At 61.6% G+C, this 54,101-nt stretch carries 64 protein-coding genes (1 of these 64 running past the window's edge); 41 read left to right on the top strand and 23 right to left on the bottom strand.

Annotated features, from left to right (window positions below; genetic code table 11):
* The 3 genes from Abin_RS14920 to Abin_RS14930 all read left to right on the top strand — a co-directional run.
* Positions 1-371: cation:proton antiporter domain-containing protein (locus Abin_RS14920; RefSeq protein WP_048848389.1), on the top strand; the 371-nt coding region annotated here is incomplete at its 5' end.
* Positions 371-1,054 carry a YoaK family protein gene (locus tag Abin_RS14925; RefSeq protein ID WP_003618716.1) on the top strand — a complete coding sequence of 228 codons (684 nt, stop codon included), beginning with the start codon at positions 371-373 and terminating at the stop codon, positions 1,052-1,054. The genes Abin_RS14920 and Abin_RS14925, both read left to right, overlap by 1 nt.
* A gap of 254 nt (positions 1,055-1,308) precedes the next feature.
* A complete protein-coding gene (locus Abin_RS14930; protein ID WP_003618718.1) occupies positions 1,309-2,382 on the top strand; it encodes an alkene reductase in 1,074 nt (357 codons plus the stop codon).
* A gap of 200 nt (positions 2,383-2,582) precedes the next feature.
* Here the strand turns inward: Abin_RS14930 and mazF are convergent, their stop codons facing one another.
* The 8 genes from mazF to Abin_RS14970 form a co-directional block, all read right to left on the bottom strand.
* Complete coding sequence (gene mazF, locus Abin_RS14935; protein WP_003618720.1) at positions 2,583-2,912, bottom strand: endoribonuclease MazF; 330 nt, start codon at positions 2,910-2,912, stop codon at positions 2,583-2,585.
* Entirely contained in the window at positions 2,913-3,155 is a 243-nt protein-coding gene (locus tag Abin_RS14940) for an AbrB/MazE/SpoVT family DNA-binding domain-containing protein (protein WP_003618721.1), read from the bottom strand.
* Positions 3,156-3,356: 201 nt separating this feature from the next.
* Entirely contained in the window at positions 3,357-4,436 is a 1,080-nt protein-coding gene (locus Abin_RS14945; protein ID WP_048848392.1) for an ArsO family NAD(P)H-dependent flavin-containing monooxygenase, read from the bottom strand.
* A gap of 8 nt (positions 4,437-4,444) precedes the next feature.
* Entirely contained in the window at positions 4,445-5,143 is a 699-nt protein-coding gene (gene arsH / locus Abin_RS14950) for an arsenical resistance protein ArsH (RefSeq protein ID WP_048848494.1), read from the bottom strand.
* Positions 5,144-5,166: 23 nt separating this feature from the next.
* Positions 5,167-6,462: an arsenic transporter gene (locus tag Abin_RS14955; RefSeq protein WP_048848394.1), complete on the bottom strand. Its 1,296-nt coding sequence runs from the start codon at positions 6,460-6,462 to the stop codon at positions 5,167-5,169.
* Positions 6,462-6,884 (bottom strand): arsenate reductase (glutaredoxin), encoded by a 423-nt coding sequence (gene arsC, locus Abin_RS14960; RefSeq protein WP_048848495.1) that lies wholly within the window; start codon positions 6,882-6,884, stop codon positions 6,462-6,464. Before arsC ends, Abin_RS14955 begins: the two co-directional genes overlap by 1 nt.
* Complete coding sequence (locus tag Abin_RS14965; RefSeq protein WP_035379755.1) at positions 6,881-7,234, bottom strand: ArsR/SmtB family transcription factor; 354 nt, start codon at positions 7,232-7,234, stop codon at positions 6,881-6,883. Before Abin_RS14965 ends, arsC begins: the two co-directional genes overlap by 4 nt.
* A gap of 77 nt (positions 7,235-7,311) precedes the next feature.
* A complete protein-coding gene (locus tag Abin_RS14970) occupies positions 7,312-8,007 on the bottom strand; it encodes a VIT1/CCC1 transporter family protein (RefSeq protein ID WP_035379753.1) in 696 nt (231 codons plus the stop codon).
* Positions 8,008-8,170: 163 nt separating this feature from the next.
* Here Abin_RS14970 and Abin_RS14975 point away from each other — a divergent pair, with 163 nt between their 5' ends.
* From Abin_RS14975 to Abin_RS14985, 3 genes are all read left to right on the top strand, one after another.
* Positions 8,171-8,773 (top strand): cytochrome b, encoded by a 603-nt coding sequence (locus tag Abin_RS14975; protein ID WP_003618731.1) that lies wholly within the window; start codon positions 8,171-8,173, stop codon positions 8,771-8,773.
* Positions 8,774-8,937: 164 nt separating this feature from the next.
* Entirely contained in the window at positions 8,938-10,158 is a 1,221-nt protein-coding gene (gene chrA / locus Abin_RS14980) for a chromate efflux transporter (RefSeq protein ID WP_003618732.1), read from the top strand.
* Positions 10,159-10,470: 312 nt separating this feature from the next.
* Positions 10,471-11,673, top strand: coding sequence for a hypothetical protein (locus Abin_RS14985; RefSeq protein WP_048848396.1), 1,203 nt, complete (start codon positions 10,471-10,473; stop codon positions 11,671-11,673).
* A gap of 77 nt (positions 11,674-11,750) precedes the next feature.
* On the opposite strand, the gene Abin_RS14990 is transcribed toward Abin_RS14985, so the two are convergent.
* Positions 11,751-12,026: an HU family DNA-binding protein gene (locus Abin_RS14990; RefSeq protein ID WP_048848398.1), complete on the bottom strand. Its 276-nt coding sequence runs from the start codon at positions 12,024-12,026 to the stop codon at positions 11,751-11,753.
* A gap of 89 nt (positions 12,027-12,115) precedes the next feature.
* On the opposite strand from Abin_RS14990, the gene Abin_RS14995 reads away from it, so the two are divergent.
* From Abin_RS14995 to Abin_RS15025, 7 genes are all read left to right on the top strand, one after another.
* Positions 12,116-13,195, top strand: coding sequence for a DUF7146 domain-containing protein (locus tag Abin_RS14995; protein ID WP_048848400.1), 1,080 nt, complete (start codon positions 12,116-12,118; stop codon positions 13,193-13,195).
* A gap of 316 nt (positions 13,196-13,511) precedes the next feature.
* Positions 13,512-14,447, top strand: coding sequence for a DUF2493 domain-containing protein (locus Abin_RS15000; protein WP_048848402.1), 936 nt, complete (start codon positions 13,512-13,514; stop codon positions 14,445-14,447).
* A 60-nt stretch (positions 14,448-14,507) separates the two neighbouring features.
* Positions 14,508-14,696, top strand: coding sequence for a hypothetical protein (locus Abin_RS15005; RefSeq protein ID WP_146867704.1), 189 nt, complete (start codon positions 14,508-14,510; stop codon positions 14,694-14,696).
* A gap of 114 nt (positions 14,697-14,810) precedes the next feature.
* The gene (locus Abin_RS15010; RefSeq protein WP_146867703.1) at positions 14,811-14,996 is read left to right on the top strand and encodes a hypothetical protein; all 186 of its coding nucleotides are present in this window, start codon (positions 14,811-14,813) and stop codon (positions 14,994-14,996) included.
* Positions 14,984-15,199 (top strand): hypothetical protein, encoded by a 216-nt coding sequence (locus tag Abin_RS15015; protein ID WP_048848404.1) that lies wholly within the window; start codon positions 14,984-14,986, stop codon positions 15,197-15,199. Before Abin_RS15010 ends, Abin_RS15015 begins: the two co-directional genes overlap by 13 nt.
* A gap of 18 nt (positions 15,200-15,217) precedes the next feature.
* Positions 15,218-15,541: a DUF736 domain-containing protein gene (locus Abin_RS15020; RefSeq protein ID WP_035378674.1), complete on the top strand. Its 324-nt coding sequence runs from the start codon at positions 15,218-15,220 to the stop codon at positions 15,539-15,541.
* A gap of 344 nt (positions 15,542-15,885) precedes the next feature.
* Positions 15,886-16,041, top strand: coding sequence for a hypothetical protein (locus Abin_RS15025; protein WP_170237869.1), 156 nt, complete (start codon positions 15,886-15,888; stop codon positions 16,039-16,041).
* Positions 16,042-16,067: 26 nt separating this feature from the next.
* Here the strand turns inward: Abin_RS15025 and Abin_RS15030 are convergent, their stop codons facing one another.
* Positions 16,068-16,301 (bottom strand): helix-turn-helix domain-containing protein, encoded by a 234-nt coding sequence (locus Abin_RS15030; RefSeq protein ID WP_048848409.1) that lies wholly within the window; start codon positions 16,299-16,301, stop codon positions 16,068-16,070.
* Positions 16,302-16,572: 271 nt separating this feature from the next.
* Here Abin_RS15030 and Abin_RS15665 point away from each other — a divergent pair, with 271 nt between their 5' ends.
* The 9 genes from Abin_RS15665 (at position 16,573) to Abin_RS15070 (ending at position 22,924) form a co-directional block, all read left to right on the top strand.
* Positions 16,573-16,779 carry a transcriptional regulator domain-containing protein gene (locus tag Abin_RS15665; protein ID WP_084593697.1) on the top strand — a complete coding sequence of 69 codons (207 nt, stop codon included), beginning with the start codon at positions 16,573-16,575 and terminating at the stop codon, positions 16,777-16,779.
* A gap of 58 nt (positions 16,780-16,837) precedes the next feature.
* A complete protein-coding gene (locus Abin_RS15035) occupies positions 16,838-17,344 on the top strand; it encodes a DUF2285 domain-containing protein (protein ID WP_255319377.1) in 507 nt (168 codons plus the stop codon).
* A 112-nt stretch (positions 17,345-17,456) separates the two neighbouring features.
* Positions 17,457-17,753 (top strand): helix-turn-helix transcriptional regulator, encoded by a 297-nt coding sequence (locus Abin_RS15040; protein WP_012553482.1) that lies wholly within the window; start codon positions 17,457-17,459, stop codon positions 17,751-17,753.
* Positions 17,750-18,823, top strand: a complete 1,074-nt coding sequence (locus tag Abin_RS15045; RefSeq protein ID WP_048848416.1) for a replication initiator protein A — start codon at positions 17,750-17,752, stop codon at positions 18,821-18,823. Before Abin_RS15040 ends, Abin_RS15045 begins: the two co-directional genes overlap by 4 nt.
* Entirely contained in the window at positions 18,820-19,308 is a 489-nt protein-coding gene (locus tag Abin_RS15050) for a DUF2840 domain-containing protein (RefSeq protein ID WP_048848418.1), read from the top strand. Before Abin_RS15045 ends, Abin_RS15050 begins: the two co-directional genes overlap by 4 nt.
* Positions 19,305-19,934: a S26 family signal peptidase gene (locus Abin_RS15055; RefSeq protein WP_048848421.1), complete on the top strand. Its 630-nt coding sequence runs from the start codon at positions 19,305-19,307 to the stop codon at positions 19,932-19,934. The genes Abin_RS15050 and Abin_RS15055 overlap by 4 nt, the downstream gene beginning before the upstream one ends.
* 46 nt (positions 19,935-19,980) lie before the next feature.
* Complete coding sequence (locus Abin_RS15060) at positions 19,981-20,322, top strand: DUF736 domain-containing protein (protein WP_048848423.1); 342 nt, start codon at positions 19,981-19,983, stop codon at positions 20,320-20,322.
* Positions 20,319-20,990, top strand: coding sequence for a lytic transglycosylase domain-containing protein (locus tag Abin_RS15065; RefSeq protein WP_048848425.1), 672 nt, complete (start codon positions 20,319-20,321; stop codon positions 20,988-20,990). Before Abin_RS15060 ends, Abin_RS15065 begins: the two co-directional genes overlap by 4 nt.
* Positions 20,991-21,184: 194 nt before the next feature.
* On the top strand, positions 21,185-22,924 hold the full coding sequence (locus Abin_RS15070) for a relaxase/mobilization nuclease domain-containing protein (protein WP_048848427.1): 1,740 nt from the start codon (positions 21,185-21,187) through the stop codon (positions 22,922-22,924).
* Between the two features lie 32 nt (positions 22,925-22,956).
* Here Abin_RS15070 and Abin_RS15075 read toward each other — a convergent pair whose 3' ends face one another.
* Together Abin_RS15075 and Abin_RS15080 are read right to left on the bottom strand one after the other, a co-directional pair.
* Positions 22,957-23,712 carry an anti-sigma factor family protein gene (locus tag Abin_RS15075; RefSeq protein WP_048848429.1) on the bottom strand — a complete coding sequence of 252 codons (756 nt, stop codon included), beginning with the start codon at positions 23,710-23,712 and terminating at the stop codon, positions 22,957-22,959.
* Positions 23,709-24,215, bottom strand: a complete 507-nt coding sequence (locus Abin_RS15080; protein WP_048848432.1) for an RNA polymerase sigma factor — start codon at positions 24,213-24,215, stop codon at positions 23,709-23,711. Before Abin_RS15080 ends, Abin_RS15075 begins: the two co-directional genes overlap by 4 nt.
* A gap of 177 nt (positions 24,216-24,392) precedes the next feature.
* Between Abin_RS15080 and Abin_RS15085 the strand changes: the two genes are divergently transcribed.
* Together Abin_RS15085 and Abin_RS15090 are read left to right on the top strand one after the other, a co-directional pair.
* Positions 24,393-25,487 (top strand): catalase family peroxidase, encoded by a 1,095-nt coding sequence (locus tag Abin_RS15085; RefSeq protein ID WP_048848434.1) that lies wholly within the window; start codon positions 24,393-24,395, stop codon positions 25,485-25,487.
* The gene (locus tag Abin_RS15090) at positions 25,484-26,035 is read left to right on the top strand and encodes a cytochrome b (RefSeq protein ID WP_048848436.1); all 552 of its coding nucleotides are present in this window, start codon (positions 25,484-25,486) and stop codon (positions 26,033-26,035) included. The genes Abin_RS15085 and Abin_RS15090 overlap by 4 nt, the downstream gene beginning before the upstream one ends.
* A 143-nt stretch (positions 26,036-26,178) precedes the next feature.
* Here the strand turns inward: Abin_RS15090 and Abin_RS15095 are convergent, their stop codons facing one another.
* The 4 genes from Abin_RS15095 to Abin_RS15110 form a co-directional block, all read right to left on the bottom strand.
* Positions 26,179-27,441 carry a cation:proton antiporter gene (locus Abin_RS15095; RefSeq protein WP_048848437.1) on the bottom strand — a complete coding sequence of 421 codons (1,263 nt, stop codon included), beginning with the start codon at positions 27,439-27,441 and terminating at the stop codon, positions 26,179-26,181.
* 148 nt (positions 27,442-27,589) lie between these two features.
* Complete coding sequence (locus Abin_RS15100) at positions 27,590-28,048, bottom strand: Mov34/MPN/PAD-1 family protein (RefSeq protein WP_012222366.1); 459 nt, start codon at positions 28,046-28,048, stop codon at positions 27,590-27,592.
* The gene (locus tag Abin_RS15105; RefSeq protein WP_048848440.1) at positions 28,023-29,747 is read right to left on the bottom strand and encodes a ThiF family adenylyltransferase; all 1,725 of its coding nucleotides are present in this window, start codon (positions 29,745-29,747) and stop codon (positions 28,023-28,025) included. Before Abin_RS15105 ends, Abin_RS15100 begins: the two co-directional genes overlap by 26 nt.
* Complete coding sequence (locus Abin_RS15110; RefSeq protein ID WP_048848442.1) at positions 29,744-30,967, bottom strand: nucleotidyltransferase domain-containing protein; 1,224 nt, start codon at positions 30,965-30,967, stop codon at positions 29,744-29,746. The genes Abin_RS15105 and Abin_RS15110 overlap by 4 nt, the downstream gene beginning before the upstream one ends.
* 107 nt (positions 30,968-31,074) lie before the next feature.
* On the opposite strand from Abin_RS15110, the gene Abin_RS15115 reads away from it, so the two are divergent.
* Positions 31,075-32,208, top strand: coding sequence for an SAVED domain-containing protein (locus Abin_RS15115; RefSeq protein ID WP_048848444.1), 1,134 nt, complete (start codon positions 31,075-31,077; stop codon positions 32,206-32,208).
* A 246-nt stretch (positions 32,209-32,454) separates the two neighbouring features.
* Here Abin_RS15115 and Abin_RS15120 read toward each other — a convergent pair whose 3' ends face one another.
* Positions 32,455-33,084: a TetR/AcrR family transcriptional regulator gene (locus Abin_RS15120; protein WP_048848446.1), complete on the bottom strand. Its 630-nt coding sequence runs from the start codon at positions 33,082-33,084 to the stop codon at positions 32,455-32,457.
* Positions 33,085-33,193: 109 nt separating this feature from the next.
* Here Abin_RS15120 and Abin_RS15125 point away from each other — a divergent pair, with 109 nt between their 5' ends.
* Both Abin_RS15125 and Abin_RS15130 read left to right on the top strand, forming a co-directional pair.
* Positions 33,194-33,760 carry a hydrolase gene (locus Abin_RS15125; RefSeq protein WP_048848448.1) on the top strand — a complete coding sequence of 189 codons (567 nt, stop codon included), beginning with the start codon at positions 33,194-33,196 and terminating at the stop codon, positions 33,758-33,760.
* A 48-nt stretch (positions 33,761-33,808) separates the two neighbouring features.
* Positions 33,809-35,227: a DHA2 family efflux MFS transporter permease subunit gene (locus Abin_RS15130; RefSeq protein ID WP_048848450.1), complete on the top strand. Its 1,419-nt coding sequence runs from the start codon at positions 33,809-33,811 to the stop codon at positions 35,225-35,227.
* Between the two features lie 135 nt (positions 35,228-35,362).
* Here Abin_RS15130 and Abin_RS15135 read toward each other — a convergent pair whose 3' ends face one another.
* Together Abin_RS15135 and Abin_RS15140 are read right to left on the bottom strand one after the other, a co-directional pair.
* The gene (locus tag Abin_RS15135; protein WP_048848452.1) at positions 35,363-35,674 is read right to left on the bottom strand and encodes a CcdB family protein; all 312 of its coding nucleotides are present in this window, start codon (positions 35,672-35,674) and stop codon (positions 35,363-35,365) included.
* A gap of 4 nt (positions 35,675-35,678) precedes the next feature.
* Positions 35,679-35,948 carry a type II toxin-antitoxin system CcdA family antitoxin gene (locus Abin_RS15140; protein WP_048848454.1) on the bottom strand — a complete coding sequence of 90 codons (270 nt, stop codon included), beginning with the start codon at positions 35,946-35,948 and terminating at the stop codon, positions 35,679-35,681.
* Positions 35,949-36,121: 173 nt separating this feature from the next.
* Here Abin_RS15140 and Abin_RS15145 point away from each other — a divergent pair, with 173 nt between their 5' ends.
* From Abin_RS15145 to Abin_RS15200, 12 genes are all read left to right on the top strand, one after another.
* Positions 36,122-38,122 (top strand): conjugal transfer protein TraG, encoded by a 2,001-nt coding sequence (locus Abin_RS15145; protein WP_048848455.1) that lies wholly within the window; start codon positions 36,122-36,124, stop codon positions 38,120-38,122.
* 7 nt (positions 38,123-38,129) lie between these two features.
* Entirely contained in the window at positions 38,130-38,561 is a 432-nt protein-coding gene (locus Abin_RS15150) for a ribbon-helix-helix protein, CopG family (RefSeq protein ID WP_048848458.1), read from the top strand.
* 147 nt (positions 38,562-38,708) lie between these two features.
* Complete coding sequence (gene trbB / locus Abin_RS15155; RefSeq protein ID WP_255319375.1) at positions 38,709-39,809, top strand: P-type conjugative transfer ATPase TrbB; 1,101 nt, start codon at positions 38,709-38,711, stop codon at positions 39,807-39,809.
* The gene (locus tag Abin_RS15160) at positions 39,694-40,014 is read left to right on the top strand and encodes a TrbC/VirB2 family protein (RefSeq protein ID WP_255319374.1); all 321 of its coding nucleotides are present in this window, start codon (positions 39,694-39,696) and stop codon (positions 40,012-40,014) included. The genes trbB and Abin_RS15160 overlap by 116 nt, the downstream gene beginning before the upstream one ends.
* Positions 40,014-40,289, top strand: a complete 276-nt coding sequence (locus Abin_RS15165; protein WP_048848462.1) for a VirB3 family type IV secretion system protein — start codon at positions 40,014-40,016, stop codon at positions 40,287-40,289. The genes Abin_RS15160 and Abin_RS15165 overlap by 1 nt, the downstream gene beginning before the upstream one ends.
* Positions 40,290-40,302: 13 nt before the next feature.
* Positions 40,303-42,756 carry a conjugal transfer protein TrbE gene (gene trbE, locus Abin_RS15170; RefSeq protein WP_048848464.1) on the top strand — a complete coding sequence of 818 codons (2,454 nt, stop codon included), beginning with the start codon at positions 40,303-40,305 and terminating at the stop codon, positions 42,754-42,756.
* On the top strand, positions 42,753-43,556 hold the full coding sequence (trbJ, locus tag Abin_RS15175; RefSeq protein WP_048848466.1) for a P-type conjugative transfer protein TrbJ: 804 nt from the start codon (positions 42,753-42,755) through the stop codon (positions 43,554-43,556). Before trbE ends, trbJ begins: the two co-directional genes overlap by 4 nt.
* Positions 43,557-43,561: 5 nt before the next feature.
* On the top strand, positions 43,562-44,974 hold the full coding sequence (gene trbL / locus Abin_RS15180) for a P-type conjugative transfer protein TrbL (protein WP_048848468.1): 1,413 nt from the start codon (positions 43,562-43,564) through the stop codon (positions 44,972-44,974).
* 5 nt (positions 44,975-44,979) lie between these two features.
* Entirely contained in the window at positions 44,980-45,663 is a 684-nt protein-coding gene (gene trbF, locus Abin_RS15185) for a conjugal transfer protein TrbF (RefSeq protein ID WP_048848470.1), read from the top strand.
* Positions 45,660-46,661, top strand: a complete 1,002-nt coding sequence (trbG, locus tag Abin_RS15190; protein ID WP_048848472.1) for a P-type conjugative transfer protein TrbG — start codon at positions 45,660-45,662, stop codon at positions 46,659-46,661. The genes trbF and trbG overlap by 4 nt, the downstream gene beginning before the upstream one ends.
* Positions 46,658-47,833, top strand: coding sequence for a TrbI/VirB10 family protein (locus Abin_RS15195; RefSeq protein ID WP_048848474.1), 1,176 nt, complete (start codon positions 46,658-46,660; stop codon positions 47,831-47,833). Before trbG ends, Abin_RS15195 begins: the two co-directional genes overlap by 4 nt.
* Positions 47,830-48,063 (top strand): DUF2274 domain-containing protein, encoded by a 234-nt coding sequence (locus Abin_RS15200; RefSeq protein WP_048848476.1) that lies wholly within the window; start codon positions 47,830-47,832, stop codon positions 48,061-48,063. The genes Abin_RS15195 and Abin_RS15200 overlap by 4 nt, the downstream gene beginning before the upstream one ends.
* 3 nt (positions 48,064-48,066) lie before the next feature.
* Here the strand turns inward: Abin_RS15200 and Abin_RS15205 are convergent, their stop codons facing one another.
* From Abin_RS15205 to Abin_RS15220, 4 genes are all read right to left on the bottom strand, one after another.
* A complete protein-coding gene (locus Abin_RS15205) occupies positions 48,067-48,981 on the bottom strand; it encodes a LysR family transcriptional regulator (protein WP_048848478.1) in 915 nt (304 codons plus the stop codon).
* 96 nt (positions 48,982-49,077) lie between these two features.
* Positions 49,078-50,091: an SDR family NAD(P)-dependent oxidoreductase gene (locus tag Abin_RS15210; protein WP_048848480.1), complete on the bottom strand. Its 1,014-nt coding sequence runs from the start codon at positions 50,089-50,091 to the stop codon at positions 49,078-49,080.
* 150 nt (positions 50,092-50,241) lie between these two features.
* Complete coding sequence (locus tag Abin_RS15215; RefSeq protein ID WP_048848482.1) at positions 50,242-51,183, bottom strand: alpha/beta fold hydrolase; 942 nt, start codon at positions 51,181-51,183, stop codon at positions 50,242-50,244.
* Positions 51,184-51,261: 78 nt separating this feature from the next.
* Positions 51,262-52,320: an aldo/keto reductase gene (locus Abin_RS15220; protein ID WP_048848484.1), complete on the bottom strand. Its 1,059-nt coding sequence runs from the start codon at positions 52,318-52,320 to the stop codon at positions 51,262-51,264.
* Between the two features lie 101 nt (positions 52,321-52,421).
* Here Abin_RS15220 and Abin_RS15225 point away from each other — a divergent pair, with 101 nt between their 5' ends.
* Together Abin_RS15225 and Abin_RS15230 are read left to right on the top strand one after the other, a co-directional pair.
* Positions 52,422-53,387: an AraC family transcriptional regulator gene (locus Abin_RS15225; protein WP_048848485.1), complete on the top strand. Its 966-nt coding sequence runs from the start codon at positions 52,422-52,424 to the stop codon at positions 53,385-53,387.
* A gap of 514 nt (positions 53,388-53,901) precedes the next feature.
* Positions 53,902-54,101: the beginning of a hypothetical protein gene (locus tag Abin_RS15230; RefSeq protein ID WP_048848487.1), read on the top strand. 1,078 nt of this gene lie beyond the right edge of the window; the window shows 200 of its 1,278 coding nt (coding positions 1-200); it begins with the start codon at positions 53,902-53,904; the stop codon falls past the right edge of the window.

A 54,101-nucleotide genomic window follows, 5' to 3' on the forward strand; every position in this document is an offset into this window, starting at 1 on the left:
TGAACGTCCTGCTGTTCATGCTCATCGGCTTTGAAATACTGGAGATCACGCCGCATCTGTTCACGGTTCTGGCGACGCTTGCCGTGATCCCGCTGTCCATTGCCGTGCGGGCATTGAGTGTGCTGTTCTCCACCCTGCCGGTTCATCTCCGGCAGTGGGAGCGGGGCCGTGTCCTCGGCATCCTGACATGGGGCGGCCTGCGTGGCGGCATCTCGGTTTCTCTGGCGCTTGGCCTGCCGCACGGAGACCTGCGTGATCTGCTGCTGCCTGTCTGTTACGGTGTCGTGGTGTTCACCATCATCGTGCAGGGGCTGACCATGGAGCGGGTCGCCCGCAGGCTCTATCCGTCAATCGTCTCCCGGCCGCAGTAATGCCGTCTTCCCTTCTTCCCGTCTCGATTTCCGCCCGGCGGGTTCTCATTCTCGGGCTTGTCGCAGGCTATGTGGATGCCCTGAGTTTCGTCGATCTGAGCGGTGTCTTTGCCGGCGCGATGACCGGCAATACCACGCATATGGGCGCCTCGTTTATCAGTGGGAACTGGCAGCACGGCCTGCTTCTGATGGGTGTGCTGGGCGTATTTTTTCTTGCCGCTATTCTGGCCAGCCTGATGCGGCTGTTATGGTCGCCAGCTTGCGGGGTCATGGTCATGACGATCTTCATGGTTCTGGCGCAGGCGGTTCAGGGATCGTCCCTGCGTTACTGGGGAGAATTTCTCGTGCTTCCGGCACTTCTGGCCGTGCAGGGCGAAACGATCGCGAAATTCTCCGGCACGCCCATGCCCACGATCGTCGTGACGACAAACCTGTTAAAAGCCGCATCGGGAATTGCGGAATGGATGGCGTCATGGATTGCGCCGGACAGGAACATTCGCCCTATCGCAGGAAGCATTTTTCTGCCGCTACTTTCGTGGGGGGCTTTTCTGGCAGGCGTGATGGCCGCCGCTACGGGGCTGGCCCTGCACGGTAGTTTTCCGTTCCTCTGGCCCGTCCCTTTCCTTGTCTTTCTATACCGGGATATCTGGAAAACGGAGCGTTCCGGGCAGGACGATAATTGAACACCCTGTCTGACAGGTCAGGATCAGACGCAGGACGTAACGCGTTTATGATGCGAATCTGCCTCTCGGTCAGGTCAGATTTTCATGCCTGACAGCCGACATTCAGCTTCCCCCCCAAATCTGCCTGTCGGCTTCACCAATTCAGCAGACAGGCAGTGCTCACCTCAAGTCAGACGAGGTTGTAAGCCTTCTGTTGTATTCCTCGTGAGGCTTCCCAAATTCATAGGAACTGCATCTTTTAAGAAGGATCTGTCATGACCAGCCTGTTTGAGCCGATTGAACTGGGAAGCATTTACGCCAAAAACAGAATTCTCATGGCGCCGCTGACACGCGGTCGGAGCACCCGTGATCATGTGCCCACCCCCATCATGGCCGAATATTACGCGCAACGGGCCGGAGCCGGTCTGATCATCTCAGAAGCGACCGGGATCAGCCGCGAAGGTCTTGGCTGGCCGTATGCGCCGGGCCTGTGGTCGCAGGAACAGGTGGAAGCCTGGAAGCCCATCACCGCCGCAGTTCACGCCAAGGGTGGAAAGATTGTGGCCCAGCTCTGGCATATGGGTCGGATGGTTCATTCCAGCGTGACGGGCCAGCAACCTGTGTCCTGCTCGGCGACAAAAGCGCCTGAAGCCCTCCATACGTACGATGGCAAGCAGGCTCCCGAAGTCGCCCGCCCTCTCACCAAGGAGGACATTGCCCGCATCCTGAACGACTACGAAAATGCTGCTCGCAATGCCCTTCAGGCAGGCTTTGACGGTGTGCAGATTCATGCCGCCAACGGTTATCTGATCGACGAATTTCTGCGGGACGGCACCAATCATCGTTCCGACGAATATGGCGGTTCGCCGGAAAACCGCATCCGCTTCCTGCGTGAAGTCACCGAACGCGTGATCGCAACGATTGGCGCGCACAAAACGTCAGTAAGGCTGTCCCCCAATGGCGATACGCAGGGCTGCATCGACAGTCATCCAGGGCAGGTTTTTGTGCCGGCCGCAAAGCTGCTGAATGACCTCGATATCGCTTTCCTTGAACTGCGCGAGCCCGGACCGAACGGCACGTTCGGCAAGACCGACCAGCCCAAGCTGCATGGTCCGATCCGCGAAGTCTTCAGGAAGCCGCTGGTTCTGAATCAGGACTACACACGGGAAGAAGCGATCGAGACAGTCGCTACCGGTGTTGCGGACGCCATTTCGTTTGGTCGGCCTTTCCTCGCCAATCCGGACCTCGTGCGTCGTCTGGAAGACAATCTGCCCCAGAACAAGGACGATATCCGCACCTGGTACTCGCAGGGTGCAGAAGGCTATACGGATTATCCGCTTGCTCGCTGATACCCTATTTTTCCCGCAAGTTCCTTCCAATGGAAGGAACTTGCATTTGAACTATAGAAAATATTTAGCCGCCGACGTGATACTTGTCGTGAAGTAGGCGAAATCACCTGAATAGTTCTACTCCCTGCCATGAATGTGAACACTGCGAAAGGCTGTTTTCGGTAACTCTATCCCGATAGCCGACTGTCTGTTTCCCCCAGTCACCCGACGAGTAGTCTTGTTCGTTCGCGCACCGCTTCCAGTTCTCTTTCGGAGACCCGACCTTTATGCTTTGCTCGTCTGGCGCGCCAATCAAGACTGCGAACCTGATCAGAGAGAACCACGCTTGTCGGCTCTCCTGTCAAAGGCACTTCAAAGGGATACCCTTTGATTTTTGTCGTTGTCGGGCAACAAACAATCATACCAGATTTTTTGTTGTAACTAACTGGCGAAAGCACCACAGCCGGGCGATGCCCAGATTGTTCACGCCCTGCCTGAGGATCAAACTCCAGCCAGACGATGTCTCCGCAATCTGGCACCCATGCTGACATTTACCAGATCTCTCCGCCAATTTCAGGCCCAAAACTCACTTCACCGTGACGGTTATCATCCGTGATGGCGGCAGTCAGGGTGTCCAGCGAAAGGACAGCAGGGTGAACCGGTTGAATGATGATACGCCCATCTTCTTCCCGGACATCAACAGCCTGATTGATCTGTAGGTGAACCGCTTCAAGGATATTGGCTGGTAGACGGATGGCAGCGCTGTTCCCCCATTTGCGAACGGTCCCATGCATTGGATCTCTCCTTTGTGTGTCTACATTGTAGATACACCTTCGGCCACTTCTGTTTCAAGCTAAAAGTAGCCAATGTCCGCTTCCAATGAGCCAGGTATGCAAACCGGACCTTCTGCATTCCCCCCTAGTCCGCCTGTCTGCTCAGTGATGTAGGAGCAGACAGGCGGCAGTCGCCTACATGTCGGTCGTAAAGAGAGTCGCTCAAGGTTTTGGTAAGCGGACATCCTGTGTCGGCGACGCAAGCCAGCCCGCCAGTTGCCGGACCATGGATCTCGCGACACGGCCCGCCCCCAGGAGGGTTGCGGATGCGGGGCCGCACCAGGAACCATACCCCAGCAGCCACAGGCGTGGCTCCCTGATGGCCTGCTGCCCGTTCACGTGAATCAGCCCGTCCGGCTCGATCACGTCGAGTGGTGCAAATGCAGAGAGCGCGGGACGGAAGCCTGTACACCAGATGATCGCGTCAATGGCTTCTTCCCGCCCGTCGGGCCAGACGACGCCCGTTGCCGTCATGCGCACGAACGGCCGTACCGCGTGGAGTACGCCGCGCGCCTTGGCGGCCCGCACGGGTGGCACCATGACGATATCGCCAAAGCCTCCTGTCGGCATGGCGCCGGCGTTGCCCAAAACACGTGCGGTCGCCCGTTCGAACAGAACCCGTCCGTCCACATCGTCGGGCAGGAATACCGGATCCTCCAGCGTCACCCACGTTGCGTTCGCGAGCAGTGACACTTCCGGCAGGATCTGCGCCCCGGAATTGCCGCCACCGACCACGAGCACGCGCCGACCGGCAAAAGGTGCGGCGCTCTGATAGTGCGCGGAATGGATCTGCGTCCCGCCAAAGAATTCATGCCCCGCGACATCAGGAACGAACGGGACCGACCATGTGCCGGTCGCACCGATGACGGCACGGCTCAGAAAATCGCCCGCGTTTGTGCGGATATTCAGGAATTTCCCACCGGCCCGTTCCACGCGCCCGACCGTTACAGGACGGCGGATCGGCGGCGCATAGCGCGCCTCGTAGCGGTGCAGATAGTCCAACACCTCGTCACGGGTCGGATAGCCGCCATCCGGCGTGTCTGGCATCGGCCAGCCGGGCAGCGAACTGTAGGACGCGGGTGAAAACAGATGCAGGGAGTCCCAGCCATGCACCCATGCACCACCCGCCTGCGTCCCGTTATCAAGAATGACGTAACGCAGTCCGGTCCGTCGTAGAAAATACGACGCGGCGAGGGCCGCCTGACCGCCTCCCACGATCACAACATCGAACTGTTCCGCCATTGCCCGGCTCACAGGCGTTCCGGAAGGCGGAATTCCGCCTTCCGTTCGCTATAGCGGTCCACGAGGTAGTCGGCCCGGTCCCGCAGCAGCCATGTGAACTTGATCAGTTCCTCCATGACATCCACCATCCGGTCATAGAGGGGGGACGGCTTCATGCGATCATCGTCACCGAACTGCGTATAGGCCATTGGCACGCTGGACTGGTTGGGGATGGTAAACATCCGCATCCACCGGCCCAGCACCCGTAGGGCATTGACGGAATTGAAGCTCTGCGATCCGCCCGAGACCTGCATGACCGCCAGCGTGCGGCCCTGCGTCGGGCGGATCGAGCCTTCGGTCAGGGGCAACCAGTCGATCTGGTTCTTGAATACTGCCGTCATGTTGCCGTGCCGTTCAGGGCTGCACCAGACCTGGCCTTCCGACCAGATCGACAGTTCCCGCAGTTCCTGCACTTTCGGATGCGTGGCAGGCACGGAATCCGCTACCGGCAGGCCGGTCGGGTCGAACACCCGTGTCTCGGCGCCCAGCACCTTCAGGATGCGTTCTGCCTCAAGCACCAGCAACCGGCTGAAGGATCGGGGACGCAAAGAGCCGTAGAGCAGAAGGATGCGCGGCGGATGGTCCACACGCGGTTGCGGTTCCAGCCGCGCGAGATCAACCCGTTCAAGATATTCGGGGTGGAGGGCCGGCAAGTCAGGTTCAGTCATTGTGATATTGGTCCATTCGTGCATTACGGGTGACTGATCCAGGGCAGCCACAGAGCCAGCGCCGCGAGTGTTGCCAGCAGGACGGGCGGCGTAATCACCAGTCCGACCTTCATATACTGCCCCCATGTGATCCGATGGTTCCTGGATGCCAGCACATGCAGCCACAGCAACGTGGCGAGACTGCCGATCGGTGTAAATTTCGGCCCGAGGTCGCAGCCGATCACATTGGCATAGACCATCAGGTCGCGTGTCAGCGGCGTGAGGTCGTGTGCCTGCTCGATCGCCAGCGCCCCGACCAGTACACTCGGCATATTGTTCATGATGGACGACAGAACAGCCGCCAGAAAGCCGGTGCCGATGGTGGCGATGAACGGCCCCTGATGGCCGAGCCAGACCAGTACGATTGCGAGGTAGTCGGTCAGCCCGGCGTTGCGCAGGCCATACACCACCAGATACATACCCAACGAGAAGATCACGATCTGCCACGGTGCGCCCCGCAGCACCTTGCGAACAGGGATGACCCGACCATATCCGGCGACGAGCAAGAGGATTCCGGCGGCCAGGCAGGCTACGACACAGACCGGGATATGAAACGGCGCGGTCAGGAAATAGGCCGCCAGAACCAGGGCCAGCAGCGGAAATGCCGCCCGGAATACCTGGTGGTCGCGAATGGCCGTGGCAGGTGCTGGCAGTTCGGCGACGGGATAGGTCGCAGGCACCTGCCGCCGATACCACAGCCACAGGACGGCAAGCGTTGCACCAAGTGCTACCAGATCGACAGGGACCATGATCGCGGCATAGCGATCGAACGCAATGCCGAAGAAATTCGCGCTGACAATGTTCACCAGATTGGAAATCACTAGCGGCAGGCTGGTGGTATCGGCGACGAAGCCCGTGGCGACAATAAAGGCCAGGGCCGCAGCAGGACTGAGGCGGAGTTGAGTGAGGATGGCGATGACAATGGGCGTGAGCAGCAGGGCCGCGCCGTCATTGGCGAAAACCGCTGCAATGGCCGCTCCCAGCACCACGATCAGCGGGAATAGCGTCCGGCCTCGCCCTTTGCCCCAGCGCACGACGTGCAGGGCGGCCCAATGGAAAAACCCGGCCTCATCCAGCAACAGCGAGATGACGATCAGCGCGATGAAGGTAAAGGTTGCGTCCCAGACGAGGTGCCAGACGACAGGAATGTCGTGCCAGTGGATCACACCAGCCGCCAGGGCCACGGCGGCACCAGCCATGGCACTCCAGCCGATACCCAGCCCCCGAGGCTGCCAGATGACAAAAACCAGCGTGGCAACGAAAATCAGAAGCGCCAGCATCAGATGATCCGCTTGCCGGATTCATCGACGATCTTCTCCCCGTCCTCTTTGACGAAAGCACCTCTCTGCGGGTTAGGCAGGATGTCCAGAACCGTCTCGGACGGACGGCAGAGTGCCGCACCGAGGGGGGTGACGACGATCGGCCGGTTAATCAGGATCGGATGCGCCATCATGGCGTCGATCAGCGCATCATCGCTCAGGGCCGGATTATCGAGGCCGAGTTCGTGAAAGGGCGTGCCCTTTTCCCGCAGGACCGAGCGCACCGGAACGCCCATACGGGCGATCAGACTGACCAGTTCCGCACGGCTTGGTGGGGTTTTCAGATATTCGATGATGCAGGGGTCCTCGCCGCTGTTGCGGATCAGCGCCAGCACGTTGCGCGACGTGCCGCAGGCTGGGTTGTGGTAGATCGTGATGGTCATGAGCAGGATTCCCGGGATGGGCAGCAGGAGGACAGGGTCGCGATCAGGGGCGCGCAGAGTTCGGGGTTGCCCGCACAGCAGTCTCTGACGAGGAAGAGCATCAGGTCGCGCAAGCGCGGAAGGCACGCACGATAGACGATCAGCCGGCTATGGCGTTGCGAGGTCAGCAGACCGGCGCGGGTCAGGGTGGCGAGATGGGCCGAGATCGTGTTTTGCGGGACACCGAGATACCGCGCGACCTCGCCCGCAGGCAGGCCGTCCGGTTCGTGGCGTACCAGCAGGCGGAAGATCTCCAGCCGTGTGGACTGCGACAGGGCGCTCAGGGCAGCGAGGGCGGATTCTGTATCCATAAATCGACGATCACAGATATATGGGATGAAGTCAAGACTACCCAGGACATGCCTCGTTCAGAGCTTGGAACGCGGCTTCACACGCCGAACAGGCGGCCGATCCCGCCCGTGACGATCATTGCCACAATACCCCAGAACGTCACACGCAGTGCTGGGCGCAGAGGCGCTGCGCCGCCGGCAATCGCGCCAACGACCCCCAGAACAGCGAGAACCACGACGGACGTCAGGGACACGCCCCAGGACACCCACGCCACGGGCGTCAGAACCGCCGCCAGCACAGGCAGTAGTGCTCCGGATGAAAAGGCGGTTGCTGAGGCGAATGCCGCCTGTATGGGTCGTGCCGCCGTGGCTTCGGACAGACCCAGTTCATCCCTTGCATGGGCACCGAGCGCATCATGCTTCATGAGGGCAACGGCGACCTTGCGCGAGAGGTCTTTATCCAGCCCTCTCTTCTGATAAATCCCGGCCAGTTCGGTGACTTCGCCCTCCCAGTCCGTGACCAGTTCCTGTTTCTCGCGGGCGATGTCGGCGTGTTCGGAATCGGCCTGGGAACTGACCGAGACATACTCGCCCGCCGCCATGGACAGGGCGCCCGCGACAAGCGCGGACAGTCCCGCGACGAGAATGCTGCCGCGTGTCGCATGAGAACTGGCAACGCCGACGATGAGGCTGCCGGTCGACAGCGTTCCGTCATTGGCGCCGAGAACAGCCGCACGCAGCCATCCCAGTTTCTCGACGGCATGACGTTCGGCCAAAGGATGGAGACGCGACATAAGATGACCTGCTGCTTCTGGTGAATACAAATAAAGGTTAAGATGCATCATTTGCCGCGACAACAGATATTTCATTCTGATATTGCGAGTTATTTTCAATATTGTTTATGTTTTAGGAAAATCTGTTCTGTTCAGAATCCTGTCAGGTAAGCATGATACGGAAGTGGATTCAGGGTTCTTTTTTGCCGAGACGTATATGCCTTATTCAACGCCGGACATCACAGATAGCCTGCTGCGTTACGACAGGCCGACGATCATCCTTCACTGGATGACGGCCTTTCTGGTGCTGCTTCAGTTTGCTCTTGGCGAAACCTGGAACTGGCCAACAAAACCCGTCCATCATCTGATGGTGGTCGCGCATCTGACAGCCGGCATCCTGCTGACCGCAATTATGGTGTTCCGCATTGTCTGGCGTCTGACGAAAGGCCGGCATCTGTCGGACCTTCTCGTGCCTGTGGACCGGGTATTCGCCCTTGGAGCAGAGTACACGCTCTATGTGCTGCTTCTGGCGGAAATCTTGCTGGGCTATCTCTGGCGATGGGGTGCCGGGCAGACGATGAGTTTTTTCGGCCTCCTGATTCCATCCCCGTTCGCGCGGTTCCCGGCGGAAACCGTGACGTGGTTTCAGACGCTACATTACTGGAACGCCTGGTTGATTATGGGTCTTGCGACAGGCCATGGCGCGGCGGCGCTTTTTCATCAGTTCGTCCTGAAGGACAAAGTTCTCGGGCGCATGTTGCCGCAGTGTTTCTTGCTCCGTCAGTGAGGCGGTCAGTATCCTGTCTGATTGTATGACTGGGCACACCGTGATGCTGGGTCGCCAACAAGCCAGAAGTGATGATTTTTTTGTTGTCATCAGCAGCTCCACATGAATGCCGGTTCATGGGAATTGTCTCCTGTCGAACGGGAAAATAAGAAAGTATCGACCCAATGACGATCGTGCCGCGTGGCGTGGGACCAGAAAGACCGGGGTCGGCTCTTGAGGTGCTCCTCATCTTTCTCAGGCTGGGCGTCACCTGCTTCGGCGGGCCGATCGCGCATATCGGGTATTTCCGGGACGAATTCGTCGTCCGACGCCGGTGGCTCAATGAGCGCGCCTATGCCGATCTCGTCGGGCTGTGTCAGTTCCTGCCCGGTCCCGCGAGCAGCCAGGTGGGATTTTCCATTGGCCTGATGCGGGCCGGTTATGCAGGCGGTTTTGCGGCGTGGGCGGGGTTCACCCTGCCTTCGGCACTTATACTGGTCCTCTTCGCCTATGGCGCGAACGCGCTTGCCGGCCCGACTGGTGCAGGCCTTCTGCATGGACTGAAACTCGTCGCCGTCGCCATCGTCGCACAGGCCGTATGGGGCATGGCGCGCACGCTGTGTCCGGACCGGACGCGAGCTTCGATCGCGGTCACGGCCGCGCTCATCGTTCTGTTCGCCATCTCACCGCTTGCCCAGATCGCGGCCATCGTTCTCGGGGGCCTCGCCGGCTTGTGGCTTTGCCGCTCTGTGCAGACGTCAGATGGCGAGCATATTACAGTGCCCGTATCGCATCGTGCAGGGATCGTCGCACTGGCTCTCTTTCTGGCGTTGCTCTTCGGTCTGCCCGTTCTCGCCCGCCATGGCGCACCAGAGGGCGTTTCCCTGTTCGACGCCTTCTACCGGTCAGGCGCGCTCGTGTTCGGTGGCGGTCATGTCGTGCTGCCCTTGCTGCACGAGGCTTTCGTGACATCGGGCTGGGTCAGCGACGACACCTTTCTCGCCGGTTATGGCGCGGCACAGGCGGTTCCGGGGCCGCTTTTCACGTTCGCGGCCTATCTCGGCGCGGTCGTCGGGCAATCTCCCCACGGTGTTGCCGGTGCCGCTTTCGGTCTTTTCGGCATCTTTCTGCCGGGCATCCTGGTCCTGATCGGAGCTTTGCCCTTCTGGGACACCTTCCGCAGCCAGCGGGCCGTTCAGGCGACGATGCGCGGCGTCAACGCAGCGGTCGTGGGCCTGCTGGGGGCGGCGCTCTATACACCGGTCTGGACGAGCGCGGTCAGGTCGGCGGCGGATTTCGGGATCGTGCTGGTCGGTTTCGTCCTGCTGACCGTCTGGCGGGCGCCACCCCTGGTGGTAGTCGGTATCAGCGCGCTGGGAGGGGTCGTCATTGGGCAGGCAGCATAATGAAATGTTCAGTCAGCGACGTGCATCGACGCGTGATCGCCATACCGTTTTTCAACGCACACTTCAATAATGGCGCGTCGTTATAAGGGCCATGTTTCGGCCGTTTCCTGTGTAAGTCAGCCAGAAAACGGACAGGCAGTTTACCCCCCGTTGCCGTCGTGATTTCGGCGAGGCTGCGGCCTCGCCGTGTTGCGGAACGAGGGGCAGGGTGTCTCCGTGGTCGGATGGGGTCCCGCGCGGGAAGTAGTCATAGGAGGAAGAGGGTGGTTTCGCCTCTGGTGCCGAATAACCGGTATCAGAGGAGAGTTTTCCATGACCACAACCACCATCCTGCCCCCTGCGTTCCGTGGTGCGGCGTCCGGCGGCTTCCGGATCGATCCTTCGCGCGGGGAGCGTAGTGCCCGCGTCTCGTCCGAATGGTTCTCGCGCCCCGATGACGAGCGGTATCTGTCCCTATCTGATTTGCACGCGGCCACTCTTGGCCGTGCCGAGCGCGCCACGGCCCGCACGGTAGAAAGCCGCGCCATCCGAGTGGAGGCGAGCCGCGACAATGCCGAGCGCCTGACCCTGACCGTGCCGGGGCAGAATGACCCGATCGCACCCACCCACTGGTCGTTCGGCCAGATGTGCAGCCTGGTCGGTGCGCCATCGTCGTACTTGCGTAACCTGCCGGCCTCACTGGCGGCGATCAACCTGCAGCACGGGCTGCTGTCGCATAGGGCCGAGCTGGTGAAAACGCTGGAAACCGAAGACGGGCGCGTCGAGCTGCGCGCTGTAACCGGTCCCGATTACGGCCGTATCTGGGACCATGAACTGGTCGGCGCGGTGCGGAAAATTGCTGGTGATGGCACCGGCGACACAAACTGGAAGGTGCCGGGCGTGATCGACTGGGCCACCATGACCCATAATCCGTATGTGGACATCACCAGGGAAACCACGACGCTCTACGCATCGGATCGCGATGTCTTCCTGTTTCTCGTCGACGATACACATCCGATCGAGGCCGGACGCCTGCCCAACGGCGATCCCGATCTCTATTTCCGGGGCTTCTACGCCTGGAACAGCGAGGTCGGTAGCAAGAGCCTCGGCATTGCGTCATTCTACCTGCGCGGGGTGTGCCAAAATAGAATGCTCTGGGGTGTGGAAAATTTCGAACAGATCACGATCCGGCATAGCAAGTTTGCTGCTTCCCGTTTCGTGCATCAGGCCACACCGGCCCTGCGGAATTTCGCTACGGCCAGCCCGGCATCGTTCGTCTCTGGTATTCAGGCCTCGCGCAAGGCGCTGGTGGCCAGAACCGATGACGATCGCGAAGCCTTCCTGCGTCGTCGTGGGTTCTCGAAACCGGAAACTAGCAGGATCATCGAAACCGTGCTGCACGAGGAGGGACGCAAGCCCGAGAGCGTGTTCGATTTCGTGCAGGGGATCACGGCGCTGGCGCGAACGAAGACCAACCAGGACACGCGGCTGGATCTGGAGGGCAGGGCACGAAAGCTGATGGAGAAGGTCGGATGAATGCGTCCATCATCAGAGGCCAGCGTGATGGGGAAGGGGCGGCGGACGAGGTCCGCCGCCTTTTGCCTGTCGGCAGGTCAGTCGTTCAGGCTGTCCTTGAGCGCCTTGGCAGGCGTGAAGGCCAGCTTGCGCGAGGCTGCGATCTGGATGGTCGCACCCGTGGCCGGGTTGCGGCCTTCGCGGGCGGCGACTTCTTTCACCTTGAACTTGCCGAAGTTCGGCAGGGTGATTTCGTCACCCGCTTTGGCGGCAGCGGTCATGGTGTCGATCAGCGCGTCCAGCACCTTGCGGGTATCAGTCTTGCTCGTGTCGGTGGTGGTGGCGATATGATCGACCAGATCGGCAATCTTCATGGGACTATCCTTTTGCATTCGGGCCTGTGCCCGTTGCCTCTGCCGTTACGGGGGAATCATGGCGGCATCAAGCCTGCAGGGAGGGGGAGATGACCAATACGCAGTCAGGGGATGCTGGCGATCTGGCCCGCAGGCTGGCCGAGAACGCCGAAGTGGTCTGTCGCCATTACCTCTCGGCCGGGCGACGGCACGGCAATTACTGGCTGGTCGGCGACGTCCACAACACGCCGGGACGGTCGCTCTATGTCCGCCTGCATGGTGGTCTGGGCGGGCGTGGTCGCGCGGGTAAATGGACGGATGGTGCGACGGGGCAGCATGGCGATCTGCTTGACATCATCCGTGAAAGCCTCGGGCTGCTGGATTTTCGTGATGTCGCCGATGAGGCCCGGCGCTTTCTCTGCCTGCCGCAACCAGAGCCACGACAGCCCTCTGATCGTGGCCGTTCCGATGCGTTCGGGCATGACGCTTCCCCGCAGGCATCTGGCACCGCAGACGCCGCACGAAGGCTCTGGTCCATGTCCCGCCCGATTGCGGGCACCTTGGCGGAAACCTGGCTGCGCCATCGTGACCTCACCCGCCTGACGGACCTGCCATCGCTGCGATTGCACCCGGATTGCTACTACCGGGCCAATGCTGACAGTCCAACCGAGACCTGGCCCGCCATGATCGCCGCCGTGACCGATCTCAACGGCGCTCTGACCGGCGTCCATCGCACCTGGCTGGCGCGGGACGGAAAGGGCAAGGCGCCCGTCGCCATGCCCCGTCGGGCCATGGGCGACCTGCTCGGCCACGCCGTGCGCTCTGGCGCGGTGTCCGACGTTCTGGCGGCAGGCGAGGGCATCGAGACGGTGCTCTCGCTCCGGGAAGTCATGCCCGATCTGCCACTGGCCGCGTGCCTGTCCTCGGCGCATCTCGCCGCCATGGCGTTTTCGCCCACGCTGCGCCGCCTCTATGTGCTGCGTGATGACGACCCGGCCGGGGACCATGCGGTGACGACCCTGCAGGCCCGGACGCAGGAAGCCGGGATCGACTGCCTCGTGCTGTCACCGCGTCTGGCGGACTTTAACGATGATCTTCGCTACCTCGGGCGTGGGGCGATGCGGGCGATCCTGCACCCCCAGCTTGCCCCGCAGGACGTGGCGCGGTTCCTGCATCCGGTCACGCACTGAGGCGGGCCGGGAAGGGGGTGTGAGGGTCATCATCTTTCCGGCGTGGTGTGAGGGCTGTCCTGTTTTCCGGATGGGGCGCGCCCGCGGCCTTTTCTGGAGGGGAGCGGGCGTCAGCCAGGCCGGGCCTGCAATGGCGGAGCCGGCTATTTCCCGCCGCGCGTGCCGCGCTTTGCATCGCGAAGCAAAATAGCCGCCTCCCTGCCATCCTCCACTGCGTTCCGGCCGCGCGTTGCGCGGTTCCGGCCCGACCTTCGTCTGCCGCTATCCGCCCCCGGAAAGGCCGCGAGGGGCGCGGCCGAGACCGGAGGACAGACCCGTGACCCGCACACAGGACGATTTCGAACCCGTACACGCCACATCTTCCACCGCCCATGTGCTGGCCGAACTCCAGCTTTACGGCCACCGTCCCTTTGAGGACGAGCCGGACCCGAGGCCGCTGCCTGACGCCAGCCAGATCGAGGGCGCGGTGGCTGATATCTTCGACGCCCTGTCAGCCACGCTGACCGAAACCCGGCTGGAACCCGATCTCGAACCGCTGATCTGGTCCACCGTCAATGTCTTTCACCGCATGGTCGGGCAGGTGGAGCGTGATCTTGACCGTAACGAGCAGGCGCAGAAACGCTGCCAGCAGGAACAGGATGGCAGCGAAATCCGCTCGGTGGAACTGGAGCGCCTCATCGCCGAGGGCCTGACCCTGCTGGAACGACGCAACGCTTACGAGATCTTCCGCGACCTCGCCTGCGACCAGTTCGAACGCCTGACGATGTCGCCTTGGCGGCCACGCTCCGGCTCACTGGTCAGCCGCAGTACGCTGACGGCGTCGATGATTGACAGCCGCGATTTCCTCAATGCCCGCCGCAAGGCCGAAACCGAACTGCTGGTGCCCCCCGGACCAAAGGTCGCGGTGACAGGCGGCCCTGATTACGAGGATCATCTCCTCATCTGGAACCGTCTGGACAAGGTGCGCGAGAAGCATCCCGACATGGTGCTGTTGCATGGCGGTTCACCCAAGGGGGCCGAATTCATTGCCTCCCGCTGGGCCGATCACCGCGAAATTCCGCAGATTGCCTTCAAACCCGACTGGAACCGGCACGGCAAAGCCGCCCCGTTCCGGCGTAACGACGCCCTGCTGAAAGTCCTGCCCGTCGGCGTCATGGTGTTTCCGGGATCGGGCATACAGGACAATCTGGCCGACAAGGCGAAGCAGATGGGCATCCCGGTCTGGAGGTTCCGCAAGGACAGTGGCGCGTAAGCGCCATTGTCTCCTTTAAACACATCCCGGGAATGATGATCGCTACTCTCGATTTTTCGCATGGCGCCGATCGATCAGAACTGTCCGTCGGGCTCCCCGTTGCCCGCGCTGCCGGTTGAAGCAAATCGGATGGACCGCGCCCCGGAAGGCCCCACCCGGAGAGAACGGGGGCGGGGCGTGACCTTTCGCCCCATTCCAACTGCGGGGACGATGGATGACGGAGGCGATGGCACCCTTCCTCGTCGGTGAACAGGTCGAAACAGCAGCGGCGAAGGAGGGATCGTCCAGCGGGCAACCGGCTGGTAGGCCTTCGTTGGAACGACGGGTCCGTAGGATGCGGCCCGAACCGTTCGCAGCAGGGACGTGGCAGTCGGGGGCGGGTGTCAGGCCGCAGCCCGCGCCACCAGCATGGAAGACGGTCGCACCGGGCGAGCGCGATATTCTTCTGTGTCGCACGTTCCCCACCTGTCGGACCGGTCATGCCGGCATCATCTCTCCATGGGGCTGGCGGGTCCGCACACCATGGCCTCTGTCGGATGGCTGATCTAGCCGAAGACCGGCTGCGCCTCGATCGGCTGGCCGCAACGGCGTTCCAGAACTTTCTTCCCCTGACGGCTGCGCCGTCATTCCTCGCGAGACAAGAAAGTTCCGGCCCTGCCGTCCTCCGCTGCGCTTTGGCCCTGAAGGGTGCTCTGCCGCTCGCCTCCGGCTGGTCGATCGCCATCGAGGCCACGGTGGTCGCGGCCCGATAACAGCATGGAGATACGACAATGGCTAACATCGGTTCCTTCAAGAAGGTGGGCGAAGGCTTCGAAGGCGAAATCGTCACCCTGGCCCTGCAGGCCCGCAACGTCCGCCTGGTGGCGGAAACCAACCGGGCCAACGACAACGCCCCCAACTACCGCGTCTACCTCGGACGGGTTGAACTCGGCGCCGCATGGACCCGCCGCTCCAACGAAGGCCGCACCTATCTGAGCCTGAAGCTGGACGATCCTTCCTTCGCCGCCCCGATCTTCGCCAACCTGTTCACCGACGAGGAAGGGGAAGGCTACACCCTGATCTGGACCCGGCCCCGCAGCCGGAACGGGGAGTAAGCTCCCCACCACCAACCCGCCCGGTCTCCCCGGGCGGGGCCTTCCGGGCTTTCATTTTCCCACGTGCCCTTTCGGGGTGCGGGCGGCAGCGCTGGTCGCCCGACGTGAGACGCAGGAGGAACATGAGGCTTTCCCTCAGTCTTCCCATTGTACCATGCGCGAGGGCGCACCGCGTCAAGGACGCGTGGTCCCCCCAATTTTGCCCGGCGCACCCGTGCCGGGCACGCCAGACAAAATCGGCTCCCCCACGCGCCGGCGAGCCGGTCGCCTGCGGCGATCCCTGACCCGGTCCGCCCCGGCATGAGCCGTCCGTCCTGTCTTCGAGAAACGAAAGGAGCAGGACGATGACCACGCACCACGACCATATCCAGATGCTGCGGGCCGAACTGACCAGCTTTCACCTCAGCCGCCGCGAGCGGCAGCAGATCGAGCGCGAACTCAAAGAGGCGCTTGCTCGGCAGGGTAACGTCGAAGCAGACAGGCCGACACCGCCCCATTGAGGGCGGAGAGGGTGGGTCAAGGAACCCTATTTCTGATCGTCCGCCGGAACCTGATTTTCATCCAGTAATGCCGCCGGTCGTACGTTGAGTGCCTGTGACGCATGCCATAACGAAAGCAGCGTCGCGTTCTGGCGCCCGGTCTCGATCCAGCTGATATAGGCGCGGTCCACGCCCATCCGTTCCGCTAGGGCTTCCTGGCTGAGACCGGCGGCACGTCGCAGGCGCCTCACGTTCGCGCCGAAAAGTCCTCGGATGTCCATCCGCAGGATAGGAACGATTTGTGTATTATCGCGCTACGTATTATAATACACGGGCGGTTTCTCTCCCGCCGGAGCGATGCTCCGCAGGTATCACGTGATGCCGGAAAAACCGGCCTTTCACGCCCATGCGGCCTGAATCCTTCATCTCCATCCAAATGATCCCGATCAGGCCGGATATGTTCGGGATCACCTCCCTGAGTCTTCGGGACTACCCGTTCCGGTTCCGCACCGGATACTGGGTCGAATCCATGACATATCGGGGGAGGGGGACGTGCCGACAATCCGGCCGTGGGATGCCGCACCCCTTCGTCGCGCCTACGCCGGGCTCGACCCTGCCGGTCTCGCCCAGGAATGGCTGCGACACAATCCGGCCTACCGGCGCGATCATGCCGCAACCATGACGACGGGCAAGGTTGACGCCGAGGCATGGCGCGCTTTTGCCCGTCGCTGGGGGTTGCGTTTTCCCTGTCGATCCTGATCTCCCCGCCTGGCTTGCCCCCGCTTTCTGGGATCCGGACATCGCGCCGGAGGTCGCTGTGCGTGGCGACGGGGGTGACATTCTGTCCCGTCTCACGCCGTACGCGCGGGCACGACATGACGGTCCCGATGGCATCCATCTCGTGCTGGACAGCGTAGCGGGTCCGCTGCGCCTTGTCATAGTCGTCGATCGGCAACCCGACGCGTCAGGAACCTGGTTCGTCATCGACGATAGGCACCTCGCGACCCGTCTGGCCTGCGTCGCGCGCTTCGGGCGCCTGCTCGTCGGCCAGGCGCCCGGTCCTCTTCCCTCCACCTTGCGCCTGAGTCCGCAGCAGAAACTCCGGCAGATTCGCATGCTCTGCATCGCCGAAGGCCGGCGCACGGGGGTGACAGTGCGCCGGATCGCGGCTGGTCTCTATGGCGAGCGCATCCTGCACCTGTCCCGCAATGAATGGCGTGCCAGTTCATGGCACCGGGCTTTCTACCGCGACCTCGACGGCACCGGGTTCTACCTGAACGGCGGTCACATCGCTCTCCTTCAGGGGCTGAAGCAGGGGGGGTGACAGTCTGGCGGCCTGAACTTTGTCATCCCTCCCCAAGTCCCATTCTCCGGCAGCGTCCTCCCATGAGCCGCGACATTCCGCACGCGGCCCGATCCACCGGGAGGAAGACCCCATGCGTGTCCAGCCGACACTGCCACCGCGCTATCTGCGCACCCCGGACGCGGCCAATTTCGTTGGCCTGTCCATCCGTACCCTCGAAAAACACCGGAGTTGCGGCACCGGTCCGCTCTACCGCCAGCTTGGCGGCCGGATCGTCTATGCCGTGGAAGACCTCTGCGCCTGGGCCGATCTGAACGTCCGGCTGTCCACCGGGGATGGTGGCGGCATTCCCATGCCATCCGATCCTCGCGCCTACATCATCCGCTTGCAGGCGAAGGCCCGCAAGGCGCAGCGGAGTGCCGGACGATGAGGCCGGCCGCCGATAGCTGGCGCCAGCCCGACCGGCGCTTTGTTGTCACGGGACCGGCACGACCCCGTGACATCCGTGATCTGATGGGGCGTCCGTTTTTCGCGCTGGGGCACATGGCGCGCCTTGAGCCTCTTCGCTACCGCTCGCGTCAGATGGAGATCGTTGTCGAAGCCTCGGCTCCTCTGGGCATGGCGACGATCCGGGACGCCGATATCCTGCTTTGGCTGACCGGCCAGATCGTCGATGCCCTCAATCATGATCTGTGGGTGTCGCGCCATGTGCGCTTCACGCCCTGGCGCCTGTTCCAGGATCTGGGATGGGCTGACGGCACCCACCAGTATCGCCGACTTCATGGCGCCCTCGCGCGTCTGGCGGAAACACGCGTCACCACCAGCCTGCGGCAGGGGCCGGAGTGGCGCGAGAAGCCGTTCGCCTGGATCAGTGACGTCCGGATTTCCCGTGAGGATGGGGTAGCCCTGACCCTGCCGGACTGGCTCATGGAGATGGCCTGTGATCGCTCTCATGTCCTGAGCGTCGATCCCGCCTATTTCCGCCTTTATGGCGGTCTGGAGCGGTGGCTTTACCGTCTGGCGCGCCGACATGCTGGTCGGCAGAAAGACGGGTGGCGTTTCGATCTTCGTGATCTTCATGCCCGGTCCGGCACCCTCTCTCCCTGGCGGAATTTCGTGATCGACGTCGCCGGCATTGTCCGTCGCCAAGTCGTCCCAGGTTACGACTGCAAGGTCATTTATGGCGGAAAACAGCCAGTCCTGCGTATTTCTCCAACGGTATCATCCACCGGTTCTGTGGATAACCGTGTGAATCCTACCGTTGGTCAGGATGCGGATCATACCATTGCTCACGGTGCGGAAATACCGTTGCTGACGGTGCAGAAAACGTCGCAATGCATTGTTTTCAAAAGCGGAATCAGCCCCGTAACTTATATAACTAATATAATAACTTATTATGTAGGGGATTTCGGTCTTTTCGCTCCCCTTCCGGCCGCCCGGTCGGGACGTGGAGAAAAGGCTCGGGAAGCGGTCGCGGATCGCCTGGTCGGTGTCCCATGACTGCCCGTTCTTTCCAGCCGAAGGGCGATGCCCTCACCACGGTCGAACTGACCTGGATCGAGAAGCGCATCGAACACTGGATCCGCTTCGGGCATCCCGTCGAGGACCGCATTCTCGATCGTCGGCGCAGGCTGATGAGCTTCACGCCTGACAGCGTGTTCGCGTTCATCCGCTGGGCCGCGAACGATTTCGGCACCGTGGTGTCCTGCATCGACATCGTGCGGGCCGTGGGGGCTCAGGAATCCTGCCAGACGGTGCCCTTTGTGCGTCCCGGTGGTGAGAGTCTCTTGCGCCAGAGCGGCTGGCCAAAAGTGCGTCGAGTGCTGGCGGCGATCGACGGCGTGGAGGCGCTGGGGATCGATCCCACCGCTGCCTGTCCCGATCACTGGCGGCATCTGCATCACCGGCTCACGGCGGCCCAGGAGCCACGTCCCTATACGTGCGAGCGGCACCAGGCATGGCTGCGCAGGAGGGCCATGTCATGACCCGGCGCGCCTGGCTTTTCACCTCGTATTTTGCCGTGCTCGGCGTGGGCGCCTCGCTGGCGTTTCATCCCACGCCGCGCTGGGTCTGGAACGAGACAGCGAGTGTTCCGGTCGGGTTGTATCGCATCCAGCACACGGTTCCGGTGCGCGTCGGCGACATCGTTGCCATCCGCCTGCCGGAACGCGAGGCCACGCTGCTGGCCACACGCGGCTACCTGCCGTTCGGCGTGCCGCTGCTCAAGCCTGTGGCAGCACTGGCGGGGCAAAGTGTCTGTCGCATCGGCGTCCACGTCACCATCGACGGTAAGGCGGCCGGCGATGCGAAGACCGTTGACCATCGGGGCCGCAAGCTGCCGGTCTGGCAGGGCTGCCAACGCATTGAACCGTGGCAGGTGTTCGTCATGAACGCCGCCGTGCCGACCAGTCTGGACGGGCGGTATTTCGGCATCCTGTCGATGGACACCGTCATCGGTCGCGCCGTGCCGGTTCATGTCCGCACAGGTGAGGCCGAGCCACCACCGCCGCATTTTCATCCCCTTCCGGAACCCGGCGCTCCGATCCGGGAGCAACCGCTTCTGGCGCCGCCCATGATGCCCATGAAACCCGGTGAACCACCCATTCAATGATGGGCGCCAGCCATTGAATTTTCATACTCCCGAAAGGACTTCTCTCATGAGCCAGATCGGTTTTTTCACCCGGACGTCGGATGGTTTCGCCGGACGGGTGCGCACCCTGTCGCTGGATGCCGAACTGACGTTTGTGCCAGCGGAAAGCAATGGCGCGGAACATGCACCCGATTATCGCATCCATCTCGGTGAAGGCGATTCAGCATTGGAGATCGGTGCCGGGTGGAAACGCACCGGGGAACGTGCCGGCGAGTATGTATCCGTGGTTCTGGACGATCCCTCGTTCATGCAGCCAATCCGCGCCACGCTGTTCCAGGCCGGGCGCGGCGGGCGTGAGTGGCAACTGGTCTGGAACCGGTCTGCAAAACGTCCGGGAGGTCGGGAATGAACACCCGGTTTTTCATGTCCGCCGGCGTGTTGGCCGTGCTCGCGCTGCCGCTCTCGCCCGTCCCTGTTCATGCCCAGGATTTCGACTATCTGGTGCGACAGGCGGCGGCACGGAATGCGATCCCGGCGACGTGGGTGCGGGCCGTCCTCCATGCCGAAAGTGCCGGTGATCCACATGCGGTTTCCGCCGCCGGTGCAATGGGGCTGATGCAACTCATGCCGGACACATGGAAGGATGTCCGGCGAACGCTCAATCTGGGGGCCGATCCTTTCGATCCGCACGACAATATTGCGGCTGGTGCAGCCTATCTGCGATGGCTGCATGACCGCTACGGCGATGCAGGATTTCTCGCCGCCTACAACGTCGGTCCCGGTCGTTATGACGATCATCTGGCGACCGGCAGGCCATTGCCTGGCGAGACGGTCTCTTACGTGGAATTTGTCAAACGGCTGATGAAAACCCCATCGTCTGACCTCCATCTTCCCATTTCTTTTTTGTCCTTTCCGGCTCGTTCCTGGATGACGTCTGCGCTCTTCGTTTCAGGCCAGTCCGATGCGTTTCGAGCACCCACGGCACGTCATGTTACTGCTCCCGACGACCTCTTCGCAGGGCATGCCGGGGAGAGGTCCGGCATGGTCCCGCTGAGGGGAGCGGATCAGGTCCAGTGAGGCGTGAAAACCCCGGAAAAAGGGCAGAAAAAGTTAGGGCTGGATAAAAGGCCGCACATCGCGGCTCGGTTGGGTTGGCTGTTTTCCGGGGTTTTTTAGGTCTCGTTGCGAGGTGCCTAGATTTTCCGCACCTCGCGGCTAGGTATCATCTCTTTGATCCGGCGCGATCTTTCGCGCGGTGCAGGGCATTTTCCATGAACGGGGATGAGGAATTCCGGGTCCGGCCAGGGCGCATCCGCTCCACCCGCGCCCGGCAGGCGCGGCCTTTCGTGACGCAGGTGCTGGCGTCGGTGCAGCGGGCCGGAGGCAGGGTGTCCCGCGCGGGGAAAATCAGTGCCGGGCGTCGCTCCAGTTTCGGGCGCGGGAGGGCCGCCGCCCATGCGGCTAATCGCCTGCTGACCAGCCGCTCGCGGGGCGTCGTCATCAAGGCGCGCGTCGTCCGGCATGTCCCGCGCGCCACACCGCTGGCGGCACACCTGCGGTATCTCCGCCGGGAGGGCGTGACGCGGGACGGGGAGGATGCCCACCTGTTCGGCAAGGACAGCGATGACATCCGCGCCTCGGACTTCGCGGCACGATGCGACGGCGACCGCCACCATTTCCGCTTTATTGTCTCCCCGGAGGACGCGCCGGAGATGTCGGATCTTCGGGCTTTCTCCCGCGATCTGATGGGGCAGATGGAGTCCGATCTTGGCACGAAAATCGACTGGGTCGCCGTCGATCACTGGAACACCGCGCATCCTCATCTGCATGTCATTGTCCGGGGCGTCGCCGAGGACGGTTCAGACCTGGTGATCGCGCGCGATTACATCCGCGAAGGCATGCGTGCCCGTGCCCAGGATCTTGTGACGCTGGAACTCGGGCCACGCACCGATCGCGATATTCATCAGGCGGTCGAGCGGCAGGTGAATGCCGACCGCTGGACCCAGCTTGACCGCCAGCTTCAAAGGGACGCCGGAGAAGATGGTGTCATCGCTCTGGGGCGTGCGCCGGGCGAAACCCCGGACGCCTTCGCCACCGTGAAGCTGGGCCGGTTGCGCCGTCTGGAGACTATGGGGCTGGCGCACCAGGTCGGGCCGGATCGCTGGCGGATGGACGAAGGTGCGGAGGCGACGCTGCGGGAGATCAGCGAGCGCAACGATATCATCAAACGGATCCACCGGGGCCTGGCGGAGCAGAAAATCGACCGCGCGGCATCCTCCTGGGTCATGGCCGCCGAGGACACCACCGATCCCGTCATCGGCCGGCTGGTCGATCGGGGCCTCGACGATGAGCTGCGTGGCACGGCCTATGCGGTGATCGACGGGATTGATGGACGCACGCACCATGTCCGCCTGCCGCACCTCGAAGCCGCATGTGATGGGGCAGTCGGTTCCATCGTGGAACTGCGGCGTTTCACCGACAAAGGGGGACGTGACCGTGTCGCGCTGGCCGTGCGCTCGGACGTCACGCTGGAGCGGCAGATGACGGCGGAGGGTGCCACCTGGCTCGACCGGCAGGCCATCGCGCGGGAGCCTCTTGCCCTAGCGTCCACCGGGTTCGGTGCCGAGGTGAAAGAGGCGATGGAAAAACGCTCGGATCATCTGGTGGAGCAGGGTCTGGCCAGCCGCGAGGGCGGGGGCATCCGTTATGCGCGGAACCTGATCGCCACGCTGCGCCAGCGGGAGCTGGATGCGCTGGGCCGGAGCCTTGCCGGGACGTCAGGGATACCGTTCCGGCGGAGCGGGGAGGGCGATCCCGTTACCGGCACCTATCGCCAGCGTTTCAACCTGGCGTCGGGGCGCTTCGCCATGATCGACGACGGGTTGGGCTTCGAACTGGTGCCGTGGTCGCCGTCGCTTGAAAAACAGCGAGGGCGGGAGGTATCGGGCATCATGTGCGGCGATGGGGGGATCGACTGGTCGTTTGCGCGGAAACGCGGGCTGGGTCTATGACCGCGAAGGCTGGAAAGCAGGCTTCCGAACCGTCACCCCGCTTCCCCCATCATATCCCGCGCATGGTTGGCGAGACGATGCAGATCTCCGTCAGGCGTGTCTGCGACCATGCTGATCCCGAGCCCGTCCTGCGCCCAGATATAGCCCGGTATCTGCCGCATCGGGCGCATCGGAGCCGTCATGTCATGGCCGTACATGGGCCGCACGAACAGGGAAATCCGGCTGCCATTGCCGTCCTTGTAGAAAAAGACGCAGGCCGGACCATGATCCGTCGTGACCAGTTGTCCGCCTGTAAGCTGATAGCCTGCCGCCGACAGGTCTGGGGGGCGAACCGGTCGCCCGAGTGTACGCCCACCCCACGCTGCCAGTTGCGCGACATTGCCTTTCGCGATCGTGCTGCCCTTACCGGCGTCATGCACGATCACCGCCTCCCGCTCGACCGAGGCCAGGCCGAGGGGCACTTCCCGGTCACGAAGCATCCATCCGCTCCCCAGTCCCAGAGACAGGGCCAGCGCAACGGACGCCGCCATCTGCGGCAGGCTGAAACGACGGACTCTGCGCTGTTTCAGCCGGGCGATGTCAAACCGTGCTGGTACGGGCTGCCGGAGTTCGGCATCCATCGTCGCCCGCAATAGATCGCGTTCCGCACGCCATGCCGTGACCCGCATTCGTGCATCGGGATTGGTATCCAGCCATGCCTCCACGGTTCTCCGCCGTTCGGGAGACAGAAGTTCATCGATCCAGGCCTGAAGATCGTCCTCGGTCACGGGGCGGTCGGGCCGTGTCATTTTACCCTCCTGAGCATAGGCCGTTCTTCATGGCCGACAAGCTGGTGCAATGCCGTCCTGGCTCGCGACAGCCGGGACATCACGGTGCCCACCGGCACCCCCAGTATGTCCGCGACCGTTGCGTATTCTAGCCCTTCGACACCGACCAGCATCAGTACCTGCCGGTGGTCATCGGAAAGGTGTTCGAAAGCGTCGGCCACTTCCTTCCATTCCAGATGGGGAATCTGTCCCGCCTCCTGCATCGGTTCCGGATCAGTTGTTTCCATGAAGGGAATAAGACGCCGCAAACGCCGCCAATGGCTGACATTGAGGTTATAGGCGATGGTGAACAGCCAGGGCCGCAGGTCCGACCGGCCACGCACCTGATGCATCCGGGTCAGGGCGCGCTCCAGACAGTCCTGCACCAGATCATCGGCCTGATGCGGGTCGCGTGTCAGCACGCGGGCATACCGTCTCAGGGCCGGTATGGCGTTCTGTAACCTGCTGTCATCACCGTCGTTCAATCCTGCCCGTGCCTCATATGGTTTCCGGTATCGCTGCTGATGAAGACGCTCCTGGCGTCTGTTTATTCCCGCCCGAACAGGGCGACCGCAAAATATTTCGCAAAGGACGCCGCACGAAGGGAATAGATCCGTTCTCGAGCGCGTCTTGCCATCAGACGCTTTCAAAGGATCGAAACCATGGCAACGAAGCCACTCGTGCCCTCTGCCTCAGCCCTGCGCTGGCTCGGTGTGGTCGCGGCACCGACGGCCCTGGCGCTGGGCTTCCTGTGGGCCGGCGGCTGGCTGACGCCCCATCGGCTGACGCAGACCAGCCTGCTGGATGCACTGCGTGCAGTGGACGGCACGCACCCCGGTTTTCGGCGCAATCATGCCAAGGGTGTGTGCGTGACAGGCTGGTTCGAGGGTAACGGCAATGCCGCCGGGCTTTCGATGGCGTCCGTCCTGCAATCGGGGAGAGTTCCCGTGGTCGGACGTTTCGCACTCGCAGGCGGCATGCCCTTTCAGGCCGATGCGCCGGCAAAAGTCCGCAGCATGGCGCTGCGCCTGATGCCTCCCGGTGGTCAGGAGTGGCGCATGGGCATCAACGACATCCCGGTCTTTCCCGTCCGGACCCCACAGGAGTTTCAGGACCTCCAGCTGGCGTCGCGCCCCGACCCGGCAACCGGAAAACCAGACCCCGCGCGGGTGCAGGCCTTTCGTGCGGTTCATCCCTGGTTGCAGGTAGCAGGCGCACAGATCACCCATCGGCCTCTGTCGTCAGGTTTTGCCGATGACACCTATCGCAGTCTCGACAGTTTCCTGTTCGTGGGGAAAGACGGCACGGAAACAGCCGTGCGCTGGTCGATGGTGCCTTTGCAGCCCGTCACTCCGGCCGACGCTCACGCCGACGACCACGATTACCTCTTCCGTCAGCTGATCGATGACCTTCACGCTCACTCCCTGCAATGGCGGCTGATGGTGACGGTGGCGGGCAATCACGACGTCATCGACGACCCGAGCCAGGGCTGGGCGGAAGACGACCGGCAGATCGACGCCGGAACCCTGACGCTCACAACTGTTGAAAGCGAGGAAAGTGGTTCCTGTACCGGCATCACCTTCGATCCGCTGGTGCTGCCGCACGGTATCGCGCCGTCCGGTGATCCGATCCTTCAGGCCCGGTCGGCCGCCTACATGCGATCATTCGCCGCGCGTTCCGGTGAAAAACTCCCGGTTCCCGCCATCACCCCCACCATGACGGCCGCGCCGGGCGGTGCCGAAGGGAAAAAATCATGATCAACGCAAAATCGTTTTCCCTGCCATCGCGTATCCTGCACTGGCTGATGGCCGTCATGATCCTGATCATGCTGTTCATCGGCGTGTTCATGGCCTCGACCGCGGGGCCAAACTACCATCGGCTGGTGACGCTCCATCGCCCGCTGGGCATTGCCATCCTTGTGCTCGCGCTCGTGCGTCTGGCGAACCGTCTTCGCTCACCGCCCCCAGCGCTCCCCGAAGAATTTCCGCCAATCATGAAATTTGGCGCGAAAGCATCGCATGTTCTGCTTTATGCCCTGATGATCGCTATGCCGTTTGTCGGCTGGGGTATGCTGTCGGCTGGTGGCTATCCTATTCCGCTCTGGGGGCAGTCCGTGCTTTTGCCGCCGATCCTGCCTCATGATCCGGCTTTGTGGGCGGCGCTGCGGTCAGCCCATACCGTGCTGGCGTTCCTGTTGTTCGGGATGGTGCTGCTTCACGTAGGCGCGGCCCTGTTTCACGGGCTGATCCGGGAGGATGCGGTGCTGCGGAGCATGACCTGGCAGGCAAAGGCGGATCGAGAATGAGACGTTCAATCGTTTGAAACGGCATGTCAGAGGCATGGCGCGAAATGGGGGCAAACGGAAGGTCGGCTATCTGTTGAAAAACATGATAAAGCTGCCATGGCCTTTCTCTTTGTGGAGTTGCACTTCAAATAATCAGAGCCGTATTATTGCCGCCTAGGCGTAGAGGACGGATAGAGTTTGCGGGCAACACGCTCCATGGTTAGTCCCTGCACGATGATCGTAAACACCACCACCCCGTAACAGACAGGCAGCAGCAGCTCGCGCAAGTCTCCGGGCGGCAATCCAAGTGCCAGTGAAACCGAGATGCCGCCACGCAGACCGCCCCAGGTCAGGATACCAAGAACACGGCCCCGCTCCCATTGCCTGAGATGAACTGGAAGCGTTGAAAACAGCACGCTTAATGTCCGCACGGCAATGGATAGCGGTATCATGGCCAGGGTCGCCAGCACCGCAAACAGATGCGGTGTGATCTCAAGAATTTCAAAGCCAATCAGCATGAACAACAAGACGTTTAGCACCTCGTCAATGAGTGTCCATGCAACGTCGAGTTCTTTGCGGGATGCCTCATCAAAAACGGAATGACTATAGCTTGCGCCAAAGCACAGTCCTGCCACCACGACGGCAATCGCCCCCGACATGCCAAGTTGGTTGGCAATGCTGAAGGTTCCGGTTGCAAGCGCCAGTGACGTCAACAGATCAATGTGCGGATCCCGCTGTCCCTTAAGTATACGGAGTGCAATCCATCCGGTCAGTGCGCCCAGCAGACCGCCACCGATCGCCTCGCGGCAAAAACTCAGAACAATCTCGGAGGCGGTCACTCCTTGGCTGTCCCCGGTTGCCAGTCCTATCGTGACGCCGAAGATCACCACCCCCACGCCGTCATTGAACAGACTCTCGCCTGCGAAAACGGCCTGAAAGGGGGCGGGTAGTCCGAGACGTTTCAGCATGCCGACAACCGAAACAGGATCAGTTGGCGCGAGGATCGCCCCAAGGACGATGCACCATGTGAAAGGAATGGCATGACCCAACAGAGGGAAGACGTACCATGCCGCGATCGCCAGAAAGGCAACGGCCAGAACGGTTCCCAGAACAGAGAGAGCAGCCACGGAGGCAACCTTTGCGCGCAGATGTCCGACATCCACCTGCGTGGCCCCGGCAAACAGAAGCAGAGACAGCGCACCATTCAGGAGGGTCGTGGGAAGATTAATCGCACCGAGAACAGATCGCGGGAGAGCCTGAAGGTCATAGGCCGGTATCAACGGATTCAGGATCATAACCAGCAGGGAAGCCAGTAATGAGAAGACCAGCACGCCGATCGTCACAGGCAAGCGAAACGTGTGGTGATTGAGAATACTGAACCCTGCCGAGAGGGTCAGAAGCAGAGCGAGGAGGCTGATGGTATCCATGCCTTCACCGCTGGCTGCTCTTGTCCCCTACGTCAAGAAAAACCGGCAATGGTCCGCTATCTGAGGCAGCCTGACTGGTCTTCCTATATCCGAGATGAGGGCGATTTTCGCCGTAAGTCGGCGTGCTCAATATTCCCGTTTGCCCTTGTCACATTGTAAGCTCGACGTGGACGCACGCCTGATTTCTGATGAACATATATGCGGCGGCTTCGAGCAGGAACAGACAGCGCAATCTAACGATGAGCAGCGCTGAGAAATCGATGTCCCGCTCGCCGTTGACCAAGCTCTGCATCGAAATAACGTCCTCGTGGCTAGGCCGTACTGGAAAGCTGGGGTGGGAGTGCCACTCGCCTAGATAGTTGAAGCGTTTGAAATCGGAGCCAGTCTTTCGAAAGAAGATGTCGAGCGCTTGCGCATGATGGTCGGGACTGCGGACGAAATGTGCAGCCGTCCCGGTCGTTTCGTCGACCGAGAAGTCGACGATGCGGAAATGATCGGGTGCGACTTGCTCTCCCATGAGGATGCCGCCGATCTCACGCCGACCGGCCCCTCGCAGACAATTGCGAAGCTGCGCCCGCTGATCATTCGGAAGGCTGATCGTGACCATCGAACGCCAAGGGCAAGAGTTCGCGCAAGAGCGCAAGGCTGTCTGCGACAGAAGCGGGGTCCTGTTCGGCTTTCCAGGGGGCCGAGCCAGCGAGTTCGATAGGCCATGTCTCAAACGGCTGAGAGAAAATCCAGGCCTTGCGCAAGCCTATCGCATAAGCGGGGGCCGTAAACGCACTGTCCTCCGGCAGGGTGAGCACATCGGTTGCCAGACGCGCGAGGTGACCTGCGATGATGGAAACTTCGGCGTCGTCAGCGACAAGCGGTCTGGCGCTTCCGGTTGCCGCTTCATAGGGGGCAGCTAGGCCGGCAAGCGGGGCGGGGACGCCATGTGCATTGCACCAAGCGTTGATCTGGTTGCGGGCGGCCTGAGGCTCCGGCTCATGGCCTGATCGAACACGTGCCACGAGGCCGCCGATGCCCCCGGCGAACACCTCGCCCCAGACGAGTGGCTTCAGGCTTTCCTTCGCGACCGCGGCGCAGAAGTTGAAGCAATGCGCGTCGGCGGTGGCGTCGATGATGAGGTCGCAGGCGCGCAACGCCGACATCACCGAGTCCGTGGAATCGGCGCTTTCCTGACCGCCCAGCGCGACACGCCGCACCGTGACGTCGATCGTGCCGGCAATCTCAATGAGGCGGCTGCGGACCGCGTCGGCCTTATGGACGCCGGCCGCGGCGGCGCCAAGTTCGTTGCGCACCAGATTCTCGGCGAAAAAGACGTCATCGTCGACCAGCGTGAACATCCGCACGCCGGCGCGCGCCAGCATCGCGGCGAGCTTGGAGCCAAGCGAGCCGCATCCGACGATGCCGACGCTTTTTCCGGCGAGGAGAGAGTAGTCGTCCGGGAGCCGGTCACTGGTGGCGACCTTCAGTAGTCGCGAGCGACCGAAGACGCGCTTCTGGCCGGCGTCATAGGCATAGAAATGTGCGGTCTCGGTCGCGGACGCCAGCACCAAGTCCATTTCTCCGCTGGCGGCGAGTGCAGCCTCGCGAAGCGCTCCGAGGCCAAGCGCGCCGAGCAGGTCGGCGATACCGGCTTGCGTGGCTGCGGGCATCGCTGTCCCTTCGGGCAGCCGAATGGCCTGGCCGCGCTTCGTCGTCTCCCGAATCCCGGCCGGCCATGCTCGGCCATCGGTGACGCCGTCGGTCTCTATGATCGTCACCGTGAAGGTATCGGCGTAATATTTCTCCGCAATACCAATCTCGAACGACTGACCGGGTGCGATCGCCTTCAGGCGCTCTTCCATTTGCCGCGTCAGCAGGAACCGGAAATAGGAGCCGCGCACGCTTTGGCCGAGCGAAACGGCATGCGCCGAGGGCAGTTCGGGACCCTCGACATCGCGTTCACCGGCGATCAGACGATGCGCGCTCTCGATCATCATCGCCCCGGTGATCGACGTCTCCCAGTTGTCGGCGCGATATTCCAGGCAGAGATTTCCGCCCGCCCCATATTGGTGGTTCGACAGGCGACTCCCGTCTCTGGGAAGCACGATGGGTGGGGAATTGGGGTGGAATTCGGCATAGGTCATCGTCAACGGAACGCTGTCGCCGTCATACTCGATCTCGAAATCGACCGCGAGCGCAGCGCCGTTCGAGAGATGCCAGCGCACGCCCTTGAGCCAGGCGACGCGCTCCGCGAGGTTAGCCACGCCCTGACGCTCGGTTCGTGCGCGAGTCGGATTTTCGAGCCACCAGATCATTCCGCGCCGCCGAACCCCTGCGGCTTGGTTGGCACCCGGCTCCTGTCCGGAAAGGAAAGACCTTCGGCTACGGGCGCCACCGAAGCGGTTTTGAGCAGCGGGGATCGCGGCGGCGGCGGCGGACGGCGGCGGGCCGTGCGGTCGGCCATCGATCCGCCAACGCCGCGTCCGACTATCTCGGTGATCACTCTCCTATCGCTCGACCGAGCTGCCGCGGCGAATTCCGTCCTGGCCTTTTGGAGCCACTCGTAGAACGCGGTCGCCCGCTCGGGGTGCTCGGCCCATTTGTCGGCGAAGTTTTCGAGCGGGTCGGTCGGATTCGGGATCCAGTAGCGGTTGTTGTGCCACAGGATATGCTGGTCCATGCCCGCGAGAATCACCGCGAGCGCTTCGCCGATCGTCTCTTCGCCCTTATAGGCGTGGGCCGCAAGGGTGGTGATGATGACCGAGATCGGCCGTTCGTCGCCGCCATGCTCGAAGGTATGGTCACGGTGACGCTTCAGGATCATGATAGCGGCCTGAAGCGGCGTTCGGATCTTGTAGTCCGGGATATCCTCGACGCTCGCCCTCATGCTGTCGGCGAGCACGCGCTTGCGCCGTTCGAGCGCGGTTGCCATCCGGCTCTTAAACCACTCGCAGTAGCCCTTGGGGTTCGAGCGCGGCCAATCGTCGGTAACGGTGGTGTAGGTCGGCCCCTCCTTGTCGGTAATGGCAATGGCGGTGAGTGTCCAACGCGCGTCATAGCCGCGGGATTCCAGGAGGAGGCGGGAGGCTTGCCCGTTCGGAAGCGCGGGCACGATATCCATATGGAATTGGGCGCCATCGGCATAGTCGAGCACCCAGCAACGGCGACCCTCGCGAAGCGGCTTGTTCATATTCTGCGCACGCCGATAGGCCTCGATCTCGGCGCCAAGCAGGGTCTTGAGCTGCTGTTGCGTCAGCGAGGTCTTGCCAAGCTTCTGCAACTCGCAGACGGAATCGACGTCATATTCCTCGGCGTCGTTCAAGGGCCGGATCGTCGTGCCGAGGCGAAAAGACCCCTGGACGTAGACCTTGGGTCCGTACTGTCGGACGGTCGAGGCGTCGCGGTGCAGCCAGTCGCCCAGTGACATGTAGCTCCGGTCGGCCTGCTCATACCGGCTTGGCGGCACGCTCAGTTCTTCGGCAAGATCCTCGAGGAATTCCTCGCTCTCGTGAGTGCGCGTCTGCTTTTCCACCATATGCCTCCAAGGTGAAGCCCACGGTCCGCGTATGGATAGTCGAACTGCGCGGTTGAGCTTTGAGGATAAAACGTGAACATTATAGCGAATCGGAGCGAAACACCATCATGGCAAAAACGCAAATCCCACAGAAAATTCAGGTCGCCCTCTGGACCAAAGCAGCCGGGCGCTGCGAATACCGCGGGTGCAATGAGGAACTCGTCGGCGACCTGATCGCCGGCCGCGTGGACGGTAAGTTCGGCTTCATTGCGCACATTGTCGCCGACAGTGCTGACGGACCGCGCGGCGATCCGGTTCGCTCGCCTGCACTCGCCAAAGACCTGAGCAATCTCATGCTGCTCTGTGCGAAGCACCATAAGGGCGTAGATGTCGACTATCTCGCGGATCATCCCGAGCCCGTCCTGCTTGAGATGAAAGCAGAGCACGAGGACCGGATCGCCATCGTGACGGGAATGGCGCAGGAGCGCGCCGCGCACGTCCTCCGGTTCGCGGCGGATATCGGACAGCGGGATGCCCTAGTATCGACGCGATCGATCTTCATGGCGATGCCGCCCGACAGGCACCCCGCCGAGGGACGAACGATCGATATCCAGTTGGCCGGATGTGACTATGCCGATCACGAAGCGAATTACTGGTCCGTCCAGCAGGACAATCTGCGCCGCGTGTTCGCTCGCAAGGTGAAGGAGCGCATCGAACAAAAGGAGATAAAGCAGCTCAGCGTGTTCGCGCTAGCGCCGCAGCCGCTGCTGATCGAACTTGGGCATCTGCTGGGGGATATCGTCCCGGTCACGGTTCATCAGCGATATCGCGAGCCCCCGTCATGGCGGTGGCAAGCTGACCAGCCCGCAATCACCTTTCAGGTCGGCGACTATTCCGGGGCACCGAACGTCGCAGTCGCGCTGAAGCTCGCGCTGAGCGCGACCGTTACGGATGAACGGATTAGCGCAGTGCTGGGCGAGGATGTCGCCATCTGGTCGCTGACCGCGGAAAATCCGCACAACGACATCATGCGTCGTCCGGACGACCTGATCGAGTTCAAGCACCAGCTTCGGCGTCTCCTTGATCGGATCAAGGCTGTTCATGGCGAGAATGCGGTTATCAACGTGTTTCCCGCTTTGCCGAATTCAGCGGCGGTTGAGGTCGGGCGCGTGTGGATGCCTAAGGCCGATTTGCCCATGCAGATCTATGATCAGAATCGGGCCGTCGGCGGGTTCATTCCTACCTTATGTATCGCGAATTAGAAGAGGGCCGCCTCCCCCTTCGTCGATCGGCTAAAGCTACCGATATGCAACCCACTCTAAGTGACAATAGAAGTTTGCACTGGTCATGTCCGTTATGCGGAAAGTGCACTGTGCGTTACATGTTCGGAAGGGAGGGCGACAGCTGCCACAATACCTCACTCTCCGCGAAGGTATCAGGGCTCTCACATCGCCTGTGGAATACTTCAGCAATCCGCGAAGTCATGTCTTCTTATCTGCCGCGCTAACTCAAATGTTTCGGAAGGGAGTCAACCGCTCCGCTAGATAAATACGGTGCATCCGCCGTAGCTCGTCGGGCGCACCCGGCGTCGTGGGCGCGTCCTTCGTAATCATGCCACGCAACACTTTCATGGTGTTCAGAACCACCGCCGCGATGTCTTTCGCCAACGCCTCATCCAGCCTTGGCGCACAGACACGCAACGCCGCCGCAATGCCAGCGATGGCATGCCCCCGCGCACGATCGCGGATCTCCATCCTGTCGGTCCGGGCCTCCATCAGCGCGGACAGGGATTTCACGCGAGGATAAAGCGTGACAAGCAACTCGATCAGGACGTCCGCCAATGCTGCGGGCGACAGCGTAGCAGCACATTTGGAGAGTGCCGCGTATTCTTCTTCCAGAACCGCGATATGCCGCTGCACCAAAGCATCCGCCACCGCCTCCTTGTTTGGAAAGAAACGATAGAGTGAGCCGATCTTCGCCCCTGCGCGCGCGGCGATCTCCGCCATGGTCGTCGCCTCATAACCGCGTTCCGCCATGAGGTCGGACGCGGCCTCAAGCAGTTCCTCAACGCGCTGACGCCCGGCAGCGCGCAGCGGCTGGAGAGATGTTCGTTTAGCCCTTGACGAATTTGAGTCCATCCTCAAATAATGCTCCTGCTTGAGTATCTGCTCAACTTATTAACGTTTCCGCGTGTTCCAAACAACGGTTCGGGACGGGCGGTTCGGCTGCCGATAGGGATGCTTCTCCATGATTTCGCTTCAAGCCACCAAGACAGCTCTCGTCCTGATCGATCTCCAGAAAGGTATCACGGGGCTCCCCCTGGCTCCGACATCGGGTGCTTTGATTGTTAAGCGATCGAAAGAACTTGCAACGCGTTTCCGGGCTGCCGGGGCTCCGGTTATTCTGGTGAATGTCGCATTTGCACCAGATTTCGCCGATGCGTTGCATACAGCTGTTGAACGCTCGTTCTCTCCACTTGGAGGCTTTGCGCCAGATTGGGCAGAATTGGTCGACGGGCTTGCCGAACCGACCGATCTGCGCGTCACGAAACGGCAATGGGGTGCATTCTACGGTACGGATCTCGATCTCCAATTACGTCGCCGCGGGATCACGAGCATTGTGCTCGGCGGAATCGCCACCAATCTGGGCGTGGAGTCTACGGCCAGAGCGGCGCACGAGCATGGATATAACGTCGTGCTCGCCACGGATGTCATGTCCACCTTCACGGAAGAGATGCAGCGTTTTGCCTGCGAGGAGATTTTCCCTCGTCTGGGCCGTGTGATGACGAGTAACGCGATCGCGCTGGAGGCGTGAGCGCATGGCGGATGTCTGCGCGTCTCGCGGCTCCCGGCGAGATCATTCATGAACGCCGGAACGTCGTCGCCAGCCTCAGGCTCGGATCAACTACCACCAGGCACTTGGAAAATCGTGAGCGTCGCGTCGATCGGGTCTTTCATGGCACAACTGGACGCCACGATCGTCAATGTGTCGCTCCCCGATCTTGTTACGACCCTACACGCACCGTTTTCAAGCGTTCAGTGGGTGGTCAGCGGCTATCTTCTGGCGCTCGCCCTGACGCTGCCGCTGAACGGTTGGCTCGTGAGCCGCATCGGAGGGCGTGCGGTCTATTTATGGTGTTTCGGCGCTTTCACGCTGACATCTGGCCTCTGCGCGCTGGCGTGGTCCGCGCCGTCCCTGATCGGGTTCCGTCTGCTGCAGGGCATGGCGGGCGGCCTGCTTGCGCCTATGGCGCAGATGACCGTTGCCCGTGTGGCGGGTCGGCAGATGCCGAGGGTTGCGAGTGCGATGACGGCACCCGTTCTGCTCGCGCCGCTTCTCGGACCCGTCGTCGCGGGTGCCATTCTCTCCGTCGCGTCCTGGCGATGGATCTTTCTTCTCAATGTCCCAGTCGGGCTTGCGGCCTTTATCCTCGCCGTTCTGTTTCTCCCGGACGACAGGCACGACGAGCGCCGCCGACGGCTTGATCTGACAGGACTTGGATATCTTGCACCCGCCCTCATCACGCTTCTCTACGGCATGGATCATGTCACCCGACCCTACGGATCAGCGACCCTGGGTGCGTCCCTCATGCTGTTCGTCCTGTATATTAGATCCGCACGACGCAAGGGTGATGACGCGCTGATCGACCTGCATCTGCTGCGTGCGCCCGTCTTTTCGGTGTCGGCAATTATCATGTTTCTGACGAACGGGGTGTCGTTTGCCGGTCAGATGCTTCTACCCGTATGGCTGATCCACGCCTGCGGTGTCTCGCCTGAGCGGACGGGCCTGTTCATGGCACCCCTGGGTCTGGGGATGATGTGTGTCTATCCGCTCATTGGCCGTCTGAGTGACCGGTTTGACACGCGCGATCTGACCGGCTGCGGGGCTCTTTTGTCGTTGGTCGGCACAGTGATTTTGGTGGTGCTCGCCTATAGCGGGCTAAACGTCGCCCTGCTGACCATAGCATTGTTATTGCGTGGCGGCGGCGGGGGTGCCATCGGCATTCCGGCGATGAGCGCGGGATACGCTTCGATCGCGCGCGCGGACATCCCGATGGCAACGACTGCGCTGAACATCATGCAAAGGATTGGCGGGCCAACATTGATTACAGCGTGCGCCACATTCCTTGGGTGGCAGCTTTCGGAAGTCGGTCCGTCTTATGTCGCATCAGAGGCTTATGCCAAAACGTTTGGATTGCTTGCGTTATTCCATGGCGCTCTATTGCTCGCCACGCGCTTCATCCAGCCTTCGGAAAAGAAACGCCAGTTCGGGCCGAACTGAACCTATCGGGCATTGATACTCACCTGAGAAAATAAAGTCATTCAGACTCACGTGGTCAACCTATGTCCGCCATGTGGATCATTTCCGAATGCATGAAATATCCGAAAAGAGTCGACAACGGAAGTTCCGCGCCCCTCACGCCCTGCTGATCAGTTCGTCCAGCGCCCTTATGATTGTGTCCTGATCGCGTTCGGCCAGGACGCCGACGGCGGGTCCAAGCCGCGTGGCGGGGAGGGTCGCCAGATCGAACGGATTGGCGAAGACCTCCTCTCCCTCGACTTCGAGATACGGCGTCAGCGGGTGATCTGGCGGCGCGCTGCCCGATCGTCTGACGAGCGGCATGACGACGCGGCCCACGCTGCGGTCCAGACGGCTGCTCTGGATCTGGACCACGAACGGGATATCCCGGTTCCGGCCAGGGTTTCGGTAGATCGTGAATTGCGGCATCGGATCAGAGCGTCGAGAATTCGTCGCTCAGGAAGCCGTGCCGCGCGTGCAGATCGTTCACCGCGTCGATCACCCCGTCGAGCTTGCGCTGTTCGTCCTCGCGTTGCTGGCGTGCGTATTGCAGGTAGTCTCCCAGCAGGGTCTCGACCGTCGCCGAAAGATTGGGCGTCACTTCCCGGACCTGCGCCAGCAGATCGGTGTTGAGCGACAGATTGACCGGGCGGCGGGGCGCGCTCCGGTCATAGGAAACGCCGAGGCTGGTGCGGCTGGGCATGATCCGACTCCTTATGCGCATATCGTGCGCAAGATATGAGGATGCCGACGCCAGACCGCAACGCGCAAGTATTTTTTCGCTCCTGCTCGCTCTGGTACGACGGCCACAAGTTCGCGCTTGTGCCCTGGAAAATCCCGGTTCTTCGCTGTCTTCCATGACGACGGGAGGGATCGATGGACCAGCCGGGAACACGTATCCAGTGGGGGCAGGCGCTGCTGGTCCTGTCCATGATCGTGCTGTCCTGGTGGACGGCGACACAATGGACGGCCTGGGAACTGGCGTTCCAGCCGGAACTCGGCCGCCCGTGGTTTATGGTCCTGCACCGCTGGCCGGTCTATGCCCCGCCACTGTTCTTCTGGTGGTGGTACGAGTTCGACGCCTACGCGCCGGCGGTGTTCGCGCGCGGCGCTTGGATCGCGGGTTCGGGCGGGGTTCTGGCTTTTGCCGCAGCCGTGGCGCTGTCCGTCCATCGCGCCCGCGAGGCGAAGCGCGCGGCAACTTACGGCTCCGCCCGATGGGCCGAGGATGCGGAAATCCGTGCGGCCGGGCTGCTGGGCGAGGATGGCGTGGTGCTGGGCAAATACCGCCGGGCCTATCTCCGACATGACGGTCCCGAGCACGTCCTGACCTTCGCACCGACGCGCACCGGCAAGGGTGTGGGAATGGTGATCCCCACGCTCCTGACCTGGCCGGGTTCGGCCATCATCCATGATATCAAGGGCGAGAACTGGCAGATTACCGCCGGTTTCCGGAATCGCTTCGGGCGGGTGCTGCTGTTCGACCCCACCAATCCGGCGTCCTCAGCCTATAATCCGCTGCTGGAGGTCCGGCGGGGGGCGTCGGAGGTTCGCGACGTGCAGAACATCGCCGACATTCTGGTCGATCCCGAAGGATCGCTGGAGCGGCGCAATCATTGGGAGAAAACCTCCCATGCTCTGCTGGTCGGGGCGATCCTGCATGTGCTTTACGCCGAGGATGACAAGACGCTCGCCGGGGTGGCAAAATTCCTCTCCGACCCGAAGCGGTCGATCGAGGCGACCCTGTCGGCTATGATGCGAACATCGCATCTCGGGATGGCCGGGCCTCATCCCGTCGTGGCCTCAGCGGCGCGGGAATTGCTGAACAAGTCGGACAACGAGCGCTCCGGCGTGCTGTCCACCGCCATGTCGTTTCTTGGCCTCTACCGCGATCCGGTGGTGGCCACCGTGACCAGTCGCTGCGAATGGCGGATCGGCGACCTGCTGGAGGGCGACCAGCCTGTCTCGCTGTATTTCGTCATCCCGCCTTCGGATATCAGCCGCACCAAGCCGCTGATCCGCCTGATCCTCAACCAGATCGGGCGGCGGCTGACGGAGGATCTGTCCGGCCGGGAGGGGCGGCGTCGTCTGCTGCTGATGCTCGACGAGTTTCCTGCTCTCGGCCGGCTGGATTTCTTCGAGAGCGCGCTGGCTTTTATGGCGGGTTACGGGATCAAGGCGTTTCTGATCGCCCAAAGCCTGAACCAGATCGACAAGGCTTATGGTCAGAACAATAGCATTCTCGATAACTGTCATGTCCGGGTCAGTTTCGCGACCAATGATGAACGCACCGCGAAGCGGGTTTCCGATGGTTTGGGCGTGGCGACCGAGATTCGGTCGCAGAAGAACTATGCCGGACATCGGCTGTCGCCCTGGCTCGGACACCTCATGGTTTCGCGTCAGGAGAGCGCGCGCCCCCTGATGACGGTGGGCGAGATCATGCAGATCCCGGCACGAGAGGAAGTGGTTATGGTGGCGGGGTGTCCGCCCATCCGGGCGCGGAAAGCGCGGTATTTCCGGGACCGCCGCTTCGTTGAGCGCGTCCTGCCGCCGCCAGATCCGGCGCAACTGCCACGGCCGGTCCAGCCTGATGACTGGCGTGACCGTCCATCTCCTGCCACCCCGTCACCGGAGGAGACGGGGTCGCCGGCAGCGCCTGACAGGCCCGACGATGCTGACAGCGATGAATCGCTCGGCACGGGACGGAAATGGTCGCGCGAGCATGACCCGGCGGATCCCGCCAAACACAGGAAGCGCACTGCACCCGACCTCTTTGGTGAGGAACTGCCACCGGATCCGGAAGCACGGGATCGCGCCGACCTGACACGGATTGCCCGTCAGGCAGGGCTCGATCGTGGCAACGATCTCGGACTGTGAGGGCGCAATGAGGACATCCCCCAAGAAGGCGCGGCTGTCGGTCTATCTGGAACCGAAACTGCTGGATGCCCTGACCGCGCACGCGGCACGGCGCGATCTTTCCCTGTCTCTCGTGGCGGAAGCGGCCATCGCGTCCTTCCTGTCGCCCGATGCCGATGAACGACGGGAAGCGGCGATGAGCCGCAGGCTGGACCGCCTCGACCGGCAGGTCGCCCGCATGGAGCGCGATCTCGGGATCAGCCTTGAGACGCTGGCCCTGTTTATCCGCTACTGGATGACGGTCAGCCCGCCCTTGCCGGAACCGGCGGCCGCCGCGGCTCGGGCTCAGGGGGCGGAACGGTATGAGGCGTTCGTGGCCGCCCTTGGTCGACGACTCAGCCGGGGGCCATTTTTCCGGCATGAGATCCCCGACGATGTACCTCCCGCAGCGGAATCCTGATCCCGCGATCCGCAAGTAAAAACCGCATCCGTTACGATCCTGTACGATCGCAGGAAAATGCTGTTGAAAACGGGAGGAAGCAGCACTCTCTAATGATCCCCGTCGTCGTCCGGAGAGGCCGGATGATCCAAATGGACGGGGATTCCCATGGCGGTTACACCGATTGAAAGTGGTGCCCGACAGCGCGGCATATCCATGCTGCGCACGGCGATGGGACCGGCGATTGCCCGGCATCTCGCTGATCCCGCTGTGGTCGAGGTCATGCTCAATCCCGATGGGCGGCTGTGGATCGATCGGCTGTCAGAGGGCATGGCCAACACGGGCGACGTCATCACGTCGGCCGATGCCGAGCGCATTGTCCGTCTTGTCGCGCACCATGTTGGAGCGGAGGTGCATGAGGGTGCGCCACGCGTCTCGGCGGAACTACCAACCGGTGAGCGGTTCGAGGGGTTGCTGCCGCCTGTGGTGACAGCCCCGAGTTTCGCGATCCGCAAACCGGCCGTCGCCGTGTTCACTCTCGATGACTATGTCGCTGCCGGGATCATGACCGATGCACAGGCAGATTCCCTGCGTCATGCGGTCTCGGAACGGAAAAACATCCTGGTCGTGGGCGGGACCAGCACGGGCAAGACCACGCTGGTCAATGCCCTCCTGGCCGAGGTGGCGAAGACCGACGACCGGGTCGTGCTGATCGAGGACACGCGCGAACTGCAATGCGCGGCACCTAACCTCGTGTCTCTGCGCACAAGGGACGGCATCGTCACGTTGTCCGAACTGGTGCGCTCGGCCCTGCGGCTGCGGCCCGACCGTATCCCGATTGGCGAGGTACGCGGTCCCGAGGCGCTGGATCTGCTGAAAGCCTGGGGCACCGGCCATCCCGGCGGCATCGGCACGCTGCATGCCGACACCGCCATCGGTGCCCTGCACCGTATGGAGCAACTGATCCAGGAGATCGTGGTCACGGTGCCTCGTGCGCTGATCGCCGAGACCATCGACGTGATCGCTGTCCTCTCCGGGCGGGGCACGCAGCGCCGACTGTCCGAACTCGCCACCGTGGACGGGCTTGACCCCGCTACAGGCGCTTATTGCATCCATCCCTTCCAGCTTCGGGAGAATCCTAATGACCCATGCCATGACCCGCGTGCGTCGGCACGCGCCTGCACTCTCCACCGTGCTGCTTCTGTCCATCGCATGGTGCTCCTCGGCCCTGGCCTCGGGCTCGGACATGCCGTGGGAGGAACCGCTTAACCAGATCTTGGAATCCGTGCAGGGGCCGGTGGCGCGCATCGTGTCGGTGATCATCATCACTGTGACCGGCCTGACCCTGGCGTTCGGGGAAACATCGGGAGGGTTCCGTCGCCTGATCCAGATCGTCTTCGGACTCAGCATCGCTTTTGCAGCGTCCAGCTTCTTCCTCTCGTTCTTCAGCTTCTCGGGCGGAGCACTGATCTGATGGCGGGATATGACGATGACGCGGTGGCGGGCTTTCATGTCCCGGTGCATCGCTCGCTGACCGATCCCATCCTGCTGGGTGGGGCACCCCGTGCCGTCGCCATCGCCAATGGCACGCTGGCGGCAGCGATCGCGCTCGGCCTGCGCCTGTGGCTGATCGGAGCCGTCTTCTGGATTGTCGGTCATGGGCTCGCGGTCTGGGGGGCGAAGCGCGACCCTTTCTTCATCGAGGTGGGACGGCGGCATCTTCGTTATCCCGCCTGGCTCCGGGCGTAGGGAAGGCAAGGTCATGATGTCCCTTGGTGAATATCGCAGCCGTGCTGCCGTCCTGTCCGATTTTCTGCCCTGGGCGGCGCTCGTGGAGAAAGGCGTTGTTCTGAACAAGGACGGTTCCTTCCAGCGCACGGCAAAAATTCGAGGCCCTGATCTGGACAGCGCCACACCGGCCGAACTGGTAGGGGTGACGGGGCGGCTGAACAATGCCCTGCGCCGTCTGGGCTCCGGCTGGGCCGTGTTCGTGGAAGCGCAGCGTGTGCCGGCGACACTTTACCCCGAGAGTGATTTCCCCGATGCGGCCAGCCAGATGGTCGATCTGGAACGTCGTGAACAGTTCGAGGATGAGGGCGCTCATTTCGAGAGCCGGTATTTCCTGACCCTGGTCTGGCTTCCGCCTGCGGAATCATCAGGCCGCGCCGAGCGTTTTCTCTATGAGGGCCGGGAGCGGGAGGGACCGGATCCGCATGGTATGCTTCATGCGTTCGTGGATCGCTCCGACCGGCTTCTGGCCCTGCTGGACGGGTTCATGCCCGAGGCCGTCTGGCTGGATGACGGCGAAACGCTGACCTATCTGCATTCCACGATTTCCACGCGGAACCAGCGGGTCCGGGTGCCGGAAATCCCGATGCACCTTGATGCGCTGCTGGTGGATCAGCCGCTCTCGGGCGGACTGGAACCCAAACTCGGCGATGCGTATCTGAAAACCCTGACCATCACGGGTTTCCCCAGCCGCACCTTCCCCGGGATTCTGGACGATCTGAACCGGCTGGCGATGCCGTATCGGTGGTCTACCCGTGCGATCCTGCTGGACAAGACGGATGCGACGAAGGTGCTGACGAAGATCAGGCGTCAATGGTTCGCAAAGCGCAAGAGTATTGCGGCCATTGTCCGCGAGGTCATGACCAACGAGGCGTCTGTTCTGGTGGACAATGACGCCGCCAACAAAGCCGCCGATGCCGACCTGGCCTTGCAATCACTGGGCGCCGATGATGTCGGGCAGGCTTACATCACCGCGACCGTCACGGTGTGGGACGGCTCCGCGTCGATTGCCGCCGAAAAATTGCGGCTGGTCGAGAAGATCATTCAGGGCCGCGACTTCACCTGCATGACGGAAAGCCTCAACGCCGTGGAAGCCTGGCTCGGCTCTCTTCCCGGCCATGTCTACGCCAATGTCCGCCAGCCCCCGGTCTCGACCCTGAATCTGGCGCATATGATCCCCCTATCTGCCGTGTGGGCCGGGCCGGAGCAAGACGGGCATTTCAGGGCAGCACCGCTGTTCTACGGCAGGACGGCGGGTGCCACACCGTTCCGGTTTTCCCTGCATGTCGGCGATGTGGGTCACACGCTGATCGCGGGACCAACAGGAGCCGGAAAATCCGTCCTGCTGGCGCTGATGGCGCTCCAGTTCCGCCGCTATGCGGGATCGCAGATTTTTGCCTTTGACTTTGGGGGTTCCATGCGGGCGGCAACGCTGGCAATGGGAGGCGACTGGCACGATCTCGGCGGCGGTTTGACCGATGATGATCCATCGGGAGAACAGGGCGGCAGTGTATCGCTCCAGCCGCTGGCAGCGATCGATGATCCTGACGAACGTAAATGGGCCAGCGAATGGCTCGGCCAGATCCTTGTCGGCGAGGGCGTGGCGCTGACGCCGGACGTCAAAGCCCATCTCTGGTCGGCCCTGACTTCCCTGGCGTCGTCGCCCGCTCATGAACGGACCCTGTCAGGCGTGGTGGCGCTGCTTCAGTCCAACGCCCTCAAGCAGGCGCTGGCTCCCTATTGCCTTGGTGGTCCTTATGGCCGTCTGCTCGACGCGGATGCTGAGCGGCTGGGTGATGCCGATGTGGTGGTGTTCGAGACGGAGGGCCTGATCGGCTCGGGTGCTGCATCATCCGTGCTGTCCTATCTGTTCCATCGGATCGAAGGTCGTCTGGACGGCCGCCCGACGCTGCTGGTCATCGATGAGGGCTGGCTGGTGCTGGATGACGGCGATTTTGCCGGCCAACTCCGGGAGTGGCTGAAAACGCTGCGCAAGAAGAACGCCAGCGTCATTTTCGCCACCCAGTCCCTGTCCGACATTGCCAATTCGTCGATCGCCCCGGCGGTGGTGGAAAGCTGCCCGACACGGATCTTTCTGCCTAACGAGCGGGCGATCGAGCCGCAGATCATGGCGCTCTATCGGGATTTTGGCCTGAACGACCGGCAGATCGCCATCATCGCCCGCGCGGCCTCGAAGCGGGAGTATTACTGCCAGACCCAGCGGGGAAACCGCCTGTTTGAACTGGGGCTCGGGCCTGTCGCACTCGCCCTGTGCGCCGCATCCGGCAAGGACGACCACAGACTGATTGATGCGGTTTTGGTGGAACACGGGCGGGACGGTTTTCTCCCTGCGTGGTTTGACGCGCGTGGCGTGTCATGGGCGGCAGATCTGTTGCGCGACGATCGTGGACCGGAGGGCGTGCCATGACGGAAAAATCTTTACCGTTCTGGACTGAATTTTTCGGTCGTGCGAGCGAAAAACATTTCCGCCCAGGTGTCCTTCTCACTTCTGCAATGCTGGCTGTCGGCGGGGCGTTCTCTCCCTTGCATCCGGCCCATGCCCAGTGGGCTGTGTATGATGGAGCCAACCATGTCCAGAATGTTCTCATTGCGGCACGGACCCTCCAGCAGATCGACAATCAGATCACGTCTCTCGCCAATCAGGCGCAGATGCTGGTCAATCAGGGTCGCAATCTGGCGAGCCTACCGCTTTCGACATTGTCATCGTTGCAATCAACGATTTCCCAGACCACGGCACTCCTCGCGCAGGCGCAGAATATCGCTTACAGCGTCCAGTCCGTCGAGCAGCAATACCAGCAGGCGTACACCTCAATCTCGTCTGGCATGTCCGACAGCGCCCTGTTCAGCCAGGCGCAAACGCGGTGGCAGAATTCCGTCGGTGGGTTTGAGGACGCGCTGAAACTTCAGGCTCGGGTGGTAGGAAACATTCCCAGCGACAGTTCAGCCATGACGCAACTGGTTTCGGCCAGCCAGACATCGACCGGGGCGTTGCAGGCGGCGCAGGCTGGAAACCAGATTCTGGCCCTGCAATCCCGTCAGTTATCCGACATTCAGGCCGAACTCGCCGCCAACGGCCGCGCCACAGCCCTGCAACAGGCGCGCGATGCGGCGACGGAAGCAGAAAGTGAAGCCCAGTATCAGCATTTTTCCCAGCATGACGCCTATGTGCCGGGCACGGTGTCGATGTTCGGCAGCAGCGGGAACTGACCGCCATGGCGATGGGCAATGTGGGCGTTATCGACACCTTCCTGAATACCTTCACCACCACCATCGACAACGGCTTCGGTCTGGTGAAGGGGAATGTGATCTCGCTGGCCGGAACACTGTCCGTGCTGGATATGGTACTGGCTGGTCTGTTCTGGGCCTGGGCTGCGGATGAGGACATCATCCAGCGTCTGGTTAAGAAGACGCTGTATATCGGCTTCTTTTCTTTCCTGATCAGCAATTTTTCCAGTCTGTCGAAGACCGTCTTTGACAGTTTTGCGGTCCTTGGCCTGAAAGTCGGTGGCGGCAGTCTGGCTCTCGGAGACTTCCTGCGGCCCGGTCGACTGGCATCCACGGGCTTCGATGCGGCGCAGCCCTTACTGGACTCGGTTCATAATCTCCTTGGTCCCGTGGCCTTCTTTACGAATTTCATCCAGATATTCGTGCTCTGCCTGTCGTGGCTGATTGTGCTGGCGGCGTTCTTCATCCTCGCCGTGCAGCTCTTCGTGGCGCTGATCGAATTCAAGCTGACCACGCTGGCTGGTTTCATCCTGATCCCCTTCGCCCTGTTCAACCGCACGGCTTTCCTTGCCGAGAAGGTGCTGGGCAATGTCGTATCGTCCGGTGTGAAGATCATGGTGCTGGCGGTCATTTCCGCCATCGCGTCGGTTCTGTTCGCCCAGTTCTCAACCTCCTACGGCAGCGACGTTCCCACGATCGGGCAGTCCGTCTCGGTGGTGCTGGCCTCGCTTGCAATTGTCGGCCTGTCCATTTTTGGCGGCAGCATCGCCAACGGGCTGATCTCCGGCGCACCGCAACTTGGGGCCGGTGCAGCCGTCGGTACCGGCATGGCGGTGGGTGCCATGGGTGCTGCTGCGGCGGCCGGTGTCGGGGCTGTCGCATCCGGTGGTGCCGCAGCCCTCGGTGCGACCGCTGCTGCCGCTCGGGGCGGGGCCGCGATCGTCGGGGCAGCCACGTCCGCCTATTCGGCTGGTGCTGCTGGCGCATCAGGTGGTGCGGGCAGCATGGCCGCCGGGATCGGAGGTATGGGCCGGGCCGTCGGCGGGAACGTCGCGAATGCCGTCAAAGGGGCGGCCTCACGTGCCGGTTCATCGCTCAAGGAAAGCTATGCCGCCGGTGGACGCTGGGCCGCGCGCGGGATGGGGGAGGGAGGCGAAGGCGGCGAAGGCGGAACCGGGGGTAGTGGACCGGCACCTTCTGGAGGCGGTGGCCCGGCTGGAGGAGGTGATGGCGGTGGAAACGGCGGTCCTTCTGGTGGCGGTTCCGGCGAACCGCCCCGCTGGGCGCAAAAGATGAAGCGCCGCAATGCCGCAGCCCATGCCGCCGAGGCCGCCCATGTCATCCGCTCCGCCGACGGCGGGGGCGGATCTTCTTCCATCGATCTGTCGGAAAAGGAATGAGGACGATGTTCCGCCGCTCGACCACACGCTACGGGACCACGCCCGAACCCGTGACACCGTATCAAAAGGCAGCGCAGGCGTGGGATGAACGGATCGGCTCTGCCCGTATCCAGGCCCGCAACTGGCGGCTGATGGCCTTTGGCAGCCTGTTTCTGTCAGTGGGGCTCGGGGCCGGGCTGGTCTGGCAGTCCGCGCGCGGCACCATCACGCCGTGGGTGGTGCAGGTGGACCGGCTGGGACAGGCGCAGGTTGTAGCCCCCGCGACAGCAGGCTATATGGCCGCCGATCCCCAGATCGCCTGGTATCTGACGCAGTTTATTGGTGATGTCCGTGGCCTGTCGTCGGACCCCGTGGTGGTCCGGCAGAACTGGCTTCGTGCCTATGATTTCACCACCAGGTCCGGTGCGCAGGCGCTCAATGACTATGCCCGCCTCAACGATCCGTTCTCGCGCATCGGGCACGAGCAGGTCGAGGTGGACATCGCCTCGGTCATCCGGGCCTCGCCCGGCAGCTTCCGCGTGGCCTGGACCGAGCGCCATTACCGCGACGGTGCATTCACCGGCACCGAGCGCTGGACCGCGATCGTCTCGGTCGTTCTGCGCACGCCGCGTGATGCCGATCACCTGCGGAAAAACCCTCTGGGTATTTACGTCTCCGCCATCAACTGGTCGAAGGAGCTGGGCCAATGATCCGTCGCGCTTTTCGTGTCCTGCCGCTGCTGATCCTGCCTCTGCCTGGCTGCGCGCAGCATTACCACCCGCCGGTCATCCGCTATGATGACGCTGTTCAGGCGACACGTCTGCCGGATCCACCGAAACCGGTGCGGGTGGTGGAGGTGCCACAGCCACTTCCCCTGCCGGGCCAGCTCAAGCCGTTGCCCCCACGACGCGTCATACATCCGGCCCCCGAAGTTGTCGATCCGACCACGCGTGTAACACAGGCCAATCTGGCGGCGCGCATTCAGCCCACGCGAGCCGGGTTCATCAATGCGGTGCAGGTCTATCCTTATTCCCCCGGTGCTCTCTATCAGGTCTACACCTCGCCCGGCGAGATCACCGACATTATGCTCCAGCAGGGTGAAAAGCTGGTGGGAACCGGACCCGTGGCGGCAGGTGATACGGTGCGCTGGATCATCGGTGATACCGAAAGCGGGGCAGGGGCGACAAAACGCATCCATATCCTGGTCAAACCGACGCGGCCGGACCTCACCACCAACCTGATCGTCAACACCGACCGGCGGACCTATCTCGCGGAACTACGTTCTACACCGGCTACCTACATGGCGTCGGTGTCGTGGGATTATCCCGAGGATGATTTGATCGCCCTGCACCGGCAGAACGATGAGGCCGATGACGCTAGCCCAGTGGACACGGGGCTGGACCTGAACGCGCTGAATTTCCGTTACGTCATCCAGCCGGTGAAAGGCGGCACGCCGCCCTGGCTGCCCGGCCGGGCGTTCGATGATGGTCACAAGGTCTATATCGCCTTCCCGTCCGGGATCGGGCAGGGCGAACTGCCGCCGCTTTTTGTGCTGGGGGCGGATGGCGGGCCGGAACTGGTCAATTATCGGGTCCGGCAGAGCTGGATGATCGTGGATCGCCTGTTCGCGGCGGCCGAATTGCGGCTCGGGGATAAACACAGCGAGCAGCGGGTGCGCATCGTCCGTACCGATGGACGGCGGACATGACCGGGCAGGCGCCGACAGTGGGCGAAAATCCCACAGGCGCTGCAACGCCGCCGCCCGATCTGCGTCTGCGGGCTGATCGGCCGCGCGTGGTCCGTCTGTCGCGTACTGTGGTCTGGTCGCTGGGCGGGGTCGGCATGGTCGCGGTGGCCTTCGCGCTGGGGTATGCCCTTCAGGCCAGCCATAGGCCGCCATCGCCGCCTGCCGCGCAGGACACCGATGTCCGTCCCTCGGCCGACGGACTGGCGGGGCTGCCCTCCGATTATGTCGGCAATACCGTGCCGAAGCTCGGTCCCGCGCTGCCCGGTGATCTTGGACGTGCCATTCTGCATGCGCAAGGGCAGGAGAAGGCGGCCTCCGGTACCGAAGACCACCGCGCCGCGCAGGAGGCCGAGGCGGCGATCGCCAGCCGACTGTTCGTGCAGACGGGGGAGCGTGACCGTGTCAGCGAACAGGCGATGCCGCCCGCGCCGGGCGCTCCGGCCTCTCAGGGGCGGGCGTCCGCCACGACCGGACCACAGGCCGGAAACCTTGCCTTTCTGGAGGGGCAGCCGGATCGCGCGACAACCAGCCCCGATCGCATCATGTCGCTGGTCTCGCCCTACGTCCTCCAGGCGGGCACCGTGATCGCGGGTGCGCTGAATACGAAGATCAGTTCCGACTTGCCGGGCCAGATTACCGGCCATGTGACCCAGAACGTCTATGACAGCCCGACCGGGCGCTATCTTCTGATCCCGCAGGGCAGCACGTTGTCCGGGGCCTATAACAGCAGCGTCTCCTTCGGGCAGCAGCGGACACAGATCATCTGGACGCGGCTGATCTTCCCCGACGGCGAGAGCCTCGTGCTGGAGAAGTTGCCCGGCGGCGATGCCATCGGCCAGTCGGGCCTGTCCGACGAGGTGAACAATCACTGGGGGCAGCTTTTCAAAGCCGCCCTCGTCACGACCCTGCTCAGCGTCGGCTCGGAAGCGGGCACGTCATGGAACGAGAACAACCTGATGCAGGCGATCCGCAGCGGCGCCAGCAACGGCTTCTCCATGGTGGGCAACCGGCTGATCGATCGCAGCCTGAACGTCCAGCCTACCCTGACCGACCGGCCCGGACTGCCGTTCACCGTTCTGGTCGGGCATGACCTGCTACTCAAACCCTACCGGGATCAAGGACACATACGATGACGGACCTGAAAATCCGGGAACTTCCCGATGAGAAACCGGTGAAAATGACCGTGGCGTTACCTCCCGATATCCATCGCGATCTGCTTGCCTATGCGGCACTTCTGTCCGGCAAGGATGGGGCGATGGACCCGGCCCGGCTGGTCGCGCCCATGCTTCGGCAGTTCATGATGTCGGACAAGGGGTTCGCCAGAGCACGGAGGCAGGTAAAAGCAGCACCGTCGGAAAAGTAGCCTTCAGGGTCTGTGGGCTTCGATATATTGGGTGAAACTCCGGGCGCAGGGATTTTCATTGTCGGGTCGCCAGACAATCCCGAACTCCAGATGGGAGGAACCGCCAGCGTCGCGGATTTCCGTGATCGTGACGTCATGCCCATGCTGGTCGCGGATTAGTGGCAACCATGAGGCGGGAAGCAGGGCGATGCCTTCGTAATTCTGGACGAGTGCTATGATCCTGTTGCTGCCGATATCATGACGCCGGATCTTCGGGCCGATATCTGTCTCCCCGAGCTTGCGCTGGATGAGCGTCTCGAAGTCCTGACCCGCGTTGTCTCGTCCGATCAGGAATATTTCATGACGCAGGTCCGCCCAGGACACTTCCGGTTGTGTCGCGAGAGAATGACCAGTGGGGAGTGCGGCTACGATGCGGTCGCTCCACAGAGGCGTGACCCGTAACGCAGGGACCAGATTGCGGCGGGTGACGACCGCGAAATCGATCTGCCCGTGCTGGAGGCGACGCAAAAGCCTTTTGCCTGTGCCCTCGGAATAACGAAAGAGGATATCGGGATATGTGGTGCGGAACTCCGCTGTGAAGGCGGAAAGTTTTCCAGGCAGGACGCAGGTCTGGATGCCGATCGAGATCTGGCCATTCTCGCCTTTGCCCGTCCGCCGCGCGCGAGCGTTCATGCCGGCCACGTTGTCCAGGATCGTCTGGGTCCAGCGGATGAATTCCCGGCCGAACGCAGTTGGTGCAGCACCGGCCGGAGAGCGGGTGAATAGTCTGACATTCAACCGCTCCTCAAGGTTATGTAGCGACCGGCTCACGGCGGACTGCCGGGTGTTCAGAAAACGCGCCGCGCCATGGATACTGCCGTGCTCGGCGATTGCCCGCACGCACAGCAGTTGCCACAAATCGAATGGCGGACGGCGCATTATTGTGGTCGCCGTCTTGTCAGACTTGCGTCCGACAAGAGAAGCCTAAGTTGTGTGGAATACATTTGGAAACCGGACTCTATCGAACGCTCTTCCTCACTCTTTGAACGAAAGACCGGTAATCTCTTCGCTTTTGTGCCAAAGCTCATCGGCTGCCTTCGGATCAATCGCATAGGCTTCGACCCCGATCAGCCGATTAGCGCGGTCCTCGGTGCTCACATCGACGGGATCAATCTTTGGCAGCACGGGCGTAATGTCGCAATCAGCGCAATACACGCCCCCTTTACCATCAAGCTCCGGGCTGACGGCGCACCAGACATGGGTTGCGGCTCCCTGCGGTACTGATTTCAGATCACGGCTCAGATCGACGATTGGCCGATCGTTCTGATCGACGAAGCGCGCCCTTTTCAGCATTTCTACCCCGATATACGTTCCGAGATTTGTCGCCGCGATGCCGCCGGGATGGAGTGAAAAAGCACGGATACCCTCACTCTTGCCGCGCTGGTCAAGACCGACTGCGAAGAGGATGTTGGCCGTCTTCGACTGGCCATAAGCCTTGAAGGGGTCGTAGGCACGGTGCTCGAAATTAATGTCGTCGAATACCACAGGCGAGAAACGGTGCCCGGCCGATGATACCGACACCACGCGCGCACCCTCGGCCCGTTTCAGTGCCGGCCAGAGCTGCAGCGTCAGCCGGAAATGACCAAGATGGTTGGTGGAGAATTGTAGCTCATTGCCCTGAGCGTCGCGCTTCAGTTCTGGCAGCGCCATGATGCCTGCATTGTTGATGAGCATATGCAGCGGTAGACCCGATTCAACGAAATCATGCGCGAAGGCATCAATCGAGCCGGGATTAGTGAGGTCCATCGGCAGAACCTCCATGCCGCCGCTGACTTCGGTGATGGCTTTGCGCGCACGCTCGACATCCCGCGCCGGCACAATGACGCGTGCGCCCGCCGAGACGAGCGTGCGCGCTGTTTCGAGCCCGAGACCGGAGTAGCCGCCCGTGACGATTGCCACCTTGCCGACTAGATCGACGCCCTTGATGACGTCAACGGTCGTGGAGGCGCGACTGAAACCCGAACTGATGGGGGCCTGGGGTGTGTTCATAGCTGTATCTCCCTTTTTATGGAAACCAGACTATGCAGTCAGATAGGAACGATGAATGCGTGTCCGTCCGCGTTTTATGAGCGATCGTTCAGAAAAATGCCCTTAATTTCCAGCATATGCAGATGCTGCACGTAGATATAAATTATAAAACTATCTCTCCTTAATATCATGTAAGAAATCGAGCAAAGCAGCGCTCGTCTGCTCCGAAGCCTCAAGTTGAGGCCAGTGTCCCACTTCCGGAATACTGATAAACCCTCGGAGATCCGCCAGAACGTGGCAGAGGGAGTCCTGTGTCACCGGATGGAGCGCATTCAGGCCGTCCACGCCCCCGATTATGAAGAATGATGGAACCTTAATCCTGCATCCCGCGAAAGCATCCAGCATGTAAAGATAGGGCACCAGTGCGCGATAATAGTTGAGAGGTCGATGGAATCCATTCCGCTCAAATTGATCGACCATCACCGCGAAGTCAGCAGGATCGACAAAACTCGGTCGCACGACGGGCGCTGGTCGCAGGAGACTGCGCTTGCTGTCCATCGGATGCCAACGCTCGTTTGCCGGGGCTTCGCCGGACGTCCAATAGAACGCGGCCGGAAGTGTTTTTTTTGCGTCTGCCCATTCGCCGTCGGCTTCGGGCCGCATCTGCTGAAACATATAGAAATCGTGCTGGCCGTTTCTCCATAAATCTGCGAGAAAGTTCCCACCATCGAATTCAAAAGGTGGTACGCTCAGGCAAAAGACGGCACTAAATCGGTCGGGTCTGATAAGAGCTGCGGCCCATGCGGCAACGGCACCAAAATCATGACCAACAAGCGTCGCTGTTTCGCAGTCCAGGGCGTCGAGCACCGCGACAAGATCGCCTACGATATTGAACGCGCTATATTGTGAGGCATCGTCTGGACCTGTGCTCTGGCCATACCCGCGCATGTCCAGGGCGATCGCGCGATAGCCCGTATTGGAGATCGCCTCCATCTGCCGACGCCAACTGCGCCATGTGTCGGGGAAGCCGTGGCAGAAGAGCACGGCGGGCCCTGTTCCACATTCGACCACATGCAGCGACACACCATTTTTGGCGACATTGTAGTCCTTCATGTTTTGCGTATCCCGTGATGAAATCATGCGTGATTTTCATAGGTCCACGGTGTCAAACCGTGGATCATGATGATGTGGTCAGAACGATCGGGAGGTTACGGTACGGCCGTCCACGGTCATGCCGGGGAAGGCGAGCATCGGCGCGAGAGTTTCGTTATTTTCGGACGGGAAATTCAATTTTGGCCTGGAAATGTCATTAAGTGTCTGAATTTGATCGGACGACAACGTGATGTTGAGGGAGCCAAGATTTGCCTGAAGCTGATCGATGCGCCGCGCGCCGATCAGCGTGGAACTTACGCCGGCCCTCGACCTGACCCAGGCCAGGGCGACCGACGCGGAGCTTACCTCCTGTTCCGCTGCCACGGCTGCGACCGCTTCGATGATGTCGTAATCGGCTTCACTCGGAACTCCGACCATTCCGGTGCGTTTCGTATCGACATTGTCGCCGCTCCCACGCCTGAATTTTCCGCTCAGGAATCCGCTCTTCAGTGGCGACCAAGGCATGATGCCCATGCCCAGATCGCGTGCCATGGGGAAATGTTCGCCTTCGCTGGTCCGCTCAAGCAAAGAGTATTCGAGTTGGAGCGCGATGATCGGTGCCCATCCCCGGAACCGCGCGATCATCTGCGCTTCGGTCGTCTTCCATGCAGGAATGTCCGAGAAACCGATATAACGGATCTTACCAGCCGCCACGAGATCATCAAGCCCGCGTAGCGTTTCCTCGACAGGGGCAGTCTGATCCCAGTTATGAAGCCAGTATATGTCGATATAATCGGTCTGGAGCCGTTTCAGCGACGCTTCGCACTGCTGCAAAAGCGCCTTGCGGCCAGCCCCACCGCCGTTCGGATCGCCGGGAAACAGATTACAGAAGAATTTCGTGCTGAGCACGATCCCGTCACGGCGGACATTCTGTTGATGCAGATAGTCGCCGATGATCCTTTCGGAATGTCCACCCGTATAGATGTTTGCCGTGTCGATGAAATTGCCGCCCTGATCGAGATACATGGACAGCATCGCATGGGAGTCCTCTTCGTTCGCCCCCCAGCCGAAATCTTCGCCGAATGTCATGGTGCCAAGGCACAGAGGACTGACACGTAAGCCCGAACGGCCAAGCGTTATGAAATGATCGAGAGGCATGTGGCGCTCCTTTTTTGTTCACGAAGGTCACATTCCGTTAGGCTGCTCATTTCGAATTATGAATGCTTGATCGTGCAATATTTATGAGAGATAATACGAGGATGCGCACAGATCCGCTTTCTGACGTCCTTGATCTCGCCGACGCGCGTTGCGTTCTCACCGGTAATCTTGTTGCCGGGAGCGATTGGGCGCTCAAACTCAAGCGCACGGATGCGGTGAAGTTACTCGCCGTCGTGACAGGGGCGTGTTGGCTGGCGACCAAGGCTGATCCCGCAACCCCGATGCGGTTCGACGCAGGTGACGTCGTCATCACGAATGGAGCCCCGGAACTTATCCTGGCCAGTGCGCCAGAATGGTTGGTGAACGCGCCGTCTATCCCTCCTGAACGGGATGTAGACGGGAACCTGTGTATCGGGACAGGTTCCACCTTCACGATGATGGGGGGGATGCTGGAAGTTGACGAGCAGCGTTGCGGCTTTTTACGGAAAAGTCTTCCTCCCATTCTGCATGTCAACGGTCAGAAAGGCGACGCGGCAAAGCTACGGTGGCTTTTGGCGGAGTTAGCTGAGGAGACGCAGCGCAAGCGCGCTGGTTCCACAATGGCGATCACCCATCTCGCGAAGTTATTATTCGTAGAAGCACTTCGGCTCCACATCGAAGCAACAAAGTCGGACGGATCAGGCTGGCTTACCGCGCTTGACGACAAACGTATCTCGATCGCGCTACGAGTAATCCACGCGGAACCGTCACACGCATGGAATCTCGACGAACTGGCGAAGCTATCTGGGATGTCGCGCACGTCATTTGCGGTACGTTTTCGTGACGTGGTTGGTGTTCCGCCCTTGACCTATGTAATCAACTGGCGGATGCGCTTGGCTGAGAGGGATCTGAGTGAGACGGATCACCCCATTGCAGATGTGGCTTGGTCACTTGGATATGGATCCGAGAGCGCCTTTAGTAATGCGTTCAGACGGTCAACCGGCATTTCCCCTGGCCGCTTCCGGAAGAACGCGATGCGAACTTATTCTGAGCGTCGCCGTAAAATGAACGACAGTGGAAGTTACTAAAGACTTTCCCTGTATGCGGTGAACAACACGCATATCCTGCATTTCCGGCCTACTCGTTGATGTCATCCGATCCCGTATCGAACATGTCTTCGCAGATCAGAAGTCACAGATTGGGCTCGTCATCCACACCGTTGGAATAGAACGCGCCATTATGAGGATTCACGTAGGGGTCATTTACTTCAGTAATAGTTCATGCATGGGCAGAAAAAAGTTCATTAAAACAGCCCATTAATCCCGCTTTGCTCTCAACTTGCGATTGCTGCAAGCTGAGAAGCAATCCTGCCCCCGCAACCACTTGCAGTTTCTGAAACCCTGCTAAGTCAACGGCTTAGCGGGGTTTTTCTATGCGTAAATTGAGGTCATCTTCTAGAGAACTGTTTAATTTCATAGAGTTAGGGGAAATAAGTTCAAAGCGGGGGTATCATACCGCGCAACCACTTGCGATTATCCTCATTGACGTGAGCCGCTGTTACAATCAGGCTCAGAAGCGAATGTAATTTTAGTTTCCGGATTGATGACTGACCTTATTCGAGACCTTATCCTTCGCTGGCGGGACGATCCGACAGGGACTTATCAGAGCTGGTTTCTGTGGGACGAGCGTATCAAGAATTTCCGGTCTATCCGCCGTGGTCTGCAGCAGGTCGTTGCCGAGATTACCGCTGGCATATTCGGGGTCGCCTACCGTGGTTCTTCCCTGGAAACGGTTGTTCATTC

It is taken from the genome of Acetobacter indonesiensis (assembly GCF_000963945.1).
GTDB lineage: Bacteria > Pseudomonadota > Alphaproteobacteria > Acetobacterales > Acetobacteraceae > Acetobacter > Acetobacter indonesiensis.

What these genes read in the sequence shown, in the direction of transcription:
- Abin_RS14925 (WP_003618716.1), top strand. Translation starts at nt 371, where the DNA reads ATGCCGTCTTCCCTTCTTCCCGTCTCGATTTCCGCCCGGCGGGTTCTC.
- Abin_RS14930 (WP_003618718.1), top strand. Translation starts at nt 1,309, where the DNA reads ATGACCAGCCTGTTTGAGCCGATTGAACTGGGAAGCATTTACGCCAAA.
- mazF (WP_003618720.1), bottom strand. Translation starts at nt 2,912, where the DNA reads ATGTCAGCATGGGTGCCAGATTGCGGAGACATCGTCTGGCTGGAGTTT.
- Abin_RS14940 (WP_003618721.1), bottom strand. Translation starts at nt 3,155, where the DNA reads ATGCATGGGACCGTTCGCAAATGGGGGAACAGCGCTGCCATCCGTCTA.
- Abin_RS14945 (WP_048848392.1), bottom strand. Translation starts at nt 4,436, where the DNA reads ATGGCGGAACAGTTCGATGTTGTGATCGTGGGAGGCGGTCAGGCGGCC.
- arsH (WP_048848494.1), bottom strand. Translation starts at nt 5,143, where the DNA reads ATGACTGAACCTGACTTGCCGGCCCTCCACCCCGAATATCTTGAACGG.
- Abin_RS14955 (WP_048848394.1), bottom strand. Translation starts at nt 6,462, where the DNA reads ATGCTGGCGCTTCTGATTTTCGTTGCCACGCTGGTTTTTGTCATCTGG.
- arsC (WP_048848495.1), bottom strand. Translation starts at nt 6,884, where the DNA reads ATGACCATCACGATCTACCACAACCCAGCCTGCGGCACGTCGCGCAAC.
- Abin_RS14965 (WP_035379755.1), bottom strand. Translation starts at nt 7,234, where the DNA reads ATGGATACAGAATCCGCCCTCGCTGCCCTGAGCGCCCTGTCGCAGTCC.
- Abin_RS14970 (WP_035379753.1), bottom strand. Translation starts at nt 8,007, where the DNA reads ATGTCGCGTCTCCATCCTTTGGCCGAACGTCATGCCGTCGAGAAACTG.
- chrA (WP_003618732.1), top strand. Translation starts at nt 8,938, where the DNA reads ATGACGATCGTGCCGCGTGGCGTGGGACCAGAAAGACCGGGGTCGGCT.
- Abin_RS14985 (WP_048848396.1), top strand. Translation starts at nt 10,471, where the DNA reads ATGACCACAACCACCATCCTGCCCCCTGCGTTCCGTGGTGCGGCGTCC.
- Abin_RS14990 (WP_048848398.1), bottom strand. Translation starts at nt 12,026, where the DNA reads ATGAAGATTGCCGATCTGGTCGATCATATCGCCACCACCACCGACACG.
- Abin_RS14995 (WP_048848400.1), top strand. Translation starts at nt 12,116, where the DNA reads ATGACCAATACGCAGTCAGGGGATGCTGGCGATCTGGCCCGCAGGCTG.
- Abin_RS15005 (WP_146867704.1), top strand. Translation starts at nt 14,508, where the DNA reads ATGGCGCCGATCGATCAGAACTGTCCGTCGGGCTCCCCGTTGCCCGCG.
- Abin_RS15015 (WP_048848404.1), top strand. Translation starts at nt 14,984, where the DNA reads ATGGCTGATCTAGCCGAAGACCGGCTGCGCCTCGATCGGCTGGCCGCA.
- Abin_RS15020 (WP_035378674.1), top strand. Translation starts at nt 15,218, where the DNA reads ATGGCTAACATCGGTTCCTTCAAGAAGGTGGGCGAAGGCTTCGAAGGC.
- Abin_RS15025 (WP_170237869.1), top strand. Translation starts at nt 15,886, where the DNA reads ATGACCACGCACCACGACCATATCCAGATGCTGCGGGCCGAACTGACC.
- Abin_RS15030 (WP_048848409.1), bottom strand. Translation starts at nt 16,301, where the DNA reads ATGGACATCCGAGGACTTTTCGGCGCGAACGTGAGGCGCCTGCGACGT.
- Abin_RS15040 (WP_012553482.1), top strand. Translation starts at nt 17,457, where the DNA reads ATGCGTGTCCAGCCGACACTGCCACCGCGCTATCTGCGCACCCCGGAC.
- Abin_RS15045 (WP_048848416.1), top strand. Translation starts at nt 17,750, where the DNA reads ATGAGGCCGGCCGCCGATAGCTGGCGCCAGCCCGACCGGCGCTTTGTT.
- Abin_RS15050 (WP_048848418.1), top strand. Translation starts at nt 18,820, where the DNA reads ATGACTGCCCGTTCTTTCCAGCCGAAGGGCGATGCCCTCACCACGGTC.
- Abin_RS15055 (WP_048848421.1), top strand. Translation starts at nt 19,305, where the DNA reads ATGACCCGGCGCGCCTGGCTTTTCACCTCGTATTTTGCCGTGCTCGGC.
- Abin_RS15060 (WP_048848423.1), top strand. Translation starts at nt 19,981, where the DNA reads ATGAGCCAGATCGGTTTTTTCACCCGGACGTCGGATGGTTTCGCCGGA.
- Abin_RS15065 (WP_048848425.1), top strand. Translation starts at nt 20,319, where the DNA reads ATGAACACCCGGTTTTTCATGTCCGCCGGCGTGTTGGCCGTGCTCGCG.
- Abin_RS15070 (WP_048848427.1), top strand. Translation starts at nt 21,185, where the DNA reads ATGAACGGGGATGAGGAATTCCGGGTCCGGCCAGGGCGCATCCGCTCC.
- Abin_RS15075 (WP_048848429.1), bottom strand. Translation starts at nt 23,712, where the DNA reads ATGACACGGCCCGACCGCCCCGTGACCGAGGACGATCTTCAGGCCTGG.
- Abin_RS15085 (WP_048848434.1), top strand. Translation starts at nt 24,393, where the DNA reads ATGGCAACGAAGCCACTCGTGCCCTCTGCCTCAGCCCTGCGCTGGCTC.
- Abin_RS15090 (WP_048848436.1), top strand. Translation starts at nt 25,484, where the DNA reads ATGATCAACGCAAAATCGTTTTCCCTGCCATCGCGTATCCTGCACTGG.
- Abin_RS15095 (WP_048848437.1), bottom strand. Translation starts at nt 27,441, where the DNA reads ATGGATACCATCAGCCTCCTCGCTCTGCTTCTGACCCTCTCGGCAGGG.
- Abin_RS15100 (WP_012222366.1), bottom strand. Translation starts at nt 28,048, where the DNA reads ATGGTCACGATCAGCCTTCCGAATGATCAGCGGGCGCAGCTTCGCAAT.
- Abin_RS15105 (WP_048848440.1), bottom strand. Translation starts at nt 29,747, where the DNA reads ATGATCTGGTGGCTCGAAAATCCGACTCGCGCACGAACCGAGCGTCAG.
- Abin_RS15110 (WP_048848442.1), bottom strand. Translation starts at nt 30,967, where the DNA reads ATGGTGGAAAAGCAGACGCGCACTCACGAGAGCGAGGAATTCCTCGAG.
- Abin_RS15115 (WP_048848444.1), top strand. Translation starts at nt 31,075, where the DNA reads ATGGCAAAAACGCAAATCCCACAGAAAATTCAGGTCGCCCTCTGGACC.
- Abin_RS15120 (WP_048848446.1), bottom strand. Translation starts at nt 33,084, where the DNA reads ATGGACTCAAATTCGTCAAGGGCTAAACGAACATCTCTCCAGCCGCTG.
- Abin_RS15125 (WP_048848448.1), top strand. Translation starts at nt 33,194, where the DNA reads ATGATTTCGCTTCAAGCCACCAAGACAGCTCTCGTCCTGATCGATCTC.
- Abin_RS15130 (WP_048848450.1), top strand. Translation starts at nt 33,809, where the DNA reads ATGAACGCCGGAACGTCGTCGCCAGCCTCAGGCTCGGATCAACTACCA.
- Abin_RS15135 (WP_048848452.1), bottom strand. Translation starts at nt 35,674, where the DNA reads ATGCCGCAATTCACGATCTACCGAAACCCTGGCCGGAACCGGGATATC.
- Abin_RS15140 (WP_048848454.1), bottom strand. Translation starts at nt 35,948, where the DNA reads ATGCCCAGCCGCACCAGCCTCGGCGTTTCCTATGACCGGAGCGCGCCC.
- Abin_RS15145 (WP_048848455.1), top strand. Translation starts at nt 36,122, where the DNA reads ATGGACCAGCCGGGAACACGTATCCAGTGGGGGCAGGCGCTGCTGGTC.
- Abin_RS15150 (WP_048848458.1), top strand. Translation starts at nt 38,130, where the DNA reads ATGAGGACATCCCCCAAGAAGGCGCGGCTGTCGGTCTATCTGGAACCG.
- trbB (WP_255319375.1), top strand. Translation starts at nt 38,709, where the DNA reads ATGGCGGTTACACCGATTGAAAGTGGTGCCCGACAGCGCGGCATATCC.
- Abin_RS15160 (WP_255319374.1), top strand. Translation starts at nt 39,694, where the DNA reads ATGACCCGCGTGCGTCGGCACGCGCCTGCACTCTCCACCGTGCTGCTT.
- Abin_RS15165 (WP_048848462.1), top strand. Translation starts at nt 40,014, where the DNA reads ATGGCGGGATATGACGATGACGCGGTGGCGGGCTTTCATGTCCCGGTG.
- trbE (WP_048848464.1), top strand. Translation starts at nt 40,303, where the DNA reads ATGATGTCCCTTGGTGAATATCGCAGCCGTGCTGCCGTCCTGTCCGAT.
- trbJ (WP_048848466.1), top strand. Translation starts at nt 42,753, where the DNA reads ATGACGGAAAAATCTTTACCGTTCTGGACTGAATTTTTCGGTCGTGCG.
- trbL (WP_048848468.1), top strand. Translation starts at nt 43,562, where the DNA reads ATGGCGATGGGCAATGTGGGCGTTATCGACACCTTCCTGAATACCTTC.
- trbF (WP_048848470.1), top strand. Translation starts at nt 44,980, where the DNA reads ATGTTCCGCCGCTCGACCACACGCTACGGGACCACGCCCGAACCCGTG.
- trbG (WP_048848472.1), top strand. Translation starts at nt 45,660, where the DNA reads ATGATCCGTCGCGCTTTTCGTGTCCTGCCGCTGCTGATCCTGCCTCTG.
- Abin_RS15195 (WP_048848474.1), top strand. Translation starts at nt 46,658, where the DNA reads ATGACCGGGCAGGCGCCGACAGTGGGCGAAAATCCCACAGGCGCTGCA.
- Abin_RS15200 (WP_048848476.1), top strand. Translation starts at nt 47,830, where the DNA reads ATGACGGACCTGAAAATCCGGGAACTTCCCGATGAGAAACCGGTGAAA.
- Abin_RS15205 (WP_048848478.1), bottom strand. Translation starts at nt 48,981, where the DNA reads ATGCGCCGTCCGCCATTCGATTTGTGGCAACTGCTGTGCGTGCGGGCA.
- Abin_RS15210 (WP_048848480.1), bottom strand. Translation starts at nt 50,091, where the DNA reads ATGAACACACCCCAGGCCCCCATCAGTTCGGGTTTCAGTCGCGCCTCC.
- Abin_RS15215 (WP_048848482.1), bottom strand. Translation starts at nt 51,183, where the DNA reads ATGAAGGACTACAATGTCGCCAAAAATGGTGTGTCGCTGCATGTGGTC.
- Abin_RS15220 (WP_048848484.1), bottom strand. Translation starts at nt 52,320, where the DNA reads ATGCCTCTCGATCATTTCATAACGCTTGGCCGTTCGGGCTTACGTGTC.
- Abin_RS15225 (WP_048848485.1), top strand. Translation starts at nt 52,422, where the DNA reads ATGCGCACAGATCCGCTTTCTGACGTCCTTGATCTCGCCGACGCGCGT.